This is a genomic window from Actinomadura verrucosospora, from assembly GCF_039540335.1.
Lineage (GTDB): Bacteria > Actinomycetota > Actinomycetes > Streptosporangiales > Streptosporangiaceae > Spirillospora > Spirillospora verrucosospora.
The window spans coordinates 1-56,817 of the sequence record NZ_BAABEV010000019.1 but is presented as its reverse complement, the minus strand read 5'-3'; the positions used below and the strand labels follow the sequence as shown (position 1 = coordinate 56,817).

Sequence of the window (56,817 nt, the reverse complement as noted above, 5' to 3'; positions counted from 1 at the left end):
GTCATGGCCCTGGAGCGGGTCCCCGCCGACATCCGCGCCGAGGGCGGCATCTCCCGGATGAGCGACCCCGACATGATCGACGGGATCATCGCCGCGGTCTCCATCCCCGTCATGGCCAAGGCCCGCATCGGCCACTTCGTCGAGGCGCAGGTGCTGCAGGCCCTCGGCGTCGACTACATCGACGAGTCCGAGGTGCTCACGCCCGCCGACTACGACAACCACATCGACAAGTGGGCGTTCACCGTCCCCTTCGTCTGCGGGGCCACCAGCCTGGGCGAGGCGCTGCGCCGCATCACCGAGGGCGCGGCGATGATCCGCTCCAAGGGTGAGGCGGGCACCGGCGACGTCTCCAACGCCACCACGCACATGCGCAAGATCCGGCAGGAGATCCGCCGCCTGCAGAACCTGCCCGAGGACGAGCTCTTTGTCGCGGCCAAGGAGCTCCAGGCCCCCTACGAGCTGGTCAAGGAGGTCGCGCAGGCGGGCAAGCTGCCCGTCGTGCTGTTCACCGCCGGCGGCATCGCGACCCCCGCCGACGCCGCGATGATGATGCAGCTCGGTGCCGAGGGCGTCTTCGTCGGCTCCGGGATCTTCAAGTCCGGCAACCCGGCCCAGCGCGCCGAGGCGATCGTGAAGGCCACCACCTTCCACGACGACCCCGACGTGATCGCCAAGGTGTCCCGCGGTCTCGGCGAGGCCATGGTCGGCATCAACGCCGCCTCCCTCGGCGAGGACCAGAAGTTCGCCGGCCGCGGCTGGTAGCACGGGGTGCGTCCGCCCGGCCCGGGTGGCCGGGCGGATCGGTGGGTACCCCCTCCACACGGGCCGCCGAGAGGGTTTACGCTGACGGCGCGGCCGGAGGGGCGAGCCCTGGCCGGCGCCCGGCCGCGGGAGGGATGGAGCATGGCTTGGTCGGTCGCGCTGGCGTGCGCGAGCGCGGGTGAACCCGCCGAGGTGTTCCGGCCGGGCCTGGTGCCCGATCCGGACGCCGCCGCGAAGATCGCGCGCCGCCTGTATCCGGCGGCCTCCCTCACCGAGACCGGCGACACGGTCCTGGACTTCGCGCTCTGGCCCTACGAGGACGAGCTGTTCGTCGGCGCCTTCGAGCGGGCGCTGCTGCTGTGCGACCGGCGGCTGTTCTGCCTCGACGACGACGCCCGCCGCATCGCCGACACCGCCGCGGCGGCGCTCCCCGGCTCCCGCTGCGGCGTCCTCGTCCTGCACAACGTGATCCGCAGCTGCTGGTTCCGCTGGTACGAGTCGGGCGTGCTGCTCCGCGACGTGTACGTCACCGCAGAGGACGGCGTGGTCGTCGACCAGGGCGAGCGGCTGCCCGTCGAACGCCCCTTCTGGCGCGCCGTAGACGCGGGCGCCCCGGACGTCCCGCTCCCCTTCGACCCCGAGGAGTTCGGCCTCGCCCTGGCCGAGGAGCACATGTTCGGCCGCGGCATCGCCGACCGCGGCAAGGACGGCTTCCTCCCCCTGGAACTTCCGGTCCGCCGCTTCCGGCACGCCTGACCGACGCCTGGAGCGGAGCTTGCGGAGCGGAAGGCGTCGGTCAGGCCCTGTTCTTGGGGGTGTGGGGTTCTCGCCACAGTGAAGTGTCCGACGTCTGGAGCGGAGTCTGCGGAGCGGAAGGCGTCGGTCAGGCCCTGTTCTTGGGGGTGTGGGGTTCTCGCCACAGTGAAGTGTCCGACGTCTGGAGCGGAGTCTGCGGAGCGGAAGGCGTCGGTCAGGCCCTGTTCTTGGGTGTGTGGGGTTCTCGCCACAGTGAAGCGTCCGACGCCTGGGAAGATCAGCCAGGTCGTGGGGCGTTGTAAGGAACGTCTAGGGTTGAGACGTCTCCTGTGCCCCCGGAAGGTTTCCACGTGACTGCTGTGCCCACGATCGGTGTCCTCGCCCTGCAGGGCGACGTGCGCGAGCATGCGCGCGCGTTGGAGGAGGCCGGGGCGCGCACCGTGAAGGTGCGCCGCCCCGACGAGCTGGAACGGGTCGACGGGCTGGTCCTGCCCGGCGGGGAGTCCACCACCATGTGGCGGCTGGCGCGCTCGTTCGAGCTGCTGGAGCCGCTGCGCAAGCGGATCGAGGCGGGCATGCCCGCCTACGGCTCCTGCGCCGGCATGATCATGCTGGCGGACCGGATCCGGGGCGGCGTGGCGGGCCAGGAGACCGTCGGCGGGATCGACATGACCGTGCGGCGCAATGCGTTCGGCCGGCAGGTCGACTCGTTCGAGGCCGCCGTCCCGCTGACCGGTATGGGTGACACGCCGTACCACGCCGTTTTCATCCGCGCACCCTGGGTGGAGTCCGTCGGCGACGCCGTCGAGATCCTCGGACGCGCGGAGAGCGGGCCGAACGCCGGTAGGATCGTCGCCGTCCGCCAGGGGCGCCTCATGGCGACCGCGTTCCATCCGGAGTTGACAGGCGATTTCCGCGTGCACCACTACTTCGCCGATCTGGTGCGCCGGACGACAGAGGAGGATTGACAGATGTCCGGCCATTCCAAATGGGCGACGACCAAGCACAAGAAGGCGGCCCTCGACGCCAAGCGGGGCAAGCTCTTCGCCAAGCTGATCAAGAACATCGAGGTGGCGGCCCGGACGGGCGGCGGCGACCCCGACGCGAACCCCACCCTCTACGACGCCATCTACAAGGCGAAGAAGAACTCGGTCCCGAACGACAACATCGAGCGCGCCCGCAAGCGGGGCGCCGGTGAGGAGGCCGGGGGCGCCGACTGGCAGAACATCACCTACGAGGGCTACGCCCCCGGCGGTGTCGCCGTGCTCATCGAGTGCCTGACCGACAACCGCAACCGGGCCGCCTCCGAGGTCCGCGTCGCCCTGACCCGCAACGGCGGCTCCCTCGCCGACCCGGGCTCGGTCTCGTACATGTTCAACCGCAAGGGCGTCGTGATCGTCCCCAAGGCCGGCACCAGCGAGGACGACGTCATGATGGCCGTCCTGGACGCCGGGGCCGAGGAGGTCAACGACCTCGACGAGGAGAACTTCGAGGTCGTGAGCGAGGCCGGCGACCTGGTCGCGGTCCGCTCGGCGCTGGTGGACGCCGGGATCGACTACGAGTCGGCGGAGAGCAAGTTCCTGCCGAGCGTCACCGTCCCGCTCGACGAGGACAACGCCAAGAAGGTGTTCCGGCTCCTGGACGCCCTGGAGGACTCCGACGACGTCCAGGAGGTCTACGCCAACTTCGACGTGAGCGACGAGGTCATGGCCTCCATCGACGCCTGACGCCCCGTCGCCCCGCGAACGCCGCCGCCGCCCGCCCGGGTGCGGCGGCGTTCCCGTCGGCGCCGTCGCATACGGTCTGGATCATGGAGATTCGCGCTCTGGCACCAGACGAGGCGGACGCCGTCCGCGACATCCGCGCCCGCGCCTTCGGGCCACTGTCCGACGAGGTGTGGGCGCGTCGGTCCCGGCTGGTCCGGCAGGCGGCGGAGGCGGGGAGGCAGTTCGCCGGCCTCGACGGCGGCGCGGTCGTCGCCACGGGGGCGCTGCTCGACATGACGCAGTGGTGGCACGGGCGGGCGGTGTCCACGGCCGGCGTCAGCGCGATCACGGTCGCGCCCGAGGAGCGCGGGCGGGGGCTCGGCCGCCGCCTGGTGTCCGACCTGCTGGGGCGGTGCGCCGATCTCGGTCACCCGCTCGCCATGCTGTATCCGGCCACGACGCGGCTCTACCGGTCGCTCGGCTGGGAGCACGCGGGGGGCTGGCACCACGTCGACCTGTCCACCGAGGCCCTGCGCACGATCGCGGCCGAGCGGGTCCCCGTCCGCAGGGCCGGGCCCGGCGACGCCGCCGAGGTGGCCGCCGTGGTGGGCCGCGTGCATCGGGCCGCGCGCGACTGCGGCCCGGTCGGCTGGCCGGAGGCGAGGTGGCGCGAGCACCTCGGTGGCCCGGACGCCTACCACTACCTGGCCGAGGACGGGTTCCTCTCCTACCGCTGGGCGGAGGGCAACGCCGGGCTGGAGGTCGAGCGGCTCGTCGCCTCGTCCGAGCGGACGCTGAGGGCGCTGTGGGCGATCGTCGGGTCCGGTTCGTCCACGGCCGAGTCGGTGCGCGCCTGCGTGTCGCCGATGGACCCGGTGCTGTGGCTGCCGCGCGAGCGCGAGCAGGAGACCGTCCACCGCTCCCAGTGGATGCTGCGGGTGGTCGACGCGCCCGCGGCGATCGCGGCGCGCGGCTACCCGGCCGGGGTCGCCGCGGGCGTCCCGCTGGAGATCGACGATCCGCTGCGTCCGGCGAACGCGGGCCACTGGCGCCTGGAGATCGAGGGCGGCGAGGGGCGGCTGGAACGCTCCGCCGCCGGCTCCGGCGCCGTGCGCCTCGGGCCGCGCGGCCTGTCGGCCCTCTACTGCGGGATACCGGTGCCGACCCTCCGCCGCGCCGGACTGCTCCAGGGCGGGGACGCCGAGGCGCTCGGGGCCGCGTTCGCGGCCACGCCGTTCTCGCTGGACTACTTCTGACCGGCCACGCGGATTGATAGCGTTGGCGGCCGAACAGATGATCGAAGGAGCGGCCGTGCGGGTGATGGGGGTGGACCCCGGCCTCACCCGGTGCGGGGTCGGGGTCGTCGAGGGCGCCCCGGGCAAGCGGCTGCGGCTGGTGCACGTGTCGGTCGTGCGGACCGCCCCCGACGAGGACCACGCCCTGCGCCTGCTGGGCGTCGAGACGGGCATCGCGGCCGTCATGGACGAGCTGCGCCCCGACGCCGTCGCCGTCGAGCGCGTGTTCTCCCAGCACAACGTGCGGACGGTGATGGGCACGGCCCAGGCCGCCGGGATCGCGATGCTGCTGGCCGCCCGGCGGGGCCTGCCCGTCGCGCTGCACACCCCCAGCGAGGCCAAGGCCGCCGTCACCGGGAACGGCCGCGCCGACAAGGCGCAGGTGACCAGGATGGTGACCCGGCTGCTGTCCCTGGAGACGGCGCCGAAGCCGGCGGACGCCGCGGACGCGCTCGCCCTGGCCATCTGCCACGTGTGGCGCGGGGGAGCGCAGCGGCGGCTCGCGCACGCCCAGCGGTCGCGGATCGAGGAGGCGGCCCGGGCCGAACGGGACCGGCTCGCCGCCCGGAGCAGAGGAGGAAGCGTCAAGTGATCGCCTTCGTCAGCGGCCGGGTGGCCGCCGCCGGGCCCGACGGGGCGGTGATCGACGTGCACGGCGTCGGCCTCTCGGTGCAGTGCAGCCCCGCCACGCTGGCGGGCCTGCGGGTCGGGGAGGAGGCGCGGGTGCCGACCTCCCTCGTCGTCCGGGAGGACTCCCTCACCCTGTTCGGGTTCGCCGACGACGACGAGCGCACCGTCTTCGAGCTGCTCCAGACCGCCAGCGGCGTCGGGCCCCGCCTCGCCCTGGCGATGCTGGCGGTCCACTCGCCGAACGCGCTGCGCCGCGCCGTGTCCACCGAGGACGTGACGGCGCTCACCAAGGTGCCCGGCATCGGCAAGAAGGGCGCGCAGCGCATCGTCCTGGAACTGCGGGACCGCCTCGGCGGCCCGGTCGGCGACGACGGCGGCGACCTGCGTGCGCCCGCCCGCGCCGAGCCGTGGCGCCAGCAGGTGCAGATGGGCCTGGTCAACCTCGGCTGGTCGGCCAAGGACGCCGACGCCGCCGTGGACGCCGTCGCCGCCGAGCTCGACGGCGGCGAGACGCCCCCGGTCGCGGTGCTGCTGAGGTCGGCCCTGAAGAAGCTGAGCAGGCAGTGAGGGAGCCAGGGGAGGCGCAGGGAGCGGGGATGAGCGGGACCGACGAGACCGAGCGGCTGGTGTCGGCCGACGCCGGCGGGGTCGACGAGCAGCAGATCGAGGCCGCGCTGCGGCCGAAGAAGCTGGCCGACTTCGTCGGCCAGGAGCGGGTCCGCGAGCAGCTCTCGCTGGTGCTGCACGGCGCGCTCGGGCGCGGCCGGACCCCCGACCACGTGCTGCTGTCGGGCGGGCCCGGCCTCGGCAAGACCACCCTCGCCATGATCATCGCCGCCGAGCTGGGGCAGCCGCTGCGGATCTCCTCGGGTCCGGCGATCGAGCGGGCCGGCGACCTCGCGGCCGTGCTGTCGACCCTCGCCGAGGGCGAGGTGCTGTTCCTGGACGAGATCCACCGGCTGGCGCGGCCCGCCGAGGAGATGCTCTACATGGCGATGGAGGACTTCCGCGTCGACGTCGTCGTGGGCAAGGGCCCCGGGGCGACGGCCATCCCGCTGGACATCGCCCCCTTCACGCTGGTGGGGGCCACGACGCGGGCGGGCATGCTGCCCGGCCCGCTGCGCGACCGGTTCGGCTTCGTCGCGCACATGGACTTCTACGAGCCCGCCGAGCTGGAGATCATCGTCCGCCGGTCCGCCCGGCTGCTGGACGTGGAGATCTCCGATGACGCCGCCGCCGAGGTCGCCGGGCGCTCGCGCGGCACGCCCCGCATCGCCAACCGGCTGCTGCGCCGCGTCCGCGACTACGCCGAGGTGCGCGCCGACGGCGTGATCACGCGGGAATCGGCCCGCGCCGCCCTGGCGTTGTACGAGGTGGACGAACGGGGCCTTGACCGGCTCGACCGTTCCGTCCTGGAATCGCTGATGCGCAAGTTCGGCGGCGGACCCGTGGGTCTGTCGACGCTGGCCGTGTCGGTGGGGGAGGAGCCCGAGACCGTCGAGGTCGTCGCGGAGCCGTTCCTCGTCCGGCAGGGCCTGCTCGCCAGGACCCCGCGGGGAAGGGTCGCCACCGCCGCGGCGTGGGCGCACCTGGGGCTTCCCCAGCCGCCGACGGCGCCGATGGCGGGCACGCTGTTCGACCTGGACAGGGATGCCGGCGGGGCGGAATAGTGATCATCTGATAACGGGTTGGGAACTTCCCGGCGTCGCCGATCGTCGCCTCGTTGCCGGGGTCTCGCGTACTCTCTAGACTCCGGGACTTGGTTCACCGTCTCCAGCCGGCGGTCCCGTTGCACGTGACCGGTCTGGTCACAGGCTGGGCAAACGACATCGGAAGGATGCCCCAGTAATGGGCAGCGACATTATTCTCGCGGCGGGCTCGGGTGGTAGCGGGTCCTTCAATCTGCTCCTGCTTCTCGCCGTGCCACTGGTCTTCTACTTCCTGCTCATCCGGCCGCAGAGCAAGCGCCGCAAAGAGCAGATGCAGATGCAGAACGCCATGGAACCGGGCGCTCGCGTCCTGACGACCAGCGGCATCCGCGCGACCGTCGTGGCGGTCGACGACGACGGCATCGTGCTGGAGATCGCCGACGGCGTCGAGGTCCGGTTCGTCAAGCAGGCCGTCATGCAGGTCCTCAAGGACGACGAGCCCGAGGAGCTCGACGACGAGCACGACGAGGACGCCGAGGGCGAGGACGAGGACGGCGACCGCGTCGACCTGTCCAAGGACGGCTCCGAGGTCGACCTGTCCAAGGACGGGGACGACGAGGCCGCGGACACCGCGGGCGAGGACGGCGAGCCGGAGTCCAAGCCGAAGGGGAAGGCGAAGGTCGAGGCGGGCGACAAGCCCGCCTGACCCCTCTCACGGCGACGATACGACGGGAAGTACGACGACAAGTGGCTCCGCCCAAGAATGCGCCCAAGCCCGGGCGCACGCTCCTCGCGCTCTTCGCGATCATGGTGGTCATGGCCGGTCTGGCGGTCTGGCAGGGGCAGACGAAGCCCAAGCTGGGCCTCGACCTCGCCGGCGGCACGACCGTGACGCTCACGGCCAAGACCGCGAACGGCAAGAATCCCCCGGCGAACCAGATGGACCAGGCCGTCAAGATCATGACGAAGCGCGTCAATGGTCTGGGTGTGTCCGACGCCGAGGTCGCCAAGCAGGGCAGCAACAACATCGTGGTGAACGTCCCCGGTGAGGGGCAGGGCCGCGTCGTCAACCTGATCGGGACGACGGCCAAGCTGCAGTTCCGCCAGGTGTTCGCGGTGGCCGACGGGAAGCCGTCGACCGGGGCGGCGCCCACCCCGTCCCCCAGCCCCTCCAAGAGCGCGGGGGCGAAGAAGGACGGGGGCAAGAGCCCGTCGCCGTCCGCGTCGGCCTCCCCCTCGGGGAGCGCGTCGCCGTCGGCGTCGTCCACCCCGAGGGGCCGGGCGCTGTCGGGGGCGATGACCGCCCCGACGCCCAAGCCGTCCGGGTCCGCCGCGCCGTCGCCGTCGTCGCCGCTGGGCCAGCCGTCGGCGCAGCCCACGGCTCCCGCGCAGGAGTACCCGGGCGTCACCGACAAGGCCGTGATCAGCCAGTTCGAGGCGCTGAACTGCTACAGCGGCGACCGGCGGGCCCCGGGGTCCAACGACCCGAACCGCAAGTTCGTCGCCGCCTGCGACCAGGACCAGGAGAGCGGCCAGGTCGCTAAGTACATCCTCGGCCCGGTCCGGGTGCTGGGCGAGAGCGTCTCCTCGGCGAGCGCGATGCCGCCGAACGCCCAGCAGGGCCAGGCCAGCTGGTCGGTCTCGCTGAAGTTCAACGGCACGGGCGCCCGCCAGTTCGGAGAGGTCACCACCGCCGCGTCCCAGGCCTACCAGCAGAACCCGTCCTCGCCGCAGGCGCAGGTCGCGATCGTGCTGGACGGCCAGGTCGTGTCCGCGCCCAGCATCCGCGAGGGCGCCATCACCGGCGGCACCGCCAGCATCGACGGTCCGCCCGACAGCTTCAACCAGCAGTACGCCACCGACCTCGCCAACGTGCTCAAGTACGGGGCGCTGCCGCTGGAGTTCAAGCAGAGCTCCATCGACGAGGTGTCGTCCACGCTGGGCTCCGACCAGCTGACCGGCGGGCTGGTCGCCGGCGCGATCGGGCTCGGCCTGGTGGTGCTCTACTGCCTGTTCTACTACCGGGGCCTCGGCCTGGTGGCCGTGACCAGCCTGGTCGTGGCGTCGGCCATCACCTACGAGGCGGTGGTGATCCTCGGTGAGGGGATGGGCTTCCGGCTCTCCCTGCCGCACATCATCGGCCTGATCGTCTCCATCGGCATCACCGCCGACTCGTTCATCGTCTACTTCGAGCGGCTGAGGGACGAGCTGAGGGCGGGGCGCAAGCTGCGCTCGTCGGTGGAGAACGCCTGGAAGCGGGCGCGGCGCACCATCCTCGTCGCCGACGCCGTCACCTTCCTCGCGGCCCTGGTGCTGTACTTCCTCGCGGTCGGCGGCGTGGCCGGGTTCGCGTTCGCGATGGGCCTCACGACGCTCATCGACGTCATCGTGGTGTTCTTCTTCACCAAGCCGATGGTCGCGCTGCTGGCGCGCACGAACTTCTTCGGACGCGGGCATCCGATGTCCGGACTCGATCCGAGGCGCCTGCACAAGGCGCAGGACACCTCCGCCCCAGCCGCCCGCACGACGAGCCAGGAGGCCTGAGCATGGGAACGCGTGCGGCCATCTCCCGGATCTACCGGGGCGAGATCAGCGCGGACATCGTCGGCCGTCCGAAGATCTGGTACACGATCTCCGGGCTGCTGCTGGCGCTGTCGATCGCGGGCCTGCTGGTGCAGGGCCTGAACTTCGGCGTGGAGTTCAAGGGCGGCTCCGTCTTCACCTTCAAGGCGCCGAGCGCCTCGATCGAGCAGGTGCGCGGCGCCGTCGCCGACGGCGGCCCCCACCAGGTGATCGTGCAGAAGGCGGGCGGCGACTGGCGGGTCACGACCGAGAGCCTGTCCTCCGACCAGGTCACCGAGGTCAAGACGAGCGTCTCCAAGGAGCTGACCGTCCCCGCCGACAAGGTCAGCACGCAGGTCGTCGGCGCCTCGTGGGGCGGTGAGATCCAGAAGAAGGCCTGGCAGGCGCTGCTGGTCTTCATGGTCTTGATCATCGCCTACCTGTCGGTGGCGTTCGAGTGGCGGATGGCCGTGGCCGCGGTGGTGGCGCTCGTCCACGACCTGGTGATCACGGCGGGCATCTACGCCTGGTCCGGCTTCGAGGTGACCCCGGCCACGCTGCTCGGCTTCCTGACGATCCTCGGCTACTCGCTGTACGACGCGGTCGTCGTCTTCGACATGATCAAGGAGGTCACCAAGCCGCTCGGCCCGACCTCCCGGACGACCTACAGCGAGGCGGCCAACCAGGCGCTCAGCAGCACCCTGGTCCGCTCGCTGAACACCTCCCTGGTGGCGATCCTGCCCGTCGGCGCGATCCTGTTCATCGGGACGACCCTGTTCGGCGCCGGCACGCTGAAGGACCTGTCGCTCGCCCTGTTCGTCGGAATGATCGTCGGCACGTACTCCTCGATCTGCGTGGCGACGCCGCTGCTCGTCCAGTTCAAGGAGCGCGAGCCGAAGTACAAGCAGATCCGGCAGAACATCGCCCGGCGCGAGCAGAGCTCGAAGCGGTCGTCGAAGGCCAGGGTCAAGGCCGGGGCCGGCGCCTCCGCCGCGACGGAGGACGACCTCTCCGACGACGCCGCCGACGCCGGTGAGGACGACCGGCAGGACACGCCCGACATCCGCAGCACGGTCACCGTGCGGAAGGTCGTGCAGAGCGGGTCGCGGCAGCAGCCGAAGCGCGGGTCGCGGCAGCAGCGCCGCGGCGGCAAGTAGGGCGGGGAGCGAGTGGACCTCGGCAAGCTGATCCAGGAGCGGATCCGCGACATCCCCGACTATCCCAAGCAGGGGGTGATGTTCAAGGACATCACCCCGCTGCTGGCCGACCACGTGGCGTTCGCCGGGGTGGTCGACGCCGTGGTGAACCACCACGGCCGCGGCACCATCGACAAGATCGTCGGTATCGAGGCCCGCGGGTTCATCCTCGCGGCCCCCGTCGCCTACCACTTCGGGGCGGGCTTCGTCCCGGTGCGCAAGAAGGGGAAACTGCCCTCGGCGACGGACGCGGAGACTTATGATCTCGAGTACGGGAGCGAGACGATCGAGATCCATCTCGACGCCTTCGAACCCGGCGACCGGGTACTGATCGTCGACGACGTCCTGGCCACCGGGGGCACGGCCAGGGCCGCCGCCGAACTCGTCCGGCGGGGCGGCGGAGAAGTCGTCGGGCTGTCGGTCCTCCTTGAGCTGTCGTTCCTGCACGGACGCGACAAGCTGGGGAATCTGGACGTTCATTCCCTGGTTACGGTCTAGTACGAAATAGGGCCGGATACACTGACGCCATCAGGGTCCGGCGGGAACGGGCGCGGCCCGCACGGAACGCGCGGTGCAGTGCCCGGGTGGACTAGGGAGGCTGGGTGCCAGGTGAGGTGGTATCGACCGACGCGGTGAACACCGCCGCCGAGGAACGGCGCGCGCCCCCACCGCCCGACGTCCGGCCGCCCGAGCCCGACGAGCCCGCCGCGCGGACGCCCGCGTCCGCCCCGCCCGCCCAGCCCTCGTCGGGATCCGATGTTCCCCCAGCTCCAGGCCCTGGCGCCGCCCCGGACGACGATGACGCGTCCGGGGCCGCCGTCCCGTCCAGGCCCACGCAGGCCACGATTCCGCCGTCCGCCGCCCGGGTGCGCCGCAGGCTCGCCAGGTTGGGCGCCCAGCGCGGTCCCGCTATGAACCCGGTACTGGAACCACTGATCAAGACGGTCCGCAACACGCATCCGAAGGCGGACCTCCGGCTCATCGAGCGCGCCTACGACGTGGCCGCGCACTACCACCGGCACCAGAAGCGCAAGAGCGGTGACCCGTACATCACCCATCCGCTCGCGGTCGCCACGATCCTCGCCGAGCTCGGCATGAACACCGAGACGCTCTGCGCCGCGCTGCTGCACGACACCGTCGAGGACACCCCCTACACCCTCGACCAGCTGTGCGCCGAGTTCGGCGACGAGATCGCCGCCCTGGTCGACGGGGTCACCAAGCTCGACAAGGTCAAGTACGGGGAGGCCGCGGAGGCCGAGACCGTCCGCAAGATGGTCGTGGCGATGTCCCGCGACATCCGCGTCCTGGTGATCAAGCTCGGCGACCGGCTGCACAACATGCGCACGCTGCGCTACATGCCGCGGCACAAGCAGGAGAAGAAGGCCCGCGAGACCCTGGAGGTGTTCGCGCCGCTCGCGCACCGCCTCGGGATGAACACGCTGAAGTGGGAGCTGGAGGACCTCGCGTTCGCCACGCTGTACCCCAAGCGGTTCGACGAGATCGCCCGCCTGGTGTCCGAGCGCGCCCCGCGCCGCGACGTCTACCTGCAGGAAGTGATCGAGAACGTCTCCACCGACCTGCGCGAGGCCCGGATCAAGGCCACCGTGACCGGCCGGCCCAAGCACTACTACTCGATCTACCAGAAGATGATCGCGCGGGACGTCAGCTTCGACGACATCTACGACCTGGTCGGCATCCGGGTCCTCGTCGACAGCGTCCGCGACTGCTACGCCGCCCTCGGCTCGATCCACGCGCGGTGGAACCCGGTCCCCGGCCGGTTCAAGGACTACATCGCGATGCCGAAGTTCAACATGTACCAGTCGCTGCACACGACGGTGATCGGCCCGGAGGGCAAGCCCGTCGAGCTGCAGATCCGCACCTGGGGCATGCACCGCCGCGCCGAGTACGGCGTCGCCGCGCACTGGAAGTACAAGGAGGAGACGGTCGGCGGCCGCAAGGCCGGTGACATGCAGTGGCTGCGCCAGCTCCTCGACTGGCAGAAGGAGACCGCCGACCCGGCCGAGTTCCTGGAGTCGCTGCGCTTCGACCTGTCGGTCTCCGAGGTGTTCGTGTTCACGCCGAAGGGCGACGTGATCGCGCTGCCGCAGGGCGCCACCCCCGTCGACTTCGCCTACGCGATCCACACCGAGGTCGGGCACCGATGTATCGGCGCCCGCGTCAACGGCCGCCTCGTCCCCCTCGAATCGACCCTCGACAACGGCGACACCGTCGAGGTCTTCACCTCCAAGTCGCCGGACGCGGGCCCGAGCCGCGACTGGCTCGGCTTCGTCAAGAGCGCCCGCGCCCGCAACAAGATCAAGCACTGGTTCTCCAAGGAGCGCCGCGACACCGCGATCGAGTCCGGCAAGGACGCCATCGCCCGCGCCATGCGCAAGCAGAACATGCCGCTCCAGCGGATGATGTCCGGCGAGGCCCTCCTCGCCCTCGCCCGGGACATGCGCTACCCGGACGTGTCGTCCCTGTACGCGGCCGTGGGCGAGAGCCAGGTCTCCGCGCAGCACGTCGTGCAGCGCCTCGTGGACGCCCTCGGCGGTGTGGAGAGCGCCGAGGAGGACCTCGCCGAGATCGCGCTGCCGACGCGCCGCAAGCGCAGCCGCCCCGCCGGCGACCCGGGCGTCGTCGTCGCCGACGACCCGGACGTGTGGATCCGGCTGTCGCGCTGCTGCACCCCGGTCCCCGGCGACGACATCGTCGGTTTCGTGACCCGCGGCCACGGCGTCTCCGTCCACCGCTCCGACTGCGCCAACGTCGAGAGCCTGAGGTCGCAGCCCGACCGCCTGATCGACGTCAAGTGGTCCCCGGGCGAGGACTCGGTCTTCCTCGTCGCGATCCAGGTGGAGGCGCTCGACCGCCCCCGCCTGCTGTCGGACGTGACCCGCGTCCTGTCCGACCAGCACGTCAACATCCTGTCGGCGTCGGTCACCACGACCCGCGACCGCGTCGCCGTCAGCCGGTTCACCTTCGAGATGGGCGACCCGAAGCACCTCGGCCACGTCCTGAAGGCCGTCCGCTCCATCGACGGCGTCTACGACGTCTACCGGGTGACCAGCGGCGCCACCAAGTAGGAGCACGCACGCGAAAGGGCGGCCGCGGACGCGGCCGCCCTTTCGCGTGCGGGTCAGTTCTCGGCGGGCTCGTCCTCGGGGACGAAGTCGACCCCGGCCTCCGCGCGCTGCTCCGGGGTGATGGGGGTCGGCGCGGCGGTCAGGGGGTCGTAGCCGGAGGCGGCCTTCGGGAAGGCGATCACGTCGCGGATCGACTCCTGGCGGGCGAGGAGCATGACCACCCGGTCCCAGCCGAACGCGATGCCGCCGTGCGGGGGCGGGCCGAACTTGAACGCCTCCAGCAGGAAGCCGAACTTGGACTCCGCCTCCTGCTTGGACAGGCCCAGCACGTCGAAGACGCGCTGCTGCATCTCGGCGCGGTGGATACGGATGGAGCCGCCGCCGATCTCGTTGCCGTTCAGGACGAGGTCGTAGGCGTCGGCGAGGGCGGAGCCCGGGTCGTCCTGGAAGGAGTCGGCGTACTCGGGCTTGGGCGCGGTGAACGGGTGGTGCACCGACGTCCAGCCGATCTGCTCGCCCTTGTCGTCCTCGACGGGCTCGAAGATCGGCGCGTCCACGACCCAGACGAACTTCCAGGCGGACTCGTCGATGAGGCCGCGGCGGCGGCCGATCTCCAGGCGCGCGGCGCCGAGGAGCTCCTGGGTGGAGTGCCGCTTGCCGGCGCCGAAGAAGACCGCGTCGCCGGGGGAGGCGCCGGTCTTGGCGGCGAGGCCGTCCTTCTCGGCGTCGGAGAGGTTCTTGGCGACCGGGCCGCCGAGGGTGCCGTCCTCCTGGACGAGCACGTAGGCGAGGCCGCGGGCGCCGCGGGCCTTCGCCCAGTCCTGCCAGCCGTCGAGCTCCTTGCGGGTCTGGGAGGCGCCGCCGGGCATGACGACCGCGCCGACGTACGGGGCCTGGAACACGCGGAACGACGTGCCGGCGAAGTACTCCGTCATGTCGGTCAGCTCGTTGCCGAAGCGCAGGTCGGGCTTGTCGGAGCCGTAGCGGGCCAGCGCGTCGGCGTAGGTGATGTGGGGGATCGGGCGGGGGATCTCGTACCCGGCGATCTCCTTCCACAGGCGCGCCACGAGGTCCTCGCCGACCGCCAGGACGTCGTCCTGCTCGGCGAACGACATCTCGATGTCGATCTGGGTGAACTCGGGCTGCCGGTCGGCGCGGAAGTCCTCGTCGCGGTAGCAGCGGGCGATCTGGTAGTAGCGTTCGAGGCCGCCGACCATGAGCAGCTGCTTGAACAGCTGCGGCGACTGCGGGAGCGCGTACCAGTGGCCGGGCTGGAGCCGGACCGGGACGAGGAAGTCGCGGGCGCCCTCGGGGGTGGAGCGGGTGAGCGTGGGCGTCTCCACGTTCACGAAGCCGTGCGCGCGCATCACCTCGTGCGTCAGGAACGAGGCCTCCGAGCGGATCTTCATCGCCCGCGCGACGCTCTCGCGGCGCAGGTCGAGGTAGCGGTACTTGAGGCGGATCTCCTCGTTGACGTTGACGTCGCCCTCGATGGGGAACGGCAGCGGCGCCGCGTCGGAGAGCACCTCGATGCGGGCGGCGGCGACCTCGACCTCGCCCGTGGGCAGCTCGGGGTTCTCGTTGCCCTCCGGCCGGACGCGGACCTCGCCGACCACCTTGACGCAGTACTCGGCGCGCAGGTCGTGCGCGGTGTCCTCCTCGCGGAAGACGACCTGCGCGGTGCCGGAGGCGTCGCGCAGGTCGATGAACGTGACGCCGCCGTGGTCGCGGCGGCGGCCGACCCAGCCGGCCAGCGTTACCTGCTGCCCGGCGTGCTCCTTGCGGAGCGTCCCCGCCTCGTGGGTGCGGATCATTTCGAGAGCCTTTCCTTCAACGTCGTGGTGAGGTCGGTGAGCGGGACGGCGGTCTGCTCGCCCTCGGCCAGGTCCTTGACCTGGGCGACGCCGTCCGCGATATCTCGCTCCCCGAGGATCACGGCGTACCGGGCGCCCGAGCGGTCCGCGTCCTTCATGGCCCCCTTGAGCCTCTTGCCGCCGAACGCCATGTCGGCGGCGATCCCGGCGCCGCGCAGCTCGGCGACGAGCGCGAACAGGCGCCGCTCGGCGGTGTCGCCGAGCGGCACGCCGAACGCCTCGCAGCGCGGCTTGGCGGCGAACGCGGGACCCTCCCCGCCCGAGGACTCGGCCTCCAGGGCGAGGATCGTGCGGTCCAGTCCGAGCCCGAAACCGATGCCGGGCAGCGGCGGGCCGCCGATGTCCTCCGACAGCCCGTCGTAGCGGCCGCCGCCGCCGATGCCGGACTGGGCGCCGAGCAGCGGGTGGTCGAACTCGTAGGTGGTGCGGGTGTAGTAGTCGAGGCCGCGGACGAGGGTCGGGGTGTCCTCCCACTCGATGCCGAGGTCGGCGAGCAGCTCCCGGACGCGGTCGTGGTGCGCCTTGCACGCCGGGCACAGGTGGTCGGCCATCAGCGGGGCGCCCGCGAGCTGCTCGCGGACCTTGGGGCGCTTGTCGTCCAGTACCCGCAGCGGGTTGATCTCGACGCGGGCGCGGGTGTCCTCGTCCAGGTCCAGGCCGCGCAGGAAGTCCTGCAGCAGGGCCCGGTAGGCGGGGCGGCACTCCTTGCAGCCGAGCGAGTTCAGCAGCAGCCGCACCCGGGTCAGGCCGAGGGACCGGTACCAGTTCCACGCGATCGCGATCGTCTCGGCGTCGACCTGGGGGTCCTCGCTGCCGATCGCCTCCAGGTCGAGCTGGTAGAACTGCCGGTAGCGGCCCTGCTGCGGGCGCTCGGCGCGGAACGCGGGCCCGGTCGTCCACACCTTGGCCGGCAGCGACGCCTTGTGCAGGTTGTTCTCCAGGACGGAGCGCAGCACCGACGCGGTGAACTCGGGACGCAGCGTCAGCGACCGGCCGCCCCGGTCCTCGAAGGTGTACATCTCCTTGGACACCACGTCGGTGGACTCGCCGACGCCGCGCCGGAACAGGTTGGTGTCCTCGAACACCGCCAGTTCCAGGTAGCCGTAACCGGCCAGCCTCGCCTGCTCGGCGAAGGCCTCCCGGATGGCGTAGAAGAGGTCCGCTCGCGGCGGAACGTATTCGCTGACCCCCTTCGGGGCCCGGAAGCTCGAACTCATGGTCTTTTAGATCAGAATCCCTTGTCAGGTCCGTCCGCGGGGACCAGCTCCGAAAGGAACGGATTGGTCGCGCGCTCGCGGCCGATTGTGGTCTGCTCGCCGTGGCCGGGCAGGACGGCCGTCTCGTCGGGCATCGTGAGGCACACCCGGGACAGGCTGGCGAGGATCTGCTCGTACGATCCGCCCGGCAGGTCGGTGCGCCCGATGGAGCCGGCGAACAGCAGGTCGCCGGTGAACATCACGTCCGGGATCTGCTGCGCCTTCGGCGTCCGGAACGTCACCGACCCGGGCGTATGGCCCGGCGCGTGGTCGACGGTGAAGTTCAGCCCGGCCAGCTCCAGCACGGCCCCGTCGGCCAGCTCCCGCACGTCGTCGGGCTCGGACAGCTCCAGACCGCCGAACAGCTGCTGCCCGGCGCCCAGGGACAGGCCCTTCGCCGGATCGGTCAGCAGGTCGCGGTCGTCCGGGTGGACGTAGGCCGGGACGTCCTTGGCGCCGCAGACCGGCGCCACCGACCAGACGTGGTCGAGATGGCCGTGCGTCAGCAGCACCGCGACCGGCTTCAGCCGGTGCTCGCGCAGGATCTCCTCGATCCCGCCCTCGGCGTCCTGGCCGGGATCGATGATCACGCACTCCTCACCGGCGGCGGGCGCCACGACGTAGCAGTTCGCGGCGAACGATCCAGCGGGGAACCCGGCGACGAGCACGGTCGTCCTTCCTTAGAACCATCTCGGGTGGGCGTGTTCGAGGGTACCGGCGCGGCCACGGCCACCGCGAACGAGTTGGCGCGGCCGACGTGTCGCGGGGCGCGGCCGGGCGGGGCGCCGCCGGGCGGGTGGCGCTCCCTGAACGCGGAGGCGCTTTTACTCCCCGGTACCGCTACTATGCGCTGCACGTTCACCTGATCACACCGGAAGGCGAGGCACGTGGCGGCGAAGGACCGCAAGAAGCAGCTCGCGCGGCAGCGCTACGAGCGGCAGCGGCAGCGGCAGGCGCAGGAGGCGGCGCGGGCGCGCCGACTCAAGATCATCACCGCCGCGGCGGTGGTGGCGGTCATCGTCGTCGGCGGCGCCGCGTTCATGGTGCTCACCAAGGACGACGAGTCCACCGCCGCCGGGCCCCGGTGCACCTACAAGGCGGCCCAGCAGGACGGCGCCCCCAAGGGCGTCGGCACCCCTCCGGGCAAGCCCGCCTACACGGACGTCGTCCAGACGACGATGAAGACCAACCAGGGCGACGTGGAGGTGCAGCTGTACGGTGGCAAGGCTCCGTGCACGGTCAACTCCTTCGCGTACCTGGCGCAGAAGAACTTCTTCGACAAGACGACGTGCCACCGGCTGACGAGCGGCGGGCTCAACGTCCTGCAATGCGGCGACCCCACCGCGAAGGGCACCGGCGGGCCGGGCTACCAGTTCGCGAACGAGAACACGAGCGGCGCCACGTACACCGAGGGCACGCTCGCCATGGCGCACAGCAGCCTGCCGGACTCCAACGGCAGCCAGTTCTTCATGGTCTACAAGGACTCGCAGCTCCCGCCGGACTACACGGTGTTCGGGAAGATCACTAAGGGGCTGGACGTGCTGAAGAAGATCGCCGACGCGGGCTCGGACCCGAAGGGCGACGGCAAGCCCAAGAAGAAGGTAGAGATCCAGGACGTCACGATCGCCGGGAAATAGGCGAACGGGATACTAAGGTGTGGAGGGTCCGGTCGCCGTGAGCGCGTCCGGACCCGCGATTCAGGAGGCAAGGGTGTCCAGCGCGACCGATCCCTGGGGCCGGGTGGACGAGGACGGCACCGTCTATGTCAGGACGGCCGACGGCGAGCGGGTCGTCGGCTCCTGGCAGGCCGGCGCGCCCGAAGAGGCCCTGGCCTACTTCAAGCGCAAGTACGACGCGCTCGCCACCGAGATCGGCCTTCTCGAGCAGCGGGTCCGCACCACGGACCTGCAGCCGGGCCAGGCCCAGCAGGGCATCGACCGGCTGCGCGAGGCCGTCGCCGACGCGCACGCCGTCGGCGACCTCGACGCCCTCCTGCGCCGCCTGGACGGCCTGACGGAACAGGTCGGGCGGCGCCGCGAGGAGGTCAAGGCCCAGCGCGAGCAGCACCGGCACGAGGCCCGCGACACCAAGGAGCGGATCGTCGCCGAGGCCGAGCGCATCGCCGTCGAGGAGACGCACTGGAAGAACGGCGGCGAGCGCCTGCGCCTCCTGGTCGAGGAGTGGAAGGCCGCCGACCGGATCGACCGCCCCACCGAGACCGCGCTGTGGAAGCGGCTGTCGGCCGCCCGCAACGCCTTCACCAAGCGCCGCAAGGCCTACTTCGCCACGCTCGACGACCAGCGCGAGGAGGCCCGGCGGGAGAAGGAGCGCCTCGTCGCCGAGGCCGAGGCGATGGCGGGTTCCACCGACTGGGGCGACACGGCCGCCGCCTACCGCGACCTGATGCGCCGCTGGAAGCTCGCCGGGCGCGCCTCCCGGGACGCCGAGGAGGACCTGTGGGCCCGCTTCAAGGGCGCCCAGGACACCTTCTTCCAGGCCCGCAGCGCGGCGTTCGCCGAGCGCGACGCCGAGTTCCGCGGCAACGCCGAGGAGAAGGAGAAGATCCTCGCCGAGGCCGAGCGGCTGCTGCCGGTGCGGGACGTCCGGCAGGCCCGCCAGTCCCTGCGCGCGATCCAGGAGCGCTGGGAGGCCGCCGGGATGGTGCCGCGCGACCAGCGCGACCGGCTGGAGGGGCGGCTCCGCAAGATCGAGGAGGCCGTGCGCTCCGCCGAGGAGAACGAGTGGCGCCGCACCAACCCCGAGGCCCGCGCTCGTGCCGAGGCCACGGTGGCCCAGCTGCGCAGCTCCATCGAGCAGCTGGAGAAGCGGCTCGGCAAGGCCCGTGAGGCCGGCCGCCAGAAGGACGTCAAGGAGGCCGAGGAGGCCCTCAGCGCCCGCCGCGCCTGGCTCGAAGAGGCCGAGCGCACGCTCGCCGAGTTCTCCTGACCCCGGCCGCCCTCAGGCCGAGCGGCCCAGGAAGGCGAGCATGCGCGTCTGCTCGTCGGCGCCGCGCGGAGCGGGCAGGGGCGGCGCCAGATGCCCCTCGGACCGCAGTGAGGCGGCGACCACCTGGGCCGTGGCGAACGCGTGGTGGACGAGGTCCGGGTCGAGGCGCGAAGGCTGCCCCGTGGCCCGGGCCAGGTCCCAGGCGTGCACCAGCGGCTCCAGGATGTAGCCCTCCAGGAAGTCGCCCAGCGGCAGCTCGCCCAGCCCGTCGAAGGGGATGGGGCGGTGGAGCGCGTCGGGGGTGAGCGCCGCCGCGCACTCCTTGCGGGCCGCCCGCCAGCTCATCAGGACGTCGCCCGCGACGAACCGCGCGGGGGCGGCGTTGACGTCCGGCTCGGGCTGTCCCGTGGCCAGCGCCCGGACCAGGAACTGGCCGCCGGTCACGTGGCCGGCGACGTCCCGGGCGGTCCACCCCGCGCAGGGCGACGGCGCGTCCCACCCGTCGCGGGGGACGCCGGCCACCAGGCCCTCGAAGAGGTCGAGGGCCCGGTGGTAGCCGCTGAGGTTGTGAGCCATGGTGGTCAGTGACGCGCGATCCGGCGGCGCTGTCAAGCGCTATCGCGAACCTCGCGGGGACCGGCTCACACGGCGGGGGAGCCGCGCTCCCGGAGCATCGCGTTCATCTGCGTGATCTCGGCCTGCTGCCCTTCCACCATCGTGCGGGCGAGGCGCCGCACCCGTTCGTGCCCGGTGCGCTCCAGCACCGCCCGCGCCATGGCCACGCCGCCGCGGTGGTGCGCGATCATCAGCTTCAGGAACAGCACCTCGGCGTCGCGGCCGGACGCCTTCTCCAGGTCGGCGAGCCGGTCGCGGGTCGCCATGCCGGGCATCGGGGCCCCGCCGCCGGGGTGGCCGCCGTGCCCGGACATCCAGCGCATCCGGCCGGACGGGTCGGCCTTCGGCACGCCCCACTCGTCCAGCCAGGCCGTCATCATGCCGATCTGGGCGGACTGGGTGTTGATGATGTCGAAGGCCAGCAGCCGGGTCTCGGGATCGTCCGTGCGGTCCCTCACGGTGAACGACATCCGCACCGCCTGGGCGTGGTGCACGCTCATGTCGCGGGCGAAGCCCGCCTCGGGGCCGTCCGTGCCGGGCCGTTCCGAGCGGGAGACGGCGAGCGCGACCAGGACGGCCCCGGCGAGCAGGACCAGGGCCGCGAGGACGACGGTGGCGCGCCGTCCCCGCGGCGCCTCGGCGGCCTCGCTCACGGGGCGTCCTTGCCGCCCGAGCAGGCCGCGCCCGGCTCGGGGGTCTGCGGGCCCTTCACGAAGGCCCGCAGGAACTGGTCCACCCGCGCGTCGGTGGCCTGCTGGAGCTTCAGCTGCCTGCCCCACGCGGTGAGCGTGACCGGGGAGTCCTGGTCCGGGTAGGGGCTGAGGAGCGTGTAGTCGGTCGCGGAGACCTTGCCCTTCAGCAGGTCGAGCTGGTCCGCGGGAAGGCCGGGCCGGTAGGTGATCCAGACGGCGCCGTGCTCCAGGGAGTGGACGGCGTGCTCGTTCAGCAGCGGCGTCTCGTAGACGCGGCCGTCGCAGTTCTGCCACACGGGGTTGTGGTCGCCGCCCATCGGCGGGTCGGTGTCGTACTTGACGCTGCCGCCGACGTGGCCGCGGCCGAGGTCGTCCTTGGTCACGAGGCCGGGGACGGAGGAGGAGCCGTCGGCGGACGACGACCGGGTCTGCATGAACGTGAAGCCGATGGCGACGACCGCCACCAGGCCGATCACGGCGAAGAAGGCGATGCCTCCCCACGGGATCTCGCGCTGTGTCAGCGCGTTCTTCGTGGCGGTCCTGCCGCGCGCGTTGGCGTTGTGGGCGTTCGCGTTGCGGGCGTTCTTGTTCCGGGCGCTCTTGGACATGAGGGCGTCCTCTCAGGTGCTGTGGGTCAGGAAGGACAGGGCAGCGCCGCGTCGGCCATGGGCGTGGACGCGGACGGTGCGATCGGCCGGAGGGCCGGTCCTTCTACAGCCGGAGGACCTGGAGGGAGGGCCAGGAAGCGGGGGCGAGCCGCGTGCAGGCCGGAGGGGTGAACGCCCAGCCGAGACGGGCGGGCAGGCGCGAGACGGGCCGGCGCAGCACGGCGGCCAGGCCCAGCAGGACGAGGGTGAACAGGACGGCCAGGCACAGGCACGCGTCCATGGGAACGGGCGCGGGCGTCTTGGTCGGGGCGGCGGCCGGCGCGTCCTGTGCGAGGCCGTGAGAGCCGCTGAGCGCCGCGGCCGCGGCGTCCGGCTGTTCGTGGCCCGTGGACGCCGACACGGCTCCGACGGGAACGCTCACGGCGTGCTGGGTGCACACGCGCGGCGGGGGCGCGTGGCCCAGCCCGTAGCTGAACACCAGCCCGCCCACGACGAACAGCGCCACGAGCAGCCCTGCCAGCCCGTGGCGTCGACGGGGGGCCGTACCGGACACCGTCACGCTCCTGGTCGCGTCTTCCGGGCTGGTCCAACGCCGCAGCCGTCCCAGGGGTTCCCGCCCGCCGGACGCGCGTGCGGAACGGTCCCGCACGGAGCCGCCCGACCGTCCGGGACTGTCCGCGCCGCGAGATAGTGTCGGAGCGTGACCAGCAGGGCGGATTCGGGCGAGCCGGAAGGCCTTTTCGACCCTCCGGAGCGGGACGGAGCGGTTTCGGCGGAGGCGCGGCCGGAGCCGCCGGCGGCGCCCGCCCGGGGCGGCGCGGAGCAGCCCCTCGCGGTCCGCATGCGCCCCCGCGCCCTCGACGAGGTCGTCGGGCAGGGGCACCTGCTCGGCCCGGGCACGCCGATCCGGCAGCTCGTCGACCGGGACGTGCCGATGTCGCTCGTGCTGTGGGGGCCGCCGGGCACCGGCAAGACCACCCTCGCCACCGTCGTCAGCCATGTCACCTCCCGCCGGTTCGTGGAGGTCTCCGCGGTCAGCGACGGCGTCAAGCGCGTCCGCGCCGAGATCGACCTGGCGCGCCGGGAGCTCGGCATGACGGGCCGCCAGACGGTCCTGTTCGTCGACGAGGTGCACCGCTTCAACAAGGCCCAGCAGGACGCCCTGCTCCCCGCCGTGGAGAACCGCTGGGTCTCGTTCATCGGCGCCACCACCGAGAACCCGTTCTTCTCCGTCATCAGCCCGCTGCTGTCGCGGTCGCTGCTGCTCACCCTGGAGCCGCTCGGCGAGGACGACCTGCGCGAGGTCGTCCGCCGCGCCCTCACCGAGGAGCGCGGGCTGAACGGGGCGGTCACCCTCGACCCCGCCGCCGAGGACCACCTCATCCGGCTGGCCGGCGGCGACGCCCGCCGCACCCTCACCTACCTGGAGGCCGCCGCGCTCGTCGTCGACGACGGCGGGGCGATCGACACGGACGTGCTGGAGAAGGCCGTCGACCGGGCCGCCGTCCGCTACGACCGCGAGGGCGACCAGCACTACGACGTCATCAGCGCGTTCATCAAGAGCATCCGCGGCAGCGACGTCGACGCGGCGCTGCACTACCTCGCCCGCATGATCGAGGCCGGCGAGGACGCCCGGTTCATCGCCCGGCGGCTGATCGTGCACGCCAGCGAGGACGTCGGCATGGCCGACCCGACCGCGCTGCAGACCGCGGTCGCCGCCGCGCAGGCGGTGGAGTTCGTCGGCCTGCCCGAGGCCCGCATCAACCTGGCCCAGGCGGTGATCCATCTCTCCCTCGCGCCGAAGTCCAACGCGGTGATCACGGCGGTGGACGGGGCGCTCGGCGACGTCCGCAAGGGGCTCGCCGGACCCGTCCCGGGGCACCTGCGCGACGCCCACTACAAGGGCGCGGCGAAGATCGGGCACGGGCAGGGCTACAAGTACGCGCACGACCACCCCGGCGGCGTGGTCCGTCAGCAGTACGCGCCAGACGCGGTCGACGGACGGGAGTACTATCGCCCGACCAGGCACGGCGCGGAAGCCCGGTTCACCGAGGTGCTCGCGCGGATCCGCTCCGTCCTGCGCGGCGCCGCGGACCGGCGATGATCGTTCTTCGCCGGCCGGTGCTCCCGCCAAGCGGCGTGGTGGACCGGTAAGGTCTGTCAGGCCATGCCCGGCCCCGTGCCGGCCTCACGCGAACGGAAAGCCCTGATGCTTACTGGTGGACAGCTAGCAGGCCTCATCGTGGCCGTGTTCTGGGCGGTGCTCGTCTCGTTCGTCGCGCTCACCCTGCTGAAGCTCTCCAAGCTGCTCGGCGAGGCCAGCGAGCTCGTCCGCGACATCGGCGAGCAGGCCGGCCCGCTCATGGAGGACATGACCCGGACGGTGAAGCGCGCCAACGAGCAGCTCGGCCGCACCGACGTCATCACCAGGCAGGTCGCCGGCGTCACCCAGAACGTCTCGGCCGTCACCACCGTGATGACCTCGGTGGTCGGCGGGCCGCTGGTGAAGGCCGCCGCCTTCTCCTACGGCGTCCGCAAGGCCCTCGGCCACCGCGACGGGGAGGAGCGCGCCGCGTCCGGACGTCCGGAGCTGCCGGCCCGCTCTTCGGGTAGGGGACGCAGATGAGGCGGCTGTTCTGGCTCTCGGTCGGCGCGGGCGCCGGCGTCTACGCCACGCACCGCGTCAAGCGGCGCGTGGAGCGTTTCACGCGCGCCCTGTCGCCCGAGAGCGTCGCCGCGCGGGCGGTGTCGAGCGGGCAGAACGCCGGCGAGCGGCTGAGGCTTTTCGCCTCCGACGTCCGTACCGAGATGCGGGCCCGCGAGGAGGAGCTGCGCGAGGCCGTCCGGATGGACCAGGCCCCGCCGGACGGCGGCGGGCCGCAGGCCCGCCGCGTGCTCAAGGCGAGATACACGATCATCGAGAACGACAAGGATGGCCACTGATATGGAGTCGGCAGAGGTCGCACGCCGCTTCCTCGGGTTCTTCGAGGAGCGCGGGCACACGGTGGTGCCCTCGGCCAGCCTGGTCGCCGAGGACCCGACGCTGCTTCTGGTCAACGCCGGCATGGTCCCCTTCAAGCCGTACTTCCTCGGCCAGCGCACCCCTCCGTCCCAGCGGATGACGAGCGCGCAGAAGTGCGTGCGCACGCCCGACATCGAGGAGGTCGGGAAGACCACCCGGCACGCCACCTTCTTCCAGATGCTGGGCAACTTCTCCATCGGCGACTACTTCAAGGAGCAGGCGATCCCCTTCGCCTGGGAGCTGCTGACCCGGTCGCGGGAAGACGGCGGCTTCGGTTTCCCCGAGGAGAAGCTCTGGGTCACCGTCTTCAAGGACGACGACGAGGCCCACGGCATCTGGCACGAGAAGGTCGGCGTCCCCCTCGACCGCATCCAGCGGCGCGGCATGGAGGACAACTTCTGGTCGATGGGCGTGCCCGGCCCGTGCGGCCCCTGCTCGGAGATCTACTACGACCGCGGCCCCGAGTACGGCCGCGAGGGCGGCCCGATCGCCGACGAGGACCGCTACCTGGAGGTCTGGAACCTCGTTTTCATGCAGTTCGAGCGGGGCCCGGGGGAGAGCAAGACCGACTTCCCGATCCTCGGCGACCTGCCGGCGAAGAACATCGACACCGGCATGGGCCTGGAGCGCATGGCGGCGATCCTGCAGGGCGTCGACAACATCTACGAGACCGACACCCTCTGGCGGGTCCTCGACCGCGCCGCCGGGCTGACCGGCACCTCCTACGGCCGCGACCACCGCGCGGACGTGTCGCTGCGCGTCGTCGCCGACCACGTCCGCAGCGGCACGATGATGGTCGCCGACGGCATCCGCCCCGGCAACGAGGGCCGCGGCTACGTGCTGCGCCGCATCCTGCGCCGCTCCATCCGCAACCTGCGCCTGCTCGGCGGGCAGGACGCCGGGCTCATGCACGAGCTGACGGCCGTCTCGATCCAGGCGATGGGCGAGCAGTACCCGGAGCTGGTGCGCACCGCCGCGAACATCCACACCGTCATCGACGCGGAGGAGGAGTCCTTCCTCCAGACGCTGCGCACCGGCACCGCGATCTTCGACACCGCCGTCGACGACACCAAGCGCTCCGGCGGCGCGACCCTGGCGGGCGAGCAGGCGTTCAAGCTGCACGACACCTACGGCTTCCCGATCGACCTCACCCTGGAGATGGCGTCCGAGCAGGGCCTCCAGGTGGACGAGGAGGGCTTCCGCCGGCTCATGAAGGAGCAGCGGGACCGCGCGAAGAAGGACGCCCGCGACAAGAAGACCGGCAACCTCGACGTCTCCGTCCTGGACGAGCTGCTCACCGGCGCGGGCGGCAGGGTCGACTTCACCGGCTACGGCAGCCTGGCCAGCGACGCCCGCCTCGTGGGACTGCTGGTGAACGGCGCCAACGCGCCCGCCGCCGGGGAGGGCACCGAGGTCGAGGTCGTCCTCGACCGCACCCCGTTCTACGCCGAGGGCGGCGGCCAGCTCGCCGACCACGGCCTGATCAGGTTCGGCAACGGCGCCGTGGTCGAGGTGACCGACGTGCAGGCGCCCCTCGCCGGGCTCATCGTGCACCGCGGACGGGTCCGCAGCGGCGAGGCGCAGGCCGGCGACACCGCCTACGCCGAGGTCGACGTGGAGCGGCGCCGGGCGATCTCCCGCTCGCACACCGCGACCCACATGGTGCACGCCGGGTTCCGCCGCGCGCTCGGCGAGTCCGCCGCGCAGGCCGGGTCGGAGAACTCGCCCGGCCGGTTCCGGTTCGACTTCACCGCGTCCGGCGCGGTCCCCGCGAGCGTGCTGCGCGACGTCGAGGACGAGGTGAACGAGGTCCTGGTCGGCGACCTGGACGTGCGCGCCTTCCACACCTCGATCGACGAGGCCCGCGCGATGGGCGCGCTCGCGCTGTTCGGCGAGAAGTACGGCGACGAGGTGCGGGTCGTCGAGGTCGGCGACTACTCCCGCGAGCTGTGCGGCGGCACCCACGTCGCCCGCAGCGGGCAGCTCGGCCTGGTCAAGGTGCTGGGCGAGTCGTCCATCGGCGCCGGCGTCCGGCGCGTCGAGGCGCTCGTCGGCATCGACGCCTTCCGCTTCCTGGCCCGCGAGAGCGTCCTCGTGGCGCAGCTCGCCGAACAGATGAAGACCCGCAAGGAGGAGCTGCCCGAGCGCGTCTCCGGCGTGGTCGCCCGTCTGCGGGACGCCGAGAAGGAGCTGGAGAAGCTCCGCTCCCAGCAGGTCCTCGCGATCGCGGGGTCCCTCGCCGAGGGCGCCAAGGACGTGGCCGGCACCGCCTTCGTGGGGCACCGCGCCCCCGACGGCACCGGCGCCGACGACCTGCGCAAGCTCGCCGTCGACATCCGCGGCCGCCTGACCTCGCGCCCCGCGGTCGTGATGGTCGCCGGGGCGCCGAAGGACCGTCCCGTCGTGGTCGTCGCCGTCACCCAGGGCGCGCGTGACCGCGGCCTGAAGGCGGGCGCCCTCGTCGGCCTGGCCGCCAAGGCGCTCGGCGGGGGCGGCGGCGGCAAGGACGATCTGGCCCAGGGGGGCGGCGCCGACCCCGCCGCGATCGGCGACGCCCTCGCCGCCGTCGAGCGGGCGGTAGGGGCCGCGTGAGCCCGGGTTGCGCTCCGAGCCGCCGAGCGGAGGCGAGGCGATGAGGCAGGGCGTGCGGCTCGGGGTGGATGTGGGGAGCGTTCGGGTCGGGGTCGCCCGGTGCGATCCCGGCGGCATCCTCGCGTCCCCCCTGGAGACCGTGAAGAGCGGCAAGGGCGACGTCGACCGGCTCGTCGACCTGGTCGCCGAGCACGAGGCGATCGAGGTCGTCGTCGGGCTGCCGACGTCGCTGTCGGGCCGGGAGGGCCCGGCGGCGCAGTCGGCGCGCAGGTTCGCGGCCAGGCTCGCCGACCGCCTCCCCCCGGAGACCGTGCGGCTGCACGACGAGCGGCTCACCACCGTCACCGCCGAGAGCGGCCTGCGGGCCGGCGGCGTGCACGGCCAGGCGCGGCGCAAGGTCGTCGACCAGGCGGCCGCGGCGGTCCTGCTCCAGGCGGCCCTCGACGCCGAGCGGTTGACCGGACGCCCCCCGGGCGAGATCGTCCAGGGGAGCTCATGAACGACTTGGACCTCTTCTCCGACCCGTACGGCGACGGGCCTCCGCCCGAGGAGACCCGCGGCAGGCGGGACCAGCGGCGGCGGCGCAAGCGCCAGAAGCGCCGCAAGCGCAGCGGGCGCGCCGCCGCGCTGTTCGCGATGGCGTTCCTCGTGGCCGTGTTCGGCACCGGCGGCGTCCTCGGGTACGCGTGGCTCGACAACAAGTGGCATCCGCCGGACTACGACGGCGCGGGCACCGGCAAGGTCACCGTCCAGATCAAGGACGGCGCGACCGGGTCGGTGATCGGGACGACGCTGGAGCAGCACAAGGTCGTCAAGAGCTCTGCGGCGTTCGTGAAGACCTACAACAAGGAGGCCCGCGCCTCCAGCATCCAGCCGGGCTTCTACCAGATGCGGCTGCAGATGTCGTCGGCCGCGGCGGTGGCGCTGCTGCTCGACCCGAAGTCGCGGGCCGGGAACCAGGTCGTGATCCCCGAGGGCCGCCGGGCCGTCGAGGTCTTCGAGCTGCTGGCGAAGAAGACCGGCATCTCCGTCAAGGAGTTCCAGGCGGTGGCGAAGCGGCCGAAGAACCTCGGGCTGCCCGCCTACGCGCGGGGCAAGGTCGAGGGGTACCTGTACCCGGGCCGCTACGACCTGGATCCGAACGGCACGGCGGAGCAGATCCTCAAGGAGATGGTGGGGCGCTTCAACAAGGAGGCCGCCAGCGTCGACCTCGTCGCCGAAGCGCGCAAGGCGCACATGAACCCGGCCACGGTCATGACGCTCGCCAGCCTGGTCCAGGCCGAGGGCGGCAAGCCCAGCGACCTGCCGAAGATCTCCCGGGTCATCTACAACCGGGTGGAGAAGGGCATGAAGCTGCAGTTCGACACGACGGTGCTGTACGCGCTGAACGAGCGGCGGCTCACCGTCACCGAGAAGGACCTGCAGACCGACTCGCCCTACAACACCTACCTGCACGCGGGTCTGCCGCCCGGCCCGATCTCCAATCCGGGCCCGGACGCGATCGAGGCGGCGCTGGCCCCGGAGGACGGGACGTGGCTGTACTTCATCGCCACCGACCCGACGAACAAGGTCACCAAGTTCGCCACGACGGAGCAGGAGCGGCTGGCGATCGAGAAGGAGTTCCGGGCATGGCAGAAGGCGCACCCGGGCCAGTGACCGGCGGGACGGGCCGCCGCGCGGCGGTGCTCGGGTCGCCGGTCGCCCATTCGCTGTCGCCGGTGCTGCACCGGGCGGCGTACGCGGCGATGGGGCTGGACGGCTGGTCCTACGACGCGGTCGAGTGCGGTGAGGACGGCCTGGCCGCGGTGCTGGACGGGCTCGGCCCCGAGTGGGCGGGCCTGTCGCTGACCATGCCGCTCAAGCGCGTCGCGCTCGGCCTCGTGGACACGGTCTCGGACCTCGCGGTGAAGGTCGGGGGCGCCAACACGATCGTCCTTCGGGACGGGCGGCGGCACGGCGACAACACCGACGTGTACGGCATCGAGACGGCGCTCGCCGAGGCGGGGCTGAAGGGTCCGTCCACGGCGCTGGTGCTGGGCGGCGGCGCGACGGCCGCGTCCGCGCTGGCGGCGCTCGCCGGGCTCGGCACGCGCGAGGCCGTCCTGGCGGTCCGCACGCCGGAGCGCGCCGCCGCGGCGGCCGGGGTGGGGGAGCGGTTCGGGCTCGCGGTCCGGGTCGTGAAGCTCGACGAGGCGCCGACGCACCTCCCGGCGGAGCTCGTGGTGTCGACGCTGCCCGGGCGGGCCGCCGACGCGTTCGCCGCGCCGGTCGCCGAGTCCGGCGCGGCCGTGTTCGACGTCGTGTACGCACCGTGGCCGACGGCGCTCGCGGCGGCCGTCGAGCGCGCGGGCGGCACGGTCGTGGGCGGCTTCGCGATGCTCCTGCACCAGGCCGTCCGGCAGGTGGCCATGATGACGGGCCGCGACGACGTGCCGGTGGAGGCGATGCGCGCCGCGGGCGAGGCGGAGCTCGCCCGCCGCGCCTGATCCGCCTCAGGGCGGGGCGCGCTGGGCGCGGCGCCGCTTGACCGATTCGTCGATGCTGGTGAGGACGATCGGCAGGATGACGCTGAGCCAGAAGTCCTTCCAGCCCCACACGCCCGCGGCGACGCCGAGCGCGCTGCCCGCGCACACCAGGCTCAGCAGGAACGCCGCCCAGTGCCGCTGGGCCAGCCCGACCGGGTCGACGAGGCGGCGGTGCGGGAGCAGATGGGCCAGCGGGCGTTCCCGGGCGTGGGCGCGCTGCACGACCATCGCGTCCGGCAGCCAGTGCAGGATGTCGGCGTTCCGGGAGAGGGGGGTCCGGGAGAGCGCGACCAGCGTCTCCAGCCTCCACCACAGCGTCCACAGCGACGTGCGGCCGCTGCCCGGGTAGCCGTTCCAGCGCGGGTCGGCGACCTCCCCGCGCACCAGCGTCCGGAACGCGCGGGCGACCGTCGGCCCGTGCGGTCCGCGCGGGTCCCGCAGCAGCGCGGTGAGCGCGATCGGCAGGCCGTAGTGCCACAGCGCGAGCCGCCACACCGGCTCCGGTCCGGTGCCGCGTTCCGCCGCGGTGGGCGGCGAGACGCCGTAGGTCTCGATCCACGTGTGGTCGTCGTCGGGGTCGAGGTGCTTCAGCAGCCAGTCGTAGGCGTCCAGCAGCCGCTCGGTCCTCAGGTCGGGGCGCGCCTCGGCCAGCGTCACCAGCGCGAACGCGGTGTGCGTGACGGTGGGCCGGGACGCCTGCGTCGGGCCCCAGGCGGGGCGGTGCGCGGTCCGGTCGGCCGTCAGCCACTCCACGCCGCGGTCGACGGCGGGGTCGTAGGGGTTGAGCTGGCTGAGCGCCCGCAGCGCCAGGCACGTCAGCCACACCCGGGACGGGCAGCCGTGCAGCGAGCCCCAGCCGCCGTCGGGGTTCTGGTTGTACAGCAGCCACCGGTAGGCGCGGTCCAGGTCGGGGGCGTCCTCGCGCAGGCCGCAGCGGGCGCGGGCGAGGAAGCGCGCGATCCAGCCGGTGGCCTCGACCACCGGCATGCCGAGGCTGGTCTTGGTGGCCCAGCCGCCGTCGCGCAGCGGGTCGTCGGAGCGGGTCTGCCGGGCGGCGAGGAGTTCCAGGCCGTCGTCGAAGTGCTCGAACGCCCGCCCCGCCTCGGCGAACGCCATCAGCCCGAGGGCGGTGGCGGTGGTGCCGGGCTCCGGCCGTGCGAGCTCGTGGTACCAGCCCCCGCCGGCGCCGAGCGCGGGGGCGTAGGTGTCGCGCAGGACGTCCAGCGACTCGTTCAGCCGGGTGTCGAGGACGGCCATGTCGATGACCGGGACGTCCGCGCGTCGCCGCCGGGCGGCGGAGCGGACTGCGCGGGGCGCGGGGGGCGCCGGGGACGGGAGCGGAGGTGTCTGGTTCACGTTCTGGCCTTCTGCTCTTGTTGTTCCCGGCGGGCCAGGGTTTGTACCTCGCGGGTTCCGCGTCTGTATCCGCCGCCGCAGCGAGCACCGGGGTGCTGCGCCGGGCACGCTGGAGGCAGACCGCTCCCGCGTTCCGCGAAGCTGGAGGTGGCTTGGCCGAACAGACCCTCCGGGACGAGACCGACGACTGCGTCCTGTGCCCCCCGCTGAGATTCCGCTTCAACGGCATGGTCGGCCTGCCCGGCGAGTCGGGCGTCATCGCCGGCGACCGCGACTTCTTCCTCATCCCGGACGTCGCGCCGCTCGCCGAGGGCCACCTCCTGCTGGTGACGCGCGAGCACCACCAGTGCGCCGGGGACTTCTCCCGGCCGATGTGGGAGGGCGCCCTGCGGTGGCGCGACCGCGTGGCCCGCCTCTACCTGGAGGCGTACGGGTCCGGTGGGCTGCTGCTGTTCGAGCACGGACCGGCGAGCTCCCAGGGCGGCGGCGCGTGCATCGACCACGCGCACTGGCATTTCGTCCCCGGCACGACGGGCGTGCGGGCGATCGTGGAGCGGGAGGGGCGCCCCGGCGTTCCGGCGGACCACGCGGCCCTCCGGGACTGCTACCGCGCCGGCCGCTCCTACCTGCTGATCGAGGAGGACGGCGTCGCGACCGTCCACGCGGGCGACGGCGTGCGGAGCCAGTTCCTGCGCTGGGCCGTGGCGGCGGCCGGCCCGGGCCGGACCTGGCGCTGGCAGGAGAGCTTCGGGCTGCCCGCGAGCAGGCGGCGTTTCCTGCGCACGCTGCGGGCGATGCGGGCGGCGGCCTCTTCGCCGGGCACGGGTCAGCCTCCCGACAGCCACCAGTAGAGCTCGCACGAGGTCAGCCGGTCCCCGTACCCCGCCCGCGCCGCCCCAGGGTCGTAGCCGGTGGAGTACGCCACCGGCGGCCGTCCCCGCTGGTGGACGAGCACCCGTTCGAGGGAGGTCGGGCCGAACCGCAGCAGCCACAGGGGAGCGCCGGGAACGGCGCGGTCGAGGACCGGCAGCAGATCCCGGGGTTCCCGGCCGCCTTCGGGCGGAGGGTGCCCGAGCAGGCGCGCGAGGGTGTGCGCCTCGGAGACGACGAGGTCCGCCCGGCGCAGGACCGGCAGCACGCAGGACGCCGGGAGCCGCGCGTCGATGTCGTGGGGGACGACGTCGAACGCCACCCGCGTGCCCGCCGCGCGGGCCGTGCGCACCGCCTCGTGGAGCGCCTCCCGGGAGCCGGGGGCCAGCAGCGAGTATCCGTCGACGGCGAGCACGTCGGCGTCCTCGATCCCGGCCGCCGCCGCGCGCACGTCCGCCGCGGAGAGCCGCCGGGCGGGCGGCTCGTCCTGGACGACCAGCAGCCGGACGCCGGGCCCGCCGCCGTCCGCGGCGCCGGCGCGCAGCATGACCGACACGCCGTTCGGGACGCCGGGCTCGACGACCAGGCGGTGGGCCGCGCCGATCCGGTGCAGTTCGCGGCGGATCGCCTCCGTGTAGTCGTCGTCGCCGACCTTGGCCAGCACGCCGACCCGGCGGAAGTAGCGCACCGCGCAGCGGGCGAGGTTGACCGCCGTCCCCGCGGTCAGCACCCGGGCGGGCGCGTAGCAGAGCCGGTCGGCGTCGAGTTCGGCGAAGCGGACGCCCGGCAGGCTCGCGCGCACCTCGACCCCCGCGTCCCCGATGACGAAGAGCGAGAAGCGGCGCTCGGCGGCGCCGTCGAGGCCCGGCCATTCGAGGGGCGATCGGAACGGCGCCATCACCCGGTCAGCCGACGGGGACCAGGAAGGCCCGCATCACCGGGCGCAGGCTCGGAATGAGGTCGTACCCGCCGAGCTCGCGGAGCGGCACCCAGGCGCACCGGTCCAGGTGGTCGCTGACGTCCTGGTTCTCCAGGGTCGCGTCCAGGGTCACGGGCCGGCAGCGGCGCGCGGCCGCGACCACCCGGATCTGCCCGCCGGGAGTCTCGCGGTCGGGCATGAACCACTGCCACAGATGGAACGGCGGTCCCGGGTCGATCTTCAGCCCGACCTCCTCCCAGACCTCGCGGCGGATGTGGTCGTCGAGATCGAGGTCGGCCTCCTCCTCCAGCCGCCCGCCGGGCACCTCCCAGCAGCCGGGGTGGAACGGGTCGGAGGCGGCCTTGCGGACGAGCAGCAGCCGCCCGCCCGAGACGATGAAGGCCTTCTGTGCGAACTGGAGCCGGGCCGGCGGCGCGGCGGTGAGCGGGCCGGCTGCGCCGGCGTCGACCGAGGGCATCGCGGGAGTCCTCCCTGGTGCCGGCCCCACCGGGCCGTCTCGGCTCCACCGTAACAATCGGCGGCCCGCCCGCCGAGACGCCCGCCCGGCCAGAACAATCTCACTCCTCCGGGGGCACGAGGGCACCGGGAATCACACCGCGTCGCGGCCTGTTGTATTGGACGGCGTACCCTCATCCGGGCTCTCGTCCGGTATGCGGCGAATGATCGTCCGGCATGACGCACCCGGTCCCACCGGGTGGTATTCTTGGTGGTCGACCGGCCTTGTGCGCGCGACCATACGGTGGCGCGTGCCGGGCGCTCAAGCGGAGGCCACCTCCCACCTGACCGGCTGAAAGGCCGGTGGGTCTCGGTCCGGCGAACGGGCGTTCAGCCCGTCCCGTCGTCGTTCCCGGGCGGCATGTCCGTCCCGGGAGACCGAAGGTGGCCCCGTGCGTGAGTCGTGCGGGGCTTTTCTCGTGGAAGCCTCGGGGTACGACCGGTCCAATGAACCTGAGAACGGCCCCTAGGAGGTCCCATCAGCGCCGAACCGCGTATCAACGACCGCATTCGCGTGCCCGAGGTCCGGCTCGTCGGCCCGAACGGCGAACAGGTGGGCATCGTGCCCATCGCCAAGGCCCTTGAACTCGCGCGTGAGTCGGACCTCGACCTCGTCGAGGTGGCGCCCACCGCGCGTCCGCCCGTCGCGAAGCTCATGGACTACGGCAAGTTCAAGTACGAGTCCGCGATGAAGGCGCGTGAGGCGCGGAAGAACCAGGCGCACACGGTCATCAAGGAGATCAAGCTCCGCCCGAAGATCGACCCGCACGACTACGAGACCAAGAAGGGTCACGTGGTGCGGTTCCTGAAGGCCGGGGACAAGGTGAAGGTCACGATCATGTTCCGTGGTCGTGAGCAGTCCCGTCCCGAGCTCGGTTTCCGGCTGCTGCAGCGGCTCGCCGACGATGTCGAGGAGCTCGGCTTCGTCGAGTCGCGGCCCAAGCAGGACGGCCGAAACATGATCATGGTGCTCGGTCCGCACAAGAAGAAGACGGCCCGCGGGCAGGAGTCGGAGACGACCGTCTGACGGCCGTTCCGGGACCGGCCTCGCGGCGGTCCCCATCGCGATCTCGCGGCTGAGCGAAGTTCGCGGCGTACGTACATTGAAGCCTGACCTGGCGCGTCCACGGATCGCCGTGCGGTGCGCCGATCAGGCGCGCCTCCGTGCCGGTGGGCACGGAGGCCGGAAAGAGGGAGACGACGGCGACCATGCCGAAGACCAAGACCCACAGCGGTGCCAAGAAGCGCTTCAAGCTGACCGGCTCCGGCAAGGTGATGCGCCGCCGCGCCAACAAGAACCACCTGCTCGAGCACAAGCCGACCAAGCGGACGCGCCGGCTGTCCGGCCCCGCCGTGGTGGCCGACGCCGACGCCAAGAACATCAAGAAGCTGCTGCGCAAGTAGCACTCGACCAGGAACATCGCCGACCGGCCGAGGCCAGCACGGCCCCGGCCCCCACGAAGGAGTCAGCACGTGGCACGCGTGAAGCGGGCGGTCAACGCCGCCAAGAAGCGTCGGGTCGTCCTGGAGCGGTCGAGCGGCTACCGCGGGCAGCGTTCGCGCCTGTACCGCAAGGCCAAGGAGCAGCAGCTCCACTCGATGACCTACGCCTTCCGGGACCGCAAGGACCGCAAGGGCCAGTTCCGCCGGCTGTGGATCCAGCGGATCAACGCCGCGGCCCGCGCCAACGGCATCACCTACAACCGGTTCATCCAGGGCCTCAAGGCCGCCGAGGTCGAGGTCGACCGGCGCATGCTCGCCGAGCTCGCCGTCAACGACGCCCCGGCTTTCGCCGCCCTGGTGAAGATCGCCAAGGACGCGCTGCCGGCCGAGGGTTCGGAGGCGGCCTGAGCCGGGTGACCGGCACACGGGCGATCACAGCGACATGGCGGGCCGCGAGCTGACCTCTCTCCGATCACCACGGGTGAAGGCCGCTCGTCGGCTCGCCAAGCGCGCCTTCCGGCGCCGCGAGAACCGGTTCCTCGCCGAGGGGCCGCAGGCGGTGCGGGAGGCGCTGCAGATCCCCGGCGGCCTCGCCGAGCTGTTCACCACGGCCGAGGCGGAGGCTCGCCACCCGGAGCTGGTGCTCGCCGCCGAGCGCGCCGGCGCGCCGGTGCTGCGCGTCAGCGGCGAGATCATGGCCGAACTGGCCCAGACCGTCACCCCGCAGGGGCTGCTGGCGGTCTGCGAGTTCGTCGACGTCCCGCTGGACCGGGCGCTGGAGAACGGTCCACGGCTGGTGACCGTGCTGGCGCACGTCCGCGACCCAGGCAACGCGGGAACCGTCCTGCGCACCGCCGACGCGGCGGGCTCGGAGACGGTCGTGTTCACCGACGCGTCCGTCGACCCTTACAACGGCAAGTGCGTCCGCGCCTCCGCGGGCAGCCTGTTCCACCTGCCGGTCGTCGTCGGCCCCCGGTTCGACGCGCTGATCCCGGAGCTGAAGGGCGCGGGGCTGACCGTCCTCGCCGCCGACGGCGCGGGCGACCGCACCCTCGACGAGGCGATCGACGAGGGCGTGCTCGCGCGCCCCACCGCCTGGGTGTTCGGGAACGAGGCGTGGGGGCTGCCCGAGGAGATCCTGCGGCATGTGGACGAGGTCGTCCGCGTGCCCATCTACGGGCGGGCCGAGAGCCTGAACCTGGCGACGGCCGCCGCCGTATGCCTCTATGCGTCGGCCCGGGCGCAGCGCGGCTCCCAGGGAGAGCGCCCGAGCGGTACGTGAGGCGCGGCGCGGTCCCGGTGTTTTCACTGCATTCCGTGATCGAATGGCCGCATGCGGTCGCCATTGGCGCCGCCCCGTGACGGGTGAGCTGGGAAGATGGTCCCCACGTGGACGCGGGGCAGGGGGGCCTGCCGCCGCGCGGGGCTCGTCCGCGGGTAGGAGCGGGAACCGCGACCGGCGGGGGATCACGCCGTCGCGGTACCGCGCCTAACGTGTTGATCAGTGGGTTGACCAGGGCGGCGACGAGGCCGCACAGAGTGGGGGCGAGCGTGATGACCGAGGAGAGCAGGCGGGCCGGAAGGGCGGGCCGACGCCCCCCGGAGGTGCGGTGCCGGGCCGGTGCGGTCCGGGCCTCCGCCGTCCCGGACGCCTTTTCGGGGGCCGCCCCCGACGTCTCCTGCGCGCACGCCGGCGACGGGCTGCGCATCGAGACCACCAGGGTCGGGGCCCGCACGGCCGTCGTCGCGGTGGCCGGGGAGATCGACCTGCGCACCGCCGGGCCGCTGCGCGACCGGCTCGTCGAGATGCACGGGCGGCTGCCCGGCGCGGGGCCGCGCCGTCTGGTGGCCGACTTCACCGCCGTTCCGTTCTGCGACGCGGCCGGGCTCGGGGCGCTGGTCGCCGCGCACAACCAGATCTCCGCCGACGGCGGCGAGATCGCGCTCGCCGGGGTGCGGCCCGCCCAGCTGCGGCTACTGATGATCACTGGCCTGCACCGGCTGTTCGCGATCCACCGCGATGTCGAGGCCGCGCTGTCCGCCCAGGACTCGCCCACGAGGTCCGGATAAGGGCGCGAACCGCTGTTCCGGCCCTCCGCGGAAGACGGCGACACCCTGCACGGAGGCTACACATGCCTTGCCGCGAGGCGGTTTCCGGGTCCCGTTAGGGGCCCGACTCCGGCTAGAGTCTCTTTCCGACAGGCCGCGTTCCCCATCGGTGTTCTGGAGGCCGCTGTGGGCGGAGAGGAGTCCCCTCTCGTGGCCGCGCGCGGACCCGAGGCGGGGTCCGGGCCGGGCCCCGAGGAGGGCCGCCCGGACGACCTGCCCGACGGGCTGATGGTCGCCGGCCGGGACGCCCGCGTGATCGTGTTCAACGCCGCCGCCGCGCGGATCACGGGGATCCCCGTGGGGTCGGCCGTGGGCCGCGACTTCCGCGACGTCCTGCCGCTGCACGACGCCGAGGGCCGTGACTGGTGGAAGTGCCTGGCCCCCTACGACGGCCTGTCCACGCGGACCCGCCATCCCGAGCGGGTGCTGTTCCTTCCCGGCGGTACCGAGGTGCTGGTGACCGCGGCGTACCGGCGCGACGCCGAACGCCGCGTGGAACGGTTCACCGTGTGCCTGCGCGACGCCCTGCACCGCGCCCGGCAGGAGCGCGACCGCGCCGACCTCGTCTCCACCGTCGCCCACGAGCTGCGCTCACCGCTCACCAGCGTCAAGGGGTTCACCGCGACGCTGCTGGCCAAGTGGCACCGCTTCAACGACGACCAGAAGCGGGTGATGCTGGAGACCGTCAACGCCGACGCCGACCGGGTCACCCGGCTGATCACCGAGCTGCTGGACGTGTCCCGCATCGAGTCGGGCCGGCTGGAGATGCGCCGCCAGGTCGTCGACCTGCCCGAGGAGGTCCGCAAGGTCATCGCGGGCCGCGTCGCGGCCGGGGAGCCGGAGGACCGCTTCCGCTTCGAGACGCGCGGCGAGCTGCCCGAGATGTGGCTCGATCCCGACAAGGTGGATCAGATCCTCGGCAACCTCGTCGAAAACGCGGTGCGCCACGGAGCGGGTACTGTCACCATTGTGGTGGAGCCGGACGCGCATAAGGAGGGGGCGGCCGTGTCGGTGCGCGACGAGGGCGAGGGCATTCCGCCCGAGGCCGTCCAGCGCGTCTTCCGGCAGTTCTGGCGCGGCCCCGGCGGCAGCCGCCGCGGCGGTACCGGGCTCGGGCTCTACATCGTCAAGGGGCTGGTCGAGGCGCACGGCGGTGTGATCACTGTGCGGCGGGCGCCCGGCGGCGGCGCCGAGTTCCGATTTACCGTGCCCGCAGGGGCCCCCGACTACGCCGGCTGAACCGCGGTCCACGCGGCGGCACGGCAACGGGCCCCTGGTCGGGCCAGCGCGTCACGCGCACGCTTTCCGGATGTTCTCCGCCCGCGCACTAGACTGCGGGCGTCCCACGCCGACCGGAGTCGATCACACCACATGTCTGCACCCAACAATTCCTATGACCCCGTCGAGGTGTCCGCGCTGCAGCCCGAGGAGCTGGAGCGGGCCCGCGCCGAGGCGCTCGCTGCGATCGCCGCGGCCGCCGACCTCGACGCCCTGAAGCAGGTCCGGCTGGCGCACGCCGGCGACCGTTCGCCGCTGGCCCTGGCCAACCGCGAGATCGGCGCGCTGCCGCCCGCGGCCCGCGCCGAGGCCGGAAAGCGCATCGGCGCGGCCCGGGGCGCGGTGGCGAAAGCGCTCAAGGAGCGCCAGGCGGAGCTGGAGGACGAGCGCGACCGCCGCGTCCTCGTCGAGGAGACCGTCGACGTCACCCTCCCGTGGGACCGCGCGCCGCGCGGAGCCCGCCACCCGCTGACCACGTTGCAGGAGCGGATGGCCGACGTCTTCGTCTCGATGGGCTTCGAGGTCTCCGAGGGGCCCGAGGTCGAGGCGGAGTGGTTCAACTTCGACGCCCTGAACTTCCTGCCCGACCACCCTGCCCGCACCATGCAGGACACCTTCTTCGTCGAGTCGGAGGACTCCGGGCTGGTGATGCGCACCCACACCTCGCCGATGCAGATCCGGTCGCTGCTGTCGCGGCCGCTGCCGGTGTACGTGGTGGCGCCCGGCCGCACGTTCCGCACCGACGAGCTGGACGCCACGCACAGCCCGGTGTTCCACCAGCTGGAGGGCCTGGCGGTCGACGAGGGGCTGACGATGGCCGACCTGCGGGGCGGCATCGACGCGTTCGTCTCCGGCATGTTCGGCGAGGGGCTGAGGACGCGGTTCAGGCCGTCGTACTTCCCGTTCACCGAGCCGTCCGCCGAGGTGGACATGCAGTGCTTCGTGTGCCGGGGCGCGTCCGCGGAGCCGGGCGGCGACCCGTGCCGCACCTGCGGTTCGGAGGGCTGGATCGAGCTCGGCGGCTGCGGCATGGTCAACCCGCGGGTGCTGGTGGCCTGCGGGGTCGACCCCGACCGCTACAGCGGCTGGGCGTTCGGGCTGGGCGTCGAGCGGACGCTGATGTTCCGGCACGGTGTGGAAGACATGTACGACATGGTGGAGGGCGACGTCCGGTTCACCCTCCCGTTCGGGACGGAGATCTGATGCGGGCCCCGCTTTCCTGGCTGCGCGAGTACGTCGAGCTCCCGGCCGACGTCACGGGCCGCGCGCTGGCCGCCGAGCTGATCGCCGCGGGCCTGGAGGTCGAGACGGTCGAGTCGGCCGGCGCCGACATCGCCGGCCCCCTGGTGGTCGGCGAGGTCCTGGAGATCGAGGAGCTGACCGGCTTCAAGAAGCCGATCCGCCACTGCCAGGTGAACGTCGGCGACGCCAACGGCACGGGGGAGCCGCAGAGCATCGTCTGCGGCGCCAGCAACTTCGCGGTCGGCGACCGCGTCGTGGTCGTCCTTCCGGGCGGCGTGCTGCCCGGCGGGTTCGAGATCGGCGCCCGCAAGACCTACGGCCGGATGTCGGCGGGCATGATCTGCTCGGTGACCGAGCTCGGGATCGGCGACGACCACGGCGGCATCCTCGTCCTGCCGCCGGACGCCCCCGTCGGCGCGGACGCGATCGAGATGCTCGGGCTGCGCGACGACGTCCTCGACATCGCCGTGACGCCCGACCGCGGCTACGCCCTGTCCATCCGCGGCATCGCCCGCGAGGCCGCCATCGCCTACGGCGTCCCGTTCAGGGACCCGGCGGACGTGGCGCTGCCGGAAGGGGACGAGGGCCCGAGCTACCCGGCGAGCATCGGCGACCCGGCGGTGTGCGACCGGTTCGTCCTGCGCGAGGTGAGCGGCTTCGACCCGGACGCGCGGACCCCGATGTGGATGCAGGTGCGCCTGCACCGCGCGGGGATGCGGCCGGTGTCGCTGGCGGTCGACATCACCAACTACCTGATGCTGGAGCTCGGGCAGCCGCTGCACGCGTTCGACCGGAACAAGCTGACCGGCCCGATCGTCGTGCGGCGCGCCGAGCCCGGCGAGCGGCTGGAGACGCTGGACCACGTCAAGCGGACCCTCGACCCCGACGACATCCTCATCACCGACGCGTCGGGGCCGATCTCGATGGCCGGCACGATGGGCGGGCTCGCCACCGAGATCGACGAGCGGTCGAGCGACATGGTCGTCGAGGCCGCGCACTTCGACGCCATGGGGACCGCGCGGATGAGCCGCCGGCACCGGCTGCACAGCGAGGCGTCCCACCGGTTCGAGCGCGGCGTCGACCGCGAGCTTCCGCTGTACGCCTCGTACCGGGCGGTGCGGATGCTCGCCGAGCTGGGCGGCGCGAAGATCGTGCCCGGCGTCACGCACGCAGAGGCGCCGGTGGAGCGGGCCGTGGTGACGATGCCCGCGGGGCATCCCGACCGGGTCGCGGGCGTGGTCTACGGCAGGGACACGGTCGTCCGGCGCCTGGAGCAGGTCGGCTGCACGGTGACCGGCGACGACGTGCTGACGGTGACGCCGCCGTCCTGGCGCCCCGACCTCACCGCGCCCAACGACCTCGCCGAGGAGGTCCTCCGCCTGGAGGGGTACGAGAACATCCCGGCCCGGGCGCCGCGTCCGGCGGCGGGCAAGGGCCTGACCGCCGAGCAGCGGCTGCGCCGCCGGGTCGGCCGCGCGCTCGCCGGCGCCGGGTACGTGGAGGCGCTCGCCTTCCCGTTCGTCGCCGACAAGGACCTGGACGGCCTCCAGCTCCCCGAGGACGACGCGCGGCGGCGGACGCTGCGGCTCGCGAACCCGATGTCGGAGGAGGAGCCGCTGCTGCGCACCACGCTGCTGCCGGGCCTGCTCAAGGCGCTCGCGCTCAACGTGGGACGCGGCTTCGGCGACGTCGCGCTGTTCGAGGTCGGCATGGTGTTCCGGCCGCGCCCGGACGCACCGGAGCGGGCGCCGCGGCTCGCCGTGGACCGCGGCCCGACGGCCGAGGAGGTCGCCGCGCTGGAGGCCGCGCTGCCGGACCAGCCGTACCGGGTCGCGGCCGTGCTGGCGGGCGACCGCGAGCCGTCGGGCTGGTGGGGCGAGGGCCGTCCGGCGCTGTGGGCCGACGCGGTCGAGGCCGCCCGCACGGTGGCCCGCGAGGTCGGCGTCGAGCTGACGGTGAAGGCCGACCAGCACGCGCCCTGGCATCCGGGCCGCTGCGCCGCGCTGTACGTGGGCGACACCCTGGTCGGGCACGCCGGCGAGCTGCACCCGCGCGTCACGAAGGCGTACGGGCTGCCCGCGCGGTCGTGCGCGATGGAGCTGGAGCTGCGCCGCCTGGGCGAGCCGGTGAGCGTCCGCGCGCCGCACGTGTCGTCGTACCCGGTCGCGGTGCAGGACGTCGCGCTGGTCGTGGACTCCGGCGTCCCGGCCGCGGAGGTCGAGGCGGCCCTGCGCGAAGGCGCGGGCGGGCTCCTGGAGGCGATCCGGCTGTTCGACGTCTACACGGGCGAGCAGGTGGGCGAGGGACGCAAGTCGCTGGCGTACTCGCTGCGGTTCCGCGCCCCGGACCGGACGCTCACGGCCGAGGAGGCGTCGCAGGCCCGCGACTCCGCCGTGGCCGCCGCGTCCGAGCGGACCGGAGCCGTCCTGCGCGGCGCCTGACGGTATGCGGGCGTGCCCCGGATCCCCGCGAGGGGTCCGGGGCACGCGCGCGTCCCGGCCACGGTGGACGGGCCGATTCCTAACGCTACTTGTGTTGCGATAGGTCGTCGGGTATTCTCGACCGCGTCACATCGCCGCCCGGTAGGGGAGTCCATTGAGGATCTGAGGTCCGACACCGCGCAGTGGCCGTTCTCCGGCCCGCGCACGTGACCTCAGTGCGGACTCTTACCCGCCGGGCTTTCTCATGCCCGCCGGCGCGTCGCGCGCTCCGCGGTGTCTCCATGCGTCACGCATCTTTCTCACCACCATGGAGGCGGCCCAATGTCATTTGCCATCGTGTGCTCGGATCTGTCGTTCGCGTGGGAGGACGGCACGGTCGTGCTGGACGGGCTGGACGTCGCGTTCGGTGCCGGCAGGACCGGCCTGATCGGCGTCAACGGGTCCGGGAAGTCGACCCTGCTGAAGATCATCGCCGGCGAGCTGCGCGCGGGTTCGGGCACCGTCAGCGTCGACGGGGAGGTCGGCTACCTGCCGCAGAACCTCGTCCTCGACGACGCCGCCACGGTGTCGGACCTGCTCGGCATCACCGCGACCCGCGCGGCCCTGCACGCCATCGAGCGCGGCGAGGCCACCGAGGAGAACTTCGCCGCCGTCGGGGATGACTGGGACGTCGAGGAGCGCGCCGCCGCCGAGCTCGACCGGCTCGGCCTCGGGCACCTCGGGCTGGACCGCACGGTCCCGACGCTGTCGGGCGGCGAGGCCGTGATGGTCGGGCTGGCCGCGCGTTTCCTGGCGGGGCCGGACGTCCTGCTGCTCGACGAGCCGACCAACAACCTGGACCTGGACGCGCGGCACCGCCTGTACGAGGCGGTGGCGTCCTGGACGGGCGTGCTCGTCGTCGTCAGCCACGACCGTGAGCTGCTCGACCGGGTCGACGAGATCGCCGACCTGCGCGAGGGCGCCGTCCGGTCCTTCGGCGGCAACCTGTCGGCGTACGAGGACCTGCTCGCGGTGGAGCGGGAGGCCGCGGAGCGGACCGTCAGGGCCGCCGAGACCGACCTGCGGCGGCAGAAGCGGGAGCTGGAGGAGGCCCAGGTCAAGCTGGCCCGCCGCAAGCGCTACGGCAACAAGATGCAGGAGAACAAGCGCGAGCCGAAGATCATTATGGGCGAGCGCAAGCGGCAGGCCCAGGTCTCGGCCGGCAAGCACCGCATCATGCACGAGGAGAGGCTCGCCGACGCCCGCACGCGGCTCACCGAGGCCGAGGGGGCCGTCCGCGAGGACGCCGAGATCCGCGTCGAACTGCCCGCCACCCGCGTCCCGGCGGGGCGGACGGTGCTGACCGTGACGGGGCTCGCCGCCCCCGACCCGGAACCCGGCACGCTGGGCGAGCTGATCGTCCGGGGGCCGGAACGGATCGCCCTGGTCGGGCCCAACGGCTCGGGTAAGACCACGTTCCTGCGGGCGCTCGTGGGCGACCGGGTCCCCGAGGGCACGGCCGTGAAGATCGGTGTGGACGGCGTCCGGTACCTGCCGCAGCGGCTGGACGTCCTCGACGAGGGCCTCAGCGTCGCCGAGAACGTCCGGGCTCAGGCGCCGTCGGCTCCGCCCGCGCGCATCCGGGCGGGCCTGGCGCGGTTCCTGTTCCGCGGAGCGCGGGCCGACCAGCCGGCCGGGACCCTGTCGGGCGGCGAGCGGTTCCGCGCCGTGCTGGCGTCGCTGCTGCTCGCCGAGCCGGCCCCGCAGCTGCTCCTGCTGGACGAGCCGACGAACAACCTCGACATGGCCAGCGCCGCGCAGCTCGGGCAGGCGCTCGCCGCCTACGAGGGGGCGCTGATCGTGGTCAGCCACGACGTGCCGTTCCTGCGCACCCTCGGCATCACCCGCTGGCTGCGCATGGACCGGTCGTGCGGCCTCACCGAGGCCGAACCGATGTAGCGCGGACCAGCGGCGCCGGCGCGGCGGCCCCGTGCGGAGAGGTCTCCGCACGGGGCCGCCGCGGTTCAGGTCAGGTCAGCACGCGCTTGGTGAAGGTGCGGGTCGCCGCCCACGTCAGCAGGACCGTCCCGCCGACGATGGCGAGCATGAACGCCCACACCGGCATGTGCGGGATCTCGGGCGTGAGCGCGCTGCGCAGCCCCTCGCTCACGTACACCAGCGGGTTGAACAGGCTGAGGATCTGCAGCCAGCGGATGTTGTCCAGCGCCGACCAGGGGTAGTAGACGCAGCCGAGCATCGTCATCGGCAGCAGGACCATCGCGAACAGCATCTGGACCTTCTGCGGGTTCATCAGGGTCCCGAGCAGCAGCCCGCCGGACGCCGACATCAGCGCCCCGACCACCATCACCGCGATCAGCACCGGCCAGTTGTCCACGTGCACCTCGGGCGACTGGCCGTCGGCGTGGATGAACAGCACCGCGGGGAACACCAGCAGCCCGCCGATCAGGCCCTGCGTCGCCGCCGCGATGATCTTCTGGACGGCCAGCAGCGGCACCGGCACCGGCGCCAGCGCCCGGTCGGTGATCGATTTCTGCCAGGTCAGCTCCATCATCAGCGGGAAGATCACCGCCATCATCGCCTGCATGATGATCGACGAGCCGACGAGCCCGGGGAGCAGGATGGTGGAGAACGTCGGCCCGCCCGGCCCTCCCGCCATGGCCCCGCCGCCGAGCTTCGGCAGCACGTAGGCGAACACGAACACGAACATGACCGGCTGCACCAGCACCCGGAGGAACGTCGCCAGGAAGTTCTTGCGCATGACCCGCGCCTCGCGCGCCATCATCGCGGCGAACGTGCGGGGGACGGTGGCCCGCGCCGGCGGCGGCGGTGCCAGAACGGTGGTGCTCATTGCTTGCCTCCATCGCGGCCACGAATCGTGGCAGGAGTGATACTCGTGGTGACGCTTGGTCGGTGAGAACCAAACCGACCGGGTCTACCGCCGGGCTGGCGGGATGTGAGGTCTGTGGAGCCGGTGTAAGACCGACGGGCAGCACTCTGCCCCTCGCCGTTCATTCGGGTCGGCTGCCGTCTGGGAAGCAGAAAGCTCGACTCGCGAGGGTTGAAGCCCGTTGCTTCGGCAGGGGCGAGGTCAATCGCGGTAGTCCCTTCCGGTGAGGGCGAGGAAGACGGTCTCCAGACTGGGACGCAGCTGGCTGGCGTCGGTGACTCCGACGCCGGCCACGGACCCGATCTCCACGAGCTCGCCGAGGATGCCGTCGGGCTCGGCGGCGAACACGCGCACCTGGCCGTCGTTGATCTCGACCTTGCTGATGCCCTCCCTGTCGCCGAGGGCCTTGACCCCGTCGGGGGCGGGGGAGTCGTAGGCCACGGTGATGACCGTGTCCGCGCCGGCGCTGGACTTCAGCTGGTCCACCGTGCCGCTGGCGAGGATCCTGCCGTGGTCGACGACCGCGACCCGGTCGCAGAGCGCCTCGGCCTCCTCCATGTAGTGGGTCGTGAGCAGGATCGTCTGGCCGCCCCTCTGGAGCCCCCGCAGCACCTCCCAGAGGTTGGTGCGGGTCTGCGGGTCGAGCCCGGCGGTCGGCTCGTCCAGGAACAGCACCTCGGGGCCGTGCATGAGGGCACGGCAGATCATCACCCGCTTGGCCTGCCCGCCGGAGATCTCGAACGGGTTGCCGCCGCGCTGCTCGGTCAGCCCGAACAGCTCCAGCAGTTCGGCGGCGCGCTTGCGGGCGTCCCGCGCGCCGAGCCCGAAGTACCGGCCGCGGAACTCCAGGTTCTCGGCGACGGTGAGGTCGCTGTCGAGGGTGTTGTTCTGCGAGACGACGCCGATACGGCGCTTGATCTCGACGGCGTCCCTGACCACGTCCAGGCCGGAGACGCTAGCTGTGCCGCCGGTCGGGACGACGAGCGTGGTGAGCATGCCGATGGTGGTCGACTTGCCCGCGCCGTTCGGGCCGAGCAGGCCGAAGAACTCGCCGCGCGGGACGTCCAGGTCGATGCCCTGGACGGCGGGCACCGCGGGCCGCGGGCCGGACGCGGGGTAGGTCTTCCTCAGGTCGACCGTGCGAACGGCGGTTTCGGGGGGATTGGTCACGCGCCGTCTCCCTTCGCTTCCTCGTCGGGGGAGTAGTTCTCGAATTTGTGGATCAACTTGAGCAGGAACCGGCGGACGGCCGCCTCGTCGTCCTCGCCGACGACGTCGTAGAGGCGGGACAGATCGCGGCCGATGGGACCGGACTTCTCGGCCAGGAACCGCCGGCCGGAGTCGGTGATGAGCAGCATCACGCCGCGCCGGTCCCGGTAGGAGCGCTCGCGCCGCACGTGCCCGTTGCGCTCCAGCGTGTCGACGACCGAGGTCACCGTGGCGGGGGTGACCATCAGGCGCTTGGCGACCTCGCCGGGGCGCAGGCCGTCCTCGACGATGAGCAGGCGGAGCAGGAAGAAGCCCGCCGGGCTGATGCCGTGCCGCTCGATGATGCGCCACACGATCGGGCCCGACAGCCGTGTCGCGGCGCCGAAGAGCCGCCCGATCGGCCACTCCTCCACGGGGCCGAACGCCTTGAGGTCGTCGAGGCCGGGGTTCTCCATGCGAGCGATGTTAGACCTCTGATGTTTAGATAGCAAATCATTAGAGGCCTAAGCACTTCTGACTGTGGCGCTTGTCTCAGCGGTGTGAATGACGTAACCCGTCGTTGAATAGGCATCCAGCCTCATGCATACTCTTGCTTGACGTCGGAGAAGGGCAGAGTGGACATGGGAATCCGGACGGCGGTCGCCGGCGCCAGCGGTTACGCGGGCGGCGAGGTGCTGCGCATCCTCGCGGGGCATCCAGAGTTCGAGATCGGCGCGCTCACGGCGGGCTCCAACGCGGGCGCCGAGCTCGGCGCGCACCAGCCCCACCTGCGATCCCTCGCCGGACGCGTCCTGGAGGAGACGACCCCCGGCACGCTGTCCGGCCACGACGTGGTGTTCCTGGCGCTGCCCCACGGCCGGTCCGGGCCGCTCGCCGAGCAGCTGGGCGAGGACGTCCTGGTCATCGACTGCGGCGCCGACCACCGCCTCGCCGACCCCGCCGACTGGGAGCGGTTCTACGGCACCCCGCACGCGGGCACCTGGCCCTACGGCCTGCCCGAACTGCCCGGCCACCGGGACGCGCTGCGCTCCGCGAGGCGCGTCGCGGTCCCCGGCTGCTACCCGACGGCGGTCTCCCTCGCGATGTTCCCCGCGCTCGTCGCGGGCCTCGCCGAACCCGACGTCGTCGTGGTGGCGGCGTCGGGGACCTCCGGCGCGGGACGGGCCCTCAAACCGCACCTGCTGGGCAGCGAGGTGATGGGCTCGGTGTCCGCCTACGCCGTCGGCGGCACGCATAGGCATACGCCCGAGATGATCCAGAACCTCAGCGCGGCGGCGGGGGAACCCGTCTCGGTCTCCTTCACCCCCACGCTCGTGCCGATGAGCCGCGGAATCCTCGCCACCTGCACCGCGAAGGCGCGTCCCGGCGTCACCGCCGCCTCGCTGCGCGCCGCCTACGAGGAGGCGTACGCGGGCGAGCCGTTCCTCGGGCTGCTGCTCGAGGGGCAGTGGCCCGCCACGTCCATGACCCTCGGCGCGAACACCGTCCTCGTGCAGGTCGCGCTGGACGAGGCGGCCGGACGCGTCGTCGTGGTCGCCGCCATCGACAACCTCACCAAGGGCACCGCGGGCGGCGCGGTGCAGAGCGCCAACCTCGCCCTCGGCCTCCCGGAAGAACTCGGCCTGACCACGATCGGAGTGTCCCCTTGAGCGTCACCGCCCCCCGGGGTTTCCGCGCCGCCGGCGTCGTCGCCGGGCTGAAGGACAGCGGCAACCGCGACCTGGCCCTCGTCGTCAACGACGGGCCGTCCCGCGCGGCCGCCGGCGTCTTCACCCGCAACCGCGTGCGGGCCGCGCCCGTGCTGTGGTCCGAGCAGGTCCTCAAGGGCGCCCGCGTCCGCGCCGTCGTGCTGAACGCGGGCGGCGCCAACGCCTGCACCGGCGCCGCCGGCTTCCAGGACACCCACGCCACCGCCGAGAAGGCCGCCGAGGTGCTGGACGACTCGGCGGGCGAGATCGCCGTCTGCTCCACCGGGCTGATCGGCGAGCGGCTGCCCATGGACCTGCTGCTGACCGGCGTCGACAAGGCCGCCGCCGAGCTGTCGCGCGGAGACGGCGGGCTCGCCGCCGCCGACGCCATCCGCACCACCGACACCGTCGCCAAGATCTCCTTCCGGCAGGGCGCCGGCGGCTACATGATCGGCGCGATGGCCAAGGGCGCGGGCATGCTTGCCCCGTCCCTGGCCACCATGCTGTGCGTCGTCACCACCGACGCCGACCTGCCCGCCGACGCGCTGGACCGGGCGCTGCGCGCTGCCACCGGCGTCACCCTCGACCGGCTCGACGCCGACGGGTGCATGTCCACCAACGACACCGTGCTGCTGCTCGCCTCCGGCGCCGCCGAGGTCGTCCCGGACGAGGAGGAGTTCACCGCGCTGCTCACCGAGGTGTGCGGCGACCTCACCCGGCAGCTCCTCGTGGACGCCGAGGGCGCGTCCAAGGCCATCGCGATCGAGGTCGTCGGCGCCGCCTCCGAGGACGACGCGGTCACGGTCGGCCGCTCCGTCGCCCGCAACAACCTGCTCAAGTGCGCCATCCACGGCGAGGACCCCAACTGGGGGCGGGTGCTGTCGGCCGTCGGCACCACCGACGCGGTGTTCGAGCCCGACCACCTCAACGTCGCCATCAACGGCGTGTGGGTGTGCCGGAACGGCTCGTTCGGCGACGACCGCGACAAGGTCGACCTGCGTCCCCGCGACGTGACGATCACCGTCGACCTGTCCGCCGGGCCGCACAGCGCCACCGTCTGGACGACCGACCTCACGGCCGAGTACGTCCACGAGAACTCGGCGTACTCCACATGAGCGCCGTCACCCCGGGCGCGCAGATGCGCAAGAACCGGCTCGGCGTGATGGACAAGGCCGAAACCCTGATCAAGGCGCTGCCGTGGCTGGAGCGCTTCCACGGCAAGACCGTCGTGATCAAGTACGGCGGGCACGCGATGACCGACGAGCGGCTGCGGCACTCCTTCGCCGAGGACGTGGTGTTCCTGCGCTACGCCGGGCTGAGGCCGGTCGTCGTGCACGGCGGCGGCCCGCAGATCAACGCGGCGCTGGCCCGCAACGGCATCGACTCGACCTTCACCGCCGGCCTGCGGGTCACCACCCCGGAGGCCATGGAGGTCGTCCGGATGGTGCTGACCGGGCAGGTCCAGCGCGACGTCGTCGGCCTGATCAACCGGCACGGCCCGTTCGCGCTCGGCATGTCCGGCGAGGACGCGAACCTGTTCACCGCCGAGCGCAAGCACGCGGTCGTGGACGGCGCGCGCGTCGACATCGGCCAGGTCGGCGAGATCGTCGAAGTGCAGGTCGGGGCCGTGCGCGCGCTGCTGGACGACGGCCGCATCCCGGTCATCTCCAGCGTCGCGCGCGGCGACGACGGCGAGGTCTACAACGTCAACGCCGACACCGCCGCCGCCGCGCTGGCCGTGGCGCTGGACGCGGCGAAGCTCGTCGTCCTCACCGACGTCGAGGGCCTGTACGCGGACTGGCCGGACAGCGACGACGTCATCGACCGGCTCACCGCCGACGAGCTGGCCGTCCTGCTGCCGGACCTGTCGGCGGGGATGGTGCCCAAGATGGAGGCCTGCCTGGCGGCCGTGCGCGGCGGCGTCCCCCAGGCCCACGTCCTGGACGGCCGCGTCCTGCACTCGCTGCTGCTGGAGATCTTCACCGACGAAGGGATCGGAACGATGGTGCTGCCCAGTCTCCCGGGCGCCGCCGGGGCGGAGGCGACCCCGTGAGCGGCCTGAGGGAGCGGTTCGAGGCGGCGTTCATGCCGAACTACGGCGTCCCGCCCCTGGCGCTCGCGCGCGGCGAGGGCTGCCGGGTGTGGGACGCCGGCGGCCGCGAGTACCTCGACCTCATCGCGGGGATCGCGGTCAGCTCGCTCGGGCACGCCCACCCCGCGCTCGTCGAGGCGGTGGCGTCCCAGGCCGCGACCATCGCGCACACGTCCAACCTGTTCCTGAACGAGCCGGAGGTGCTGCTCGCCGAGCGGCTGCGGGAGCTGCTCGGCGGCGACGGGAAGGTCTTCCTCGCCAACAGCGGCACCGAGGCGAACGAGTGCGCGCTCAAGCTCGCCCTCAAGTACGGGAAGGCGAACGGGCGCCCGTACGTCGTCGCGGCCGAGAACGGCTTCCACGGCCGGACGCTCGGCGCCCTGAGCCTGACCGGCAAGGCCGCGATCCGGGAGCCGTTCGGGCCCTTCGCGATCGACGTCCGGTTCGTCCCGTACGGGGACGCGGGCGCGCTCGACGCCGCGGTGGACGAGGGCTGCGCGGCGGTGTTCCTGGAGCCCACGCAGGGCGAGGCCGGGGTCGTCCCGCCGCCGGACGGGTACTTCGCCGCCGTCCGCCGGATCTGCGACGCGGCGGGCGCGCTGTTCGTCGCCGACGAGATCCAGTCCGCGATCGGCCGCACCGGCAGCTGGTTCGCGTTCCAGCACGAGAACGCCAGACCCGACGTCCTCACGCTCGCCAAGGGCCTCGGCGGCGGCCTGCCGGTCGGGGCGTGCGTCGCCTTCGGTCCCCACGGCGACCTGTTCGCCAAGGGAGACCACGGCAGCACGTTCGGCGGCAACCCGATCGCCGCGGCCGCCGCCCTCGCCGTCCTCACCACCATCGAGAAGGACGGCCTGCTCGCCAACGCCGCCTCCGTGGGGGAGACCCTGGCCGCGGGGCTCGACGCCGTCGACCATCCGCTGTTCGCGGGCGTGCGGGGCCGCGGCCTGTGGCGGGCCGCCGTGCTGACCGGGCCCCACGCGGCCGCCGTGGAGGCCGCCGCGCGCGACGCCGGCTTCCTCGTCAACGCGGTCCAGCCGGACGCGGTGCGCATCGCCCCGCCGCTGATCCTGACCGCCGAGCAGGCGGGCTCGTTCGCCGACGCGTTCCCCGGTATCCTCGACGCCGCCTCCCTCGAGCAGGAGAACTGATCGTGACCAGGCACTTTCTGCGGGACGACGACCTCGGCCCCGGCGAGCAGGCCGAGGTCCTCGACCTCGCCGCGCAGGTGAAGAAGGACCGCTTCGGCCACCGGCCGCTGGAGGGCCCCCGCTCGGTGGCCGTGCTGTTCGACAAGCCGTCCACCCGGACCCGGCTGTCGTTCGCCGCCGGCATCGCCGAACTCGGCGGCAACCCCCTGGTGATGGACGCGGGCACCAGCCAGCTCGGCCGCGGCGAGACCATCGCCGACACCGCCCGCGTCCTCGAACGCCAGGTCAGCGCCATCGTGTGGCGGACGGGCGGGCAGGAGCGCATCGAGGAGATGGCCGCCGGCACCGCGGTCCCGGTCGTCAACGCCCTCACCGACGAGTTCCACCCCTGCCAGATCCTCGCCGACCTGCAGACCGTCCGGGAGGAGAAGGGCGGTCTCGCCGGCGTCACCCTCGCCTACTTCGGCGACGGCGCCAACAACATGGCGCACTCCTACCTGCTCGGCTGCGCCACCGCCGGGATGCACGTCCGGATCGGCGCCCCCGCCTCCCAGCCGCCCGACCCCGCGGTCGTCGGGCGCGCGACGGAGATCGCGGCCGCGACCGGCGGGTCCGTGACCGTCACCGCCGACGCCGCCGGGGCCGCATCCGGCGCCGACGTCCTCGCCACCGACACGTGGGTGTCGATGGGCCAGGACGGCAAGGACACCTCGCTGTACGAGCCGTACTCGGTGACCGAGGACCTGCTGGCCCTCGCCGATCCCGAGGCGGTCGTCCTGCACTGCCTGCCCGCCTACCGCGGCAAGGAGATCGCCGCCTCCGTCCTCGACGGCCCGCGCAGCCGGGTCTGGGACGAGGCCGAGAACCGGCTGCACGCCCAGAAGGCGCTGCTCGTGTGGCTCCTGGAGCGCGCCCGGTGACCACCCCCATGACCAAGGCCGCGCGGCACGCCCGGGTGATCGACCTGCTGACCCGGCACCCCGTGCACTCGCAGGGCGAGCTCGCCAAGCTCCTCGGCGACGAGGGGGTGGAGGTCACCCAGGCCACGCTCTCCCGCGACCTGGTCGAGATCGGCGCGGTGAAGCTCCGCGCCGACGACGGCAGCCTGATCTACGCCGTGCCCGGCGAGGGCGGCGAGCGGATCCGCCGCGCCCGCACCGGCGCCGCCGAGACCTTCACCGGCCGGCTGTCCCGGCTCGCCGCCGAACTGCTCGTGTCGGCCGAGGCGTCGGCGAACCTGGTCATGGTGCGGACCCCGCCGGGCGCCGCCCAGTACCTGGCCTCGGCGATCGACCACGCCGAGTGGCCGTCCGTCCTCGGCACGGTCGCGGGCGACGACTCGATCCTCGTGATCGCCCGCGACCCGCACGGCGGGGAGGACCTCGCCCAGGCGCTGCTGCGGCTGACCGGCACGCGCGAGCGACGAACCCAGGGGCCGCCGGGCGGCCCCGACCCCGACCCGTCCTGATCCGCGGGACCCGGCGGATTCGCCGTACGCTGTTGCGGACGCAGCCGCCAGGCGATCCACGCGGGGGGCAATCCGTGCCGTGCCCGGCAGAGGCGGCATGGTGAGATGGCAGTTGACCGAACGACCAGCGGTGGGAAGTAGAGGATTCTCCGTGACCAAGGCACCGACGCGGCTGTGGGGCGGCCGGTTCGAAGGCGGCCCGTCGGACGCGCTCGCGAGGCTCTCGGTGAGCGTCCAGTTCGACTGGCGGCTCGCCCCGTACGACCTGATGGGATCGCGCGCGCACGCCCGCGTCCTCAACCGGGCGGGCCTGCTCACCGACGACGAGCTGGAGCGCATGATCGGTGCCCTGGACGACCTCGAGGAGGCGTGCCGCAGCGGCGAGTTCCGCCCCACGGTCGCCGACGAGGACGTCCACACCGCCCTGGAGCGGGGCCTGCTGGAGCGCCTCGGCGCCCTCGGCGGCAAGCTGCGCGCCGGCCGCAGCCGCAACGACCAGGTCGCCACCGACCTGCGCCTGTACCTGCGCGACCACGTCCGCCAGATCGTCTCGCGGCTGGTGGAGCTGGAGACCGCGCTGATCGCGCAGGCCGAGCACAACCTCGGCGTCGCCGCGCCCGGCATGACGCACCTCCAGCACGCCCAGCCCGTGCTGTTCTCCCACCAGCTCCTCGCGCACGTCCAGCCGCTCACCCGCGACATCGACCGGCTGCGCGACTGGGACCGCCGCGCGGCCGTCTCCCCGCTCGGCTCCGGTGCCCTCGCCGGCTCCTCCCTGCCGCTGGACCCGCAGGCCACCGCCGCCGAGCTCGGCTTCGACGCCGCCGCGCCCAACTCCATGGACGCCGTCGCCGACCGCGACTTCGTCGCCGAGTTCCTCTTCGCGGCCGCCCTGATCGGCGTGCACCTGTCCCGCCTCGGCGAGGAGGTGTGCCTCTGGGCCTCCCAGGAGTTCCGCTGGATCGAGATGGACGACACCTACGCCACCGGGTCGTCGATCATGCCGCAGAAGAAGAACCCCGACGTCGCCGAGCTGGCGCGCGGCAAGGCCGGCCGCCTCATCGGGCACCTCGTCGGCCTGCTCACGACCCTCAAGGGCCTCCCGCTCACCTACAACCGCGACCTCCAGGAGGACAAGGAGGGCGCGTTCGACTCCGTCGAGACGCTGCTGCTCGTGCTGCCCGCCATGTCCGGGCTCATCGCGACCATGCGGGTCAACACCGAGCGGCTGGAGGCCCTCGCCCCGGACGGCTTCGCCCTCGCCACCGACCTCGCCGAGCTGCTCGTCCGCCGCGGCGTGGCGTTCCGCGACGCCCACGAGGTCGTCGGGCACCTCGTCGTCTGGTGCCAGGTCAACGACAAGGACTTCGACGACCTCACCGACGAGGAGCTCGGCAAGGTGTCGCCGCACCTGACGCCGGACGTCCGCGAGGTGCTGAACGTCCAGGGCGCCCTCGCGTCCCGCAAGGCCTACGGGGGGACGGCGCCCGACCGCGTCCGCGAGCAGATGGGCGCGCTGCGCAGCCTCGTCAACGGCCACGCCGCCTGGGCCGCCGGCTCGGACGCCTGACCCGGCGGGACGGGGGCGGCCGCCGCGGTGCGGACCGCCCCCTAGGCTGGTCGACCGGCGAAGCTGTTCCCTAGACCACGGTGAGGCGATGGACGGAGCGTTGCTGCCCCGCGAGTTCTTCGACGGCCCGGTGGAGGAGGTCGCGCCCGCGCTGCTCGGGCACGTGATCAGCCACCGCACCCCGGAAGGGGAGGTGGCGGCCCGGCTCACCGAGGTGGAGGCCTACGCGGGGCCGCTGGACCCGGCCTCGCACGCCTACCGGGGCCGGACCCGGCGCAACGAGGTCATGTTCGGGCCGCCCGGGCACGTCTACGTCTACTTCACCTACGGCATGCACTTCTGCATGAACCTCGTGTGCGGCCCGGACGGGACGTCCATGGCGGTGCTGCTCCGCGCCGGGGAGATCATCGCGGGCGAGGACGTCGCACGGGCGCGCCGTCCGCGCTCGACCGTCCGCGACCTGGCGCGCGGCCCGGCCCGGCTCTGCCAGGCCCTCGGCGTCGCCCGCGAGCAGAACGGACTGGACGTGTGCGCGCCCGGCGGACCGATGGCGGTGCTCAGGGGCGAGCCCGCCGACCCCGCACTGATCCGCAACGGCCCCAGGACCGGCGTCAACGGCGCCAAGGAGGTCCCGTGGCGGTTCTGGATCGACGGAGATCCCAGCGTGTCGCCCTACCGCCCCCACGTCCCGAGGCAGCGCAGGAAGATCACCGCCGAGGGCTGACCCGGCGCGGTCACCAGGCCGGCCGGTAGCCGCCCCGCGACGGCGGACGTTGAATATCGTTGGCGTGACAGCCGCCCGCCAGTGCAGCCTGGGGGCGTACACCGAATGCAAGCCGGAGACGAGGGAGACCGTGACCGACATCCTGGATGATCTCGCGTGGCGCGGCCTGATCGCGCAGTCCACCGACCTGGACGAACTGCGGGCCTTGCTCGCCGCGGGACCGGTCACCCTCTATTGCGGCTTCGACCCGACGGCGCCCTCGCTGCACCTCGGCAACCTCATCCAGATCCTCACGCTGCGCCGCTTCCAGAAGGCCGGGCACCGGCCGATCGGCCTGGTCGGCGGCGCCACGGGCCTGATCGGCGACCCGAGTGGCAAGAGCGCCGAACGCGTGCTGAACTCCGAGGAGACCGTCGCCGGCTGGGTCGACCGGGTCCGCGGGCAGGTGTCGGCGTTCCTCGACTTCGACGAGGGGCCGACCGCCGCGACGATGGTCAGCAACCTCGACTGGACCGGCCCCATGTCGGCCATCGAGTTCCTGCGCGACATCGGCAAGCACTTCCCGGTCAACCGGATGCTGGCCCGCGAGACCGTCCGCGCCCGGCTCGACTCCACCGGTATGAGCTACACCGAGTTCAGCTACGTCCTGCTCCAGTCCATGGACTTCCTCGAGCTGTACCGGCGCCACGGGTGCCGGCTGCAGACCGGCGGAAGCGACCAGTGGGGCAACCTCACCGCGGGCGTCGACCTGATCCGCCGGGTGGAGGGAGGCAACGCGCACGCGCTGACCACGCCGCTGCTGACCAAGGCGGACGGGTCCAAGTTCGGCAAGACCGCGGGCGGCGAGACCTACTGGCTCGATCCCGAGCTGACGTCGCCGTACGCGTTCTACCAGTTCTGGATCAACGCCGACGACCGGGACGTGGAGAAGTTCCTGAAGTTCTTCAGCTTCCGTCCCCACGAGGAGATCGAGGACCTGGTCAAGCAGGGCGCCGACCGTCCGGCCGTGCGGGCCCCGCAGCGGGCGCTCGCCGAGGAGATGACCACGCTCGTGCACGGTGCGGACGAGACCGCGCGGGTCATCGCGGCCTCCCGTGCTCTGTTCGGGCAGGGCTCCCTGGAGGAACTGGACGAGCGAACGCTGCAGGCCGCCCTCTCCGAGGTGCCGCGCGCGGAGGTGCCCGCGGGAGAGCTGCCGCCGGTGGTGGACCTTCTGGTGGCGTCCGGCCTGTGCAAGAGCAAGTCGGAGGCACGCCGTGCCATCGCCCAGGGCGGCGCCTACCTCAACAACGCCAAGGTCGAGTCGGAGGACGCGGTGCCGGCGTCCGCCGACCTGCTCCACGGCCGCTTCCTCGTGCTGCGGCGCGGCAAGCGCAACGTGGGCGGCGTCGAGGTGACCGCCTCCTGAACCGCCTCCCGACCGCCCGCCCGGACCCTTTCCGGGCGGGCGGTCGTCATGAGGAGGGCAAACTTCGGTAGATACACGTCACAGTGCGGTTACGGCGCACCGTGACCGGGCATGGTCTTAGGGCTGAAAACAGGAGATGAGCTGCGGATACATGCCCCGCGCGGGCCGATTTGACGGTCCCGGCGGCGGGACCTAATGTTCTACACGCCCCACGGGGGAGCGGGACGCCGACAGGCGGCCGGCCCCGAGGGGAAACCTCCACAGACCCGGATGGGTGCGCTGTGTCGCGCCCAAAAGGGACTAACGAGGCCGAACCGCCCGAAGTTGGTTAAACCAGGACGGATCGGGTACGATTGAAGGGTTGCCCCGGAGCCGGGGGCCGCGAGAGCGGGGTTCGGCGCGGTGGGTGTCCGTTTCTTGAGAACTCAACAGCGTGTTAAAAGCCAGTGCCTTTATCGGCCCGGTCTTTATTCGGCCGGGTCGCCCCGTGCCATCCCGCTTTGTGGGGTGGTGGGGATTTCTTTGAGGCAATGCTGTCCCTCTTCGTGGGGGATGGTGATGCCGGGATTGTTTCCTGAGGTTTGGCTGGTCGGGGTTCGCCCCCTGGCTGGTCGTTGGACCTTGATGGAGAGTTTGATCCTGGCTCAGGACGAACGCTGGCGGCGTGCTTAACA

54 protein-coding genes (1 of these 54 only partly in view) are annotated in these 56,817 nt (G+C 72.6%); 41 read left to right on the top strand and 13 right to left on the bottom strand.

Going from position 1 to position 56,817, the window contains the following annotated elements:
* The 13 genes from pdxS to ABD944_RS21305 all read left to right on the top strand — a co-directional run.
* Positions 1 to 762, top strand: partial view of a pyridoxal 5'-phosphate synthase lyase subunit PdxS gene (gene pdxS, locus ABD944_RS21365; RefSeq protein WP_345179069.1) — the 3' portion only. The gene continues 162 nt to the left of window position 1, outside the view; the window shows 762 of its 924 coding nt (coding positions 163-924); its start codon lies beyond the left edge, outside the window; the stop codon is at positions 760 to 762.
* Between the two features lie 141 nt (positions 763 to 903).
* Positions 904 to 1,518 (top strand): DUF6928 family protein, encoded by a 615-nt coding sequence (locus ABD944_RS21360; RefSeq protein WP_345179066.1) that lies wholly within the window; start codon positions 904 to 906, stop codon positions 1,516 to 1,518.
* 350 nt (positions 1,519 to 1,868) lie between these two features.
* Entirely contained in the window at positions 1,869 to 2,486 is a 618-nt protein-coding gene (pdxT, locus tag ABD944_RS21355; RefSeq protein ID WP_345179065.1) for a pyridoxal 5'-phosphate synthase glutaminase subunit PdxT, read from the top strand.
* A 3-nt stretch (positions 2,487 to 2,489) separates the two neighbouring features.
* Positions 2,490 to 3,245 carry a YebC/PmpR family DNA-binding transcriptional regulator gene (locus ABD944_RS21350; protein ID WP_185024089.1) on the top strand — a complete coding sequence of 252 codons (756 nt, stop codon included), beginning with the start codon at positions 2,490 to 2,492 and terminating at the stop codon, positions 3,243 to 3,245.
* 83 nt (positions 3,246 to 3,328) lie between these two features.
* Positions 3,329 to 4,480, top strand: a complete 1,152-nt coding sequence (locus ABD944_RS21345) for a GNAT family N-acetyltransferase (protein WP_345179063.1) — start codon at positions 3,329 to 3,331, stop codon at positions 4,478 to 4,480.
* A gap of 37 nt (positions 4,481 to 4,517) precedes the next feature.
* The gene (gene ruvC / locus ABD944_RS21340; RefSeq protein WP_425550311.1) at positions 4,518 to 5,111 is read left to right on the top strand and encodes a crossover junction endodeoxyribonuclease RuvC; all 594 of its coding nucleotides are present in this window, start codon (positions 4,518 to 4,520) and stop codon (positions 5,109 to 5,111) included.
* The gene (gene ruvA, locus ABD944_RS21335) at positions 5,108 to 5,716 is read left to right on the top strand and encodes a Holliday junction branch migration protein RuvA (RefSeq protein WP_345179061.1); all 609 of its coding nucleotides are present in this window, start codon (positions 5,108 to 5,110) and stop codon (positions 5,714 to 5,716) included. Before ruvC ends, ruvA begins: the two co-directional genes overlap by 4 nt.
* A gap of 29 nt (positions 5,717 to 5,745) precedes the next feature.
* Positions 5,746 to 6,819, top strand: coding sequence for a Holliday junction branch migration DNA helicase RuvB (gene ruvB / locus ABD944_RS21330; RefSeq protein ID WP_345179060.1), 1,074 nt, complete (start codon positions 5,746 to 5,748; stop codon positions 6,817 to 6,819).
* A 178-nt stretch (positions 6,820 to 6,997) separates the two neighbouring features.
* Positions 6,998 to 7,504, top strand: coding sequence for a preprotein translocase subunit YajC (yajC, locus tag ABD944_RS21325; RefSeq protein ID WP_345179059.1), 507 nt, complete (start codon positions 6,998 to 7,000; stop codon positions 7,502 to 7,504).
* Between the two features lie 110 nt (positions 7,505 to 7,614).
* Positions 7,615 to 9,342, top strand: a complete 1,728-nt coding sequence (secD, locus tag ABD944_RS21320) for a protein translocase subunit SecD (RefSeq protein WP_345179058.1) — start codon at positions 7,615 to 7,617, stop codon at positions 9,340 to 9,342.
* Positions 9,343 to 9,344: 2 nt separating this feature from the next.
* Positions 9,345 to 10,517: a protein translocase subunit SecF gene (secF, locus tag ABD944_RS21315; protein ID WP_345179055.1), complete on the top strand. Its 1,173-nt coding sequence runs from the start codon at positions 9,345 to 9,347 to the stop codon at positions 10,515 to 10,517.
* A 12-nt stretch (positions 10,518 to 10,529) separates the two neighbouring features.
* Entirely contained in the window at positions 10,530 to 11,054 is a 525-nt protein-coding gene (locus ABD944_RS21310) for an adenine phosphoribosyltransferase (RefSeq protein WP_345179054.1), read from the top strand.
* A gap of 104 nt (positions 11,055 to 11,158) precedes the next feature.
* Positions 11,159 to 13,642: a RelA/SpoT family protein gene (locus tag ABD944_RS21305; RefSeq protein ID WP_345179052.1), complete on the top strand. Its 2,484-nt coding sequence runs from the start codon at positions 11,159 to 11,161 to the stop codon at positions 13,640 to 13,642.
* A 53-nt stretch (positions 13,643 to 13,695) separates the two neighbouring features.
* Here the strand turns inward: ABD944_RS21305 and aspS are convergent, their stop codons facing one another.
* The 3 genes from aspS to ABD944_RS21290 are packed head-to-tail and all read right to left on the bottom strand — an operon-like array spanning position 13,696 to position 17,440.
* Positions 13,696 to 15,456: an aspartate--tRNA ligase gene (aspS, locus tag ABD944_RS21300; RefSeq protein WP_345179049.1), complete on the bottom strand. Its 1,761-nt coding sequence runs from the start codon at positions 15,454 to 15,456 to the stop codon at positions 13,696 to 13,698.
* Positions 15,453 to 16,733, bottom strand: a complete 1,281-nt coding sequence (gene hisS / locus ABD944_RS21295) for a histidine--tRNA ligase (protein ID WP_345179048.1) — start codon at positions 16,731 to 16,733, stop codon at positions 15,453 to 15,455. Before hisS ends, aspS begins: the two co-directional genes overlap by 4 nt.
* An 11-nt stretch (positions 16,734 to 16,744) precedes the next feature.
* Complete coding sequence (locus ABD944_RS21290; RefSeq protein WP_345179046.1) at positions 16,745 to 17,440, bottom strand: MBL fold metallo-hydrolase; 696 nt, start codon at positions 17,438 to 17,440, stop codon at positions 16,745 to 16,747.
* Between the two features lie 219 nt (positions 17,441 to 17,659).
* On the opposite strand from ABD944_RS21290, the gene ABD944_RS21285 reads away from it, so the two are divergent.
* Together ABD944_RS21285 and ABD944_RS21280 are read left to right on the top strand one after the other, a co-directional pair.
* Positions 17,660 to 18,409 carry a peptidylprolyl isomerase gene (locus ABD944_RS21285; RefSeq protein ID WP_345179045.1) on the top strand — a complete coding sequence of 250 codons (750 nt, stop codon included), beginning with the start codon at positions 17,660 to 17,662 and terminating at the stop codon, positions 18,407 to 18,409.
* 73 nt (positions 18,410 to 18,482) lie between these two features.
* Positions 18,483 to 19,718, top strand: a complete 1,236-nt coding sequence (locus ABD944_RS21280; protein WP_345179043.1) for a DUF349 domain-containing protein — start codon at positions 18,483 to 18,485, stop codon at positions 19,716 to 19,718.
* 12 nt (positions 19,719 to 19,730) lie between these two features.
* On the opposite strand, the gene ABD944_RS21275 is transcribed toward ABD944_RS21280, so the two are convergent.
* From ABD944_RS21275 to ABD944_RS21260, 4 genes are all read right to left on the bottom strand, one after another.
* Positions 19,731 to 20,294, bottom strand: a complete 564-nt coding sequence (locus ABD944_RS21275) for a TIGR03086 family metal-binding protein (RefSeq protein WP_345179041.1) — start codon at positions 20,292 to 20,294, stop codon at positions 19,731 to 19,733.
* A gap of 65 nt (positions 20,295 to 20,359) precedes the next feature.
* Positions 20,360 to 20,986, bottom strand: coding sequence for a DUF305 domain-containing protein (locus tag ABD944_RS21270; protein ID WP_345179039.1), 627 nt, complete (start codon positions 20,984 to 20,986; stop codon positions 20,360 to 20,362).
* Positions 20,983 to 21,633, bottom strand: coding sequence for a thioredoxin-like domain-containing protein (locus ABD944_RS21265; protein ID WP_345179037.1), 651 nt, complete (start codon positions 21,631 to 21,633; stop codon positions 20,983 to 20,985). The genes ABD944_RS21270 and ABD944_RS21265 overlap by 4 nt, the downstream gene beginning before the upstream one ends.
* A gap of 103 nt (positions 21,634 to 21,736) precedes the next feature.
* Entirely contained in the window at positions 21,737 to 22,186 is a 450-nt protein-coding gene (locus ABD944_RS21260) for a hypothetical protein (protein ID WP_345179036.1), read from the bottom strand.
* Positions 22,187 to 22,474: 288 nt separating this feature from the next.
* Here ABD944_RS21260 and ABD944_RS21255 point away from each other — a divergent pair, with 288 nt between their 5' ends.
* The 7 genes from ABD944_RS21255 (at position 22,475) to ABD944_RS21225 (ending at position 29,733) form a co-directional block, all read left to right on the top strand.
* Complete coding sequence (locus tag ABD944_RS21255; RefSeq protein WP_345179213.1) at positions 22,475 to 23,737, top strand: replication-associated recombination protein A; 1,263 nt, start codon at positions 22,475 to 22,477, stop codon at positions 23,735 to 23,737.
* A gap of 138 nt (positions 23,738 to 23,875) precedes the next feature.
* Positions 23,876 to 24,259, top strand: a complete 384-nt coding sequence (locus tag ABD944_RS21250; protein WP_378187762.1) for a DUF948 domain-containing protein — start codon at positions 23,876 to 23,878, stop codon at positions 24,257 to 24,259.
* Positions 24,256 to 24,576: a hypothetical protein gene (locus tag ABD944_RS21245; protein WP_345179033.1), complete on the top strand. Its 321-nt coding sequence runs from the start codon at positions 24,256 to 24,258 to the stop codon at positions 24,574 to 24,576. Before ABD944_RS21250 ends, ABD944_RS21245 begins: the two co-directional genes overlap by 4 nt.
* A gap of 1 nt (position 24,577) precedes the next feature.
* The gene (alaS, locus tag ABD944_RS21240; protein ID WP_345179031.1) at positions 24,578 to 27,247 is read left to right on the top strand and encodes an alanine--tRNA ligase; all 2,670 of its coding nucleotides are present in this window, start codon (positions 24,578 to 24,580) and stop codon (positions 27,245 to 27,247) included.
* Positions 27,248 to 27,287: 40 nt separating this feature from the next.
* Positions 27,288 to 27,746, top strand: coding sequence for a Holliday junction resolvase RuvX (ruvX, locus tag ABD944_RS21235; RefSeq protein ID WP_345179030.1), 459 nt, complete (start codon positions 27,288 to 27,290; stop codon positions 27,744 to 27,746).
* The gene (gene mltG, locus ABD944_RS21230; RefSeq protein ID WP_345179029.1) at positions 27,743 to 28,903 is read left to right on the top strand and encodes an endolytic transglycosylase MltG; all 1,161 of its coding nucleotides are present in this window, start codon (positions 27,743 to 27,745) and stop codon (positions 28,901 to 28,903) included. Before ruvX ends, mltG begins: the two co-directional genes overlap by 4 nt.
* A complete protein-coding gene (locus ABD944_RS21225; protein WP_345179028.1) occupies positions 28,876 to 29,733 on the top strand; it encodes a shikimate dehydrogenase in 858 nt (285 codons plus the stop codon). Before mltG ends, ABD944_RS21225 begins: the two co-directional genes overlap by 28 nt.
* 6 nt (positions 29,734 to 29,739) lie before the next feature.
* On the opposite strand, the gene ABD944_RS21220 is transcribed toward ABD944_RS21225, so the two are convergent.
* Positions 29,740 to 31,128: a prenyltransferase/squalene oxidase repeat-containing protein gene (locus tag ABD944_RS21220; protein WP_345179025.1), complete on the bottom strand. Its 1,389-nt coding sequence runs from the start codon at positions 31,126 to 31,128 to the stop codon at positions 29,740 to 29,742.
* Between the two features lie 152 nt (positions 31,129 to 31,280).
* On the opposite strand from ABD944_RS21220, the gene ABD944_RS21215 reads away from it, so the two are divergent.
* Complete coding sequence (locus ABD944_RS21215; RefSeq protein WP_345179023.1) at positions 31,281 to 31,979, top strand: HIT family protein; 699 nt, start codon at positions 31,281 to 31,283, stop codon at positions 31,977 to 31,979.
* On the opposite strand, the gene ABD944_RS21210 is transcribed toward ABD944_RS21215, so the two are convergent.
* Complete coding sequence (locus tag ABD944_RS21210) at positions 31,955 to 32,896, bottom strand: carbohydrate kinase family protein (protein WP_345179021.1); 942 nt, start codon at positions 32,894 to 32,896, stop codon at positions 31,955 to 31,957. The two genes, ABD944_RS21215 and ABD944_RS21210, sit on opposite strands and share 25 nt — an antisense overlap.
* 7 nt (positions 32,897 to 32,903) lie before the next feature.
* Positions 32,904 to 33,395, bottom strand: coding sequence for an NUDIX domain-containing protein (locus ABD944_RS21205; protein ID WP_345179018.1), 492 nt, complete (start codon positions 33,393 to 33,395; stop codon positions 32,904 to 32,906).
* Positions 33,396 to 33,911: 516 nt separating this feature from the next.
* Between ABD944_RS21205 and infC the strand changes: the two genes are divergently transcribed.
* From infC to ABD944_RS21160, 9 genes are all read left to right on the top strand, one after another.
* Positions 33,912 to 34,460, top strand: coding sequence for a translation initiation factor IF-3 (gene infC / locus ABD944_RS21200; RefSeq protein WP_089316320.1), 549 nt, complete (start codon positions 33,912 to 33,914; stop codon positions 34,458 to 34,460).
* A 182-nt stretch (positions 34,461 to 34,642) separates the two neighbouring features.
* Positions 34,643 to 34,837 (top strand): 50S ribosomal protein L35, encoded by a 195-nt coding sequence (gene rpmI / locus ABD944_RS21195; protein ID WP_067468638.1) that lies wholly within the window; start codon positions 34,643 to 34,645, stop codon positions 34,835 to 34,837.
* A 69-nt stretch (positions 34,838 to 34,906) separates the two neighbouring features.
* Positions 34,907 to 35,284 (top strand): 50S ribosomal protein L20, encoded by a 378-nt coding sequence (rplT, locus tag ABD944_RS21190; RefSeq protein WP_173393368.1) that lies wholly within the window; start codon positions 34,907 to 34,909, stop codon positions 35,282 to 35,284.
* Between the two features lie 34 nt (positions 35,285 to 35,318).
* The gene (locus ABD944_RS21185) at positions 35,319 to 36,158 is read left to right on the top strand and encodes a TrmH family RNA methyltransferase (RefSeq protein WP_345179014.1); all 840 of its coding nucleotides are present in this window, start codon (positions 35,319 to 35,321) and stop codon (positions 36,156 to 36,158) included.
* A gap of 272 nt (positions 36,159 to 36,430) precedes the next feature.
* Entirely contained in the window at positions 36,431 to 36,946 is a 516-nt protein-coding gene (locus ABD944_RS21180) for an STAS domain-containing protein (RefSeq protein ID WP_345179011.1), read from the top strand.
* Positions 36,947 to 37,135: 189 nt separating this feature from the next.
* A complete protein-coding gene (locus ABD944_RS21175; RefSeq protein ID WP_345179010.1) occupies positions 37,136 to 38,224 on the top strand; it encodes a sensor histidine kinase in 1,089 nt (362 codons plus the stop codon).
* A 132-nt stretch (positions 38,225 to 38,356) separates the two neighbouring features.
* Positions 38,357 to 39,466: a phenylalanine--tRNA ligase subunit alpha gene (gene pheS, locus ABD944_RS21170; protein ID WP_345179009.1), complete on the top strand. Its 1,110-nt coding sequence runs from the start codon at positions 38,357 to 38,359 to the stop codon at positions 39,464 to 39,466.
* Positions 39,466 to 41,946 carry a phenylalanine--tRNA ligase subunit beta gene (gene pheT / locus ABD944_RS21165; RefSeq protein ID WP_345179007.1) on the top strand — a complete coding sequence of 827 codons (2,481 nt, stop codon included), beginning with the start codon at positions 39,466 to 39,468 and terminating at the stop codon, positions 41,944 to 41,946. The genes pheS and pheT overlap by 1 nt, the downstream gene beginning before the upstream one ends.
* 321 nt (positions 41,947 to 42,267) lie before the next feature.
* Positions 42,268 to 43,884 (top strand): ABC-F family ATP-binding cassette domain-containing protein, encoded by a 1,617-nt coding sequence (locus ABD944_RS21160; RefSeq protein ID WP_345179004.1) that lies wholly within the window; start codon positions 42,268 to 42,270, stop codon positions 43,882 to 43,884.
* 70 nt (positions 43,885 to 43,954) lie between these two features.
* On the opposite strand, the gene ABD944_RS21155 is transcribed toward ABD944_RS21160, so the two are convergent.
* The 3 genes from ABD944_RS21155 to ABD944_RS21145 all read right to left on the bottom strand — a co-directional run bounded on the left by ABD944_RS21155 (position 43,955) and on the right by ABD944_RS21145 (position 46,497).
* Positions 43,955 to 44,794 (bottom strand): ABC transporter permease, encoded by an 840-nt coding sequence (locus ABD944_RS21155; RefSeq protein WP_345179003.1) that lies wholly within the window; start codon positions 44,792 to 44,794, stop codon positions 43,955 to 43,957.
* 240 nt (positions 44,795 to 45,034) lie between these two features.
* Positions 45,035 to 46,003 (bottom strand): ABC transporter ATP-binding protein, encoded by a 969-nt coding sequence (locus tag ABD944_RS21150; RefSeq protein WP_345179000.1) that lies wholly within the window; start codon positions 46,001 to 46,003, stop codon positions 45,035 to 45,037.
* A complete protein-coding gene (locus tag ABD944_RS21145) occupies positions 46,000 to 46,497 on the bottom strand; it encodes a MarR family winged helix-turn-helix transcriptional regulator (protein WP_345178999.1) in 498 nt (165 codons plus the stop codon). Before ABD944_RS21145 ends, ABD944_RS21150 begins: the two co-directional genes overlap by 4 nt.
* A 165-nt stretch (positions 46,498 to 46,662) precedes the next feature.
* On the opposite strand from ABD944_RS21145, the gene argC reads away from it, so the two are divergent.
* The 9 genes from argC to tyrS all read left to right on the top strand — a co-directional run bounded on the left by argC (position 46,663) and on the right by tyrS (position 56,143).
* Positions 46,663 to 47,691, top strand: coding sequence for an N-acetyl-gamma-glutamyl-phosphate reductase (gene argC / locus ABD944_RS21140; protein ID WP_345179211.1), 1,029 nt, complete (start codon positions 46,663 to 46,665; stop codon positions 47,689 to 47,691).
* Positions 47,688 to 48,845 carry a bifunctional glutamate N-acetyltransferase/amino-acid acetyltransferase ArgJ gene (gene argJ / locus ABD944_RS21135; RefSeq protein WP_345178998.1) on the top strand — a complete coding sequence of 386 codons (1,158 nt, stop codon included), beginning with the start codon at positions 47,688 to 47,690 and terminating at the stop codon, positions 48,843 to 48,845. Before argC ends, argJ begins: the two co-directional genes overlap by 4 nt.
* A gap of 23 nt (positions 48,846 to 48,868) precedes the next feature.
* Entirely contained in the window at positions 48,869 to 49,783 is a 915-nt protein-coding gene (gene argB, locus ABD944_RS21130; RefSeq protein WP_345179208.1) for an acetylglutamate kinase, read from the top strand.
* Positions 49,780 to 50,973 (top strand): acetylornithine transaminase, encoded by a 1,194-nt coding sequence (locus ABD944_RS21125; protein ID WP_345178995.1) that lies wholly within the window; start codon positions 49,780 to 49,782, stop codon positions 50,971 to 50,973. The genes argB and ABD944_RS21125 overlap by 4 nt, the downstream gene beginning before the upstream one ends.
* Positions 50,974 to 50,975: 2 nt before the next feature.
* Positions 50,976 to 51,893 (top strand): ornithine carbamoyltransferase, encoded by a 918-nt coding sequence (gene argF, locus ABD944_RS21120; RefSeq protein ID WP_345178994.1) that lies wholly within the window; start codon positions 50,976 to 50,978, stop codon positions 51,891 to 51,893.
* An 8-nt stretch (positions 51,894 to 51,901) separates the two neighbouring features.
* Complete coding sequence (locus ABD944_RS21115) at positions 51,902 to 52,441, top strand: arginine repressor (protein WP_345179206.1); 540 nt, start codon at positions 51,902 to 51,904, stop codon at positions 52,439 to 52,441.
* Between the two features lie 151 nt (positions 52,442 to 52,592).
* Entirely contained in the window at positions 52,593 to 54,011 is a 1,419-nt protein-coding gene (argH, locus tag ABD944_RS21110) for an argininosuccinate lyase (protein ID WP_345178993.1), read from the top strand.
* 88 nt (positions 54,012 to 54,099) lie between these two features.
* On the top strand, positions 54,100 to 54,735 hold the full coding sequence (locus tag ABD944_RS21105; protein ID WP_345178992.1) for a DNA-3-methyladenine glycosylase: 636 nt from the start codon (positions 54,100 to 54,102) through the stop codon (positions 54,733 to 54,735).
* 130 nt (positions 54,736 to 54,865) lie between these two features.
* A complete protein-coding gene (tyrS, locus tag ABD944_RS21100) occupies positions 54,866 to 56,143 on the top strand; it encodes a tyrosine--tRNA ligase (RefSeq protein ID WP_345178990.1) in 1,278 nt (425 codons plus the stop codon).
* The last annotated feature ends 674 nt before the right edge of the window (positions 56,144 to 56,817 follow it).

Bases quoted from the DNA above. Each gene is read 5' to 3' on its own strand.
- ABD944_RS21360 (WP_345179066.1), top strand. From the start codon at position 904: ATGGCTTGGTCGGTCGCGCTGGCGTGCGCGAGCGCGGGTGAACCCGCC.
- ABD944_RS21350 (WP_185024089.1), top strand. From the start codon at position 2,490: ATGTCCGGCCATTCCAAATGGGCGACGACCAAGCACAAGAAGGCGGCC.
- ABD944_RS21345 (WP_345179063.1), top strand. From the start codon at position 3,329: ATGGAGATTCGCGCTCTGGCACCAGACGAGGCGGACGCCGTCCGCGAC.
- ruvC (WP_425550311.1), top strand. From the start codon at position 4,518: ATGATCGAAGGAGCGGCCGTGCGGGTGATGGGGGTGGACCCCGGCCTC.
- ruvB (WP_345179060.1), top strand. From the start codon at position 5,746: ATGAGCGGGACCGACGAGACCGAGCGGCTGGTGTCGGCCGACGCCGGC.
- yajC (WP_345179059.1), top strand. From the start codon at position 6,998: ATGGGCAGCGACATTATTCTCGCGGCGGGCTCGGGTGGTAGCGGGTCC.
- secD (WP_345179058.1), top strand. From the start codon at position 7,615: ATGGCCGGTCTGGCGGTCTGGCAGGGGCAGACGAAGCCCAAGCTGGGC.
- secF (WP_345179055.1), top strand. From the start codon at position 9,345: ATGGGAACGCGTGCGGCCATCTCCCGGATCTACCGGGGCGAGATCAGC.
- aspS (WP_345179049.1), bottom strand. From the start codon at position 15,456: ATGATCCGCACCCACGAGGCGGGGACGCTCCGCAAGGAGCACGCCGGG.
- hisS (WP_345179048.1), bottom strand. From the start codon at position 16,733: ATGAGTTCGAGCTTCCGGGCCCCGAAGGGGGTCAGCGAATACGTTCCG.
- ABD944_RS21275 (WP_345179041.1), bottom strand. From the start codon at position 20,294: ATGGCTCACAACCTCAGCGGCTACCACCGGGCCCTCGACCTCTTCGAG.
- ABD944_RS21265 (WP_345179037.1), bottom strand. From the start codon at position 21,633: ATGTCCAAGAGCGCCCGGAACAAGAACGCCCGCAACGCGAACGCCCAC.
- ABD944_RS21255 (WP_345179213.1), top strand. From the start codon at position 22,475: ATGCGCCCCCGCGCCCTCGACGAGGTCGTCGGGCAGGGGCACCTGCTC.
- ABD944_RS21245 (WP_345179033.1), top strand. From the start codon at position 24,256: ATGAGGCGGCTGTTCTGGCTCTCGGTCGGCGCGGGCGCCGGCGTCTAC.
- alaS (WP_345179031.1), top strand. From the start codon at position 24,578: ATGGAGTCGGCAGAGGTCGCACGCCGCTTCCTCGGGTTCTTCGAGGAG.
- ruvX (WP_345179030.1), top strand. From the start codon at position 27,288: ATGAGGCAGGGCGTGCGGCTCGGGGTGGATGTGGGGAGCGTTCGGGTC.
- mltG (WP_345179029.1), top strand. From the start codon at position 27,743: ATGAACGACTTGGACCTCTTCTCCGACCCGTACGGCGACGGGCCTCCG.
- ABD944_RS21225 (WP_345179028.1), top strand. From the start codon at position 28,876: ATGGCAGAAGGCGCACCCGGGCCAGTGACCGGCGGGACGGGCCGCCGC.
- ABD944_RS21210 (WP_345179021.1), bottom strand. From the start codon at position 32,896: ATGGCGCCGTTCCGATCGCCCCTCGAATGGCCGGGCCTCGACGGCGCC.
- ABD944_RS21205 (WP_345179018.1), bottom strand. From the start codon at position 33,395: ATGCCCTCGGTCGACGCCGGCGCAGCCGGCCCGCTCACCGCCGCGCCG.
- rpmI (WP_067468638.1), top strand. From the start codon at position 34,643: ATGCCGAAGACCAAGACCCACAGCGGTGCCAAGAAGCGCTTCAAGCTG.
- ABD944_RS21185 (WP_345179014.1), top strand. From the start codon at position 35,319: ATGGCGGGCCGCGAGCTGACCTCTCTCCGATCACCACGGGTGAAGGCC.
- ABD944_RS21180 (WP_345179011.1), top strand. From the start codon at position 36,431: ATGACCGAGGAGAGCAGGCGGGCCGGAAGGGCGGGCCGACGCCCCCCG.
- pheS (WP_345179009.1), top strand. From the start codon at position 38,357: ATGTCTGCACCCAACAATTCCTATGACCCCGTCGAGGTGTCCGCGCTG.
- pheT (WP_345179007.1), top strand. From the start codon at position 39,466: ATGCGGGCCCCGCTTTCCTGGCTGCGCGAGTACGTCGAGCTCCCGGCC.
- ABD944_RS21160 (WP_345179004.1), top strand. From the start codon at position 42,268: ATGTCATTTGCCATCGTGTGCTCGGATCTGTCGTTCGCGTGGGAGGAC.
- ABD944_RS21155 (WP_345179003.1), bottom strand. From the start codon at position 44,794: ATGAGCACCACCGTTCTGGCACCGCCGCCGCCGGCGCGGGCCACCGTC.
- ABD944_RS21145 (WP_345178999.1), bottom strand. From the start codon at position 46,497: ATGGAGAACCCCGGCCTCGACGACCTCAAGGCGTTCGGCCCCGTGGAG.
- argC (WP_345179211.1), top strand. From the start codon at position 46,663: ATGGGAATCCGGACGGCGGTCGCCGGCGCCAGCGGTTACGCGGGCGGC.
- argB (WP_345179208.1), top strand. From the start codon at position 48,869: ATGCGCAAGAACCGGCTCGGCGTGATGGACAAGGCCGAAACCCTGATC.
- ABD944_RS21115 (WP_345179206.1), top strand. From the start codon at position 51,902: ATGACCAAGGCCGCGCGGCACGCCCGGGTGATCGACCTGCTGACCCGG.
- ABD944_RS21105 (WP_345178992.1), top strand. From the start codon at position 54,100: ATGGACGGAGCGTTGCTGCCCCGCGAGTTCTTCGACGGCCCGGTGGAG.